Annotated in this window: 49 protein-coding genes and 2 pseudogenes; 36 read left to right on the top strand and 15 right to left on the bottom strand. The window is 73.5% G+C overall.

Annotation, left to right across the window (positions count from 1 at the left end; genetic code table 11):
• The first annotated feature begins 90 nt into the window (after positions 1–90).
• The 10 genes from MY520_RS04260 to MY520_RS04215 all read left to right on the top strand — a co-directional run bounded on the left by MY520_RS04260 (position 91) and on the right by MY520_RS04215 (position 12,643).
• Positions 91–2,817: an ATP-binding protein gene (locus MY520_RS04260; RefSeq protein ID WP_436690422.1), complete on the top strand. Its 2,727-nt coding sequence runs from the start codon at positions 91–93 to the stop codon at positions 2,815–2,817.
• 49 nt (positions 2,818–2,866) lie between these two features.
• A complete protein-coding gene (locus MY520_RS04255) occupies positions 2,867–3,574 on the top strand; it encodes a helix-turn-helix transcriptional regulator (protein ID WP_436690420.1) in 708 nt (235 codons plus the stop codon).
• 58 nt (positions 3,575–3,632) lie between these two features.
• On the top strand, positions 3,633–4,061 hold the full coding sequence (locus MY520_RS04250) for a hypothetical protein (RefSeq protein WP_436690418.1): 429 nt from the start codon (positions 3,633–3,635) through the stop codon (positions 4,059–4,061).
• Positions 4,062–4,072: 11 nt separating this feature from the next.
• A complete protein-coding gene (gene folE, locus MY520_RS04245; RefSeq protein ID WP_436690416.1) occupies positions 4,073–4,681 on the top strand; it encodes a GTP cyclohydrolase I FolE in 609 nt (202 codons plus the stop codon).
• 18 nt (positions 4,682–4,699) lie between these two features.
• Complete coding sequence (locus MY520_RS04240) at positions 4,700–5,938, top strand: NAD(P)/FAD-dependent oxidoreductase (protein WP_436690414.1); 1,239 nt, start codon at positions 4,700–4,702, stop codon at positions 5,936–5,938.
• 110 nt (positions 5,939–6,048) lie between these two features.
• On the top strand, positions 6,049–7,389 hold the full coding sequence (glnA, locus tag MY520_RS04235; RefSeq protein WP_436690412.1) for a type I glutamate--ammonia ligase: 1,341 nt from the start codon (positions 6,049–6,051) through the stop codon (positions 7,387–7,389).
• Between the two features lie 113 nt (positions 7,390–7,502).
• Entirely contained in the window at positions 7,503–8,234 is a 732-nt protein-coding gene (locus MY520_RS04230) for a type 1 glutamine amidotransferase (protein ID WP_436690410.1), read from the top strand.
• A 5-nt stretch (positions 8,235–8,239) separates the two neighbouring features.
• The gene (locus MY520_RS04225) at positions 8,240–11,347 is read left to right on the top strand and encodes a bifunctional [glutamine synthetase] adenylyltransferase/[glutamine synthetase]-adenylyl-L-tyrosine phosphorylase (RefSeq protein ID WP_436690408.1); all 3,108 of its coding nucleotides are present in this window, start codon (positions 8,240–8,242) and stop codon (positions 11,345–11,347) included.
• Between the two features lie 115 nt (positions 11,348–11,462).
• Positions 11,463–12,269, top strand: coding sequence for an aquaporin (locus MY520_RS04220; protein ID WP_436690406.1), 807 nt, complete (start codon positions 11,463–11,465; stop codon positions 12,267–12,269).
• Between the two features lie 56 nt (positions 12,270–12,325).
• Complete coding sequence (locus MY520_RS04215) at positions 12,326–12,643, top strand: CDGSH iron-sulfur domain-containing protein (RefSeq protein ID WP_436690404.1); 318 nt, start codon at positions 12,326–12,328, stop codon at positions 12,641–12,643.
• A gap of 54 nt (positions 12,644–12,697) precedes the next feature.
• Here MY520_RS04215 and MY520_RS04210 read toward each other — a convergent pair whose 3' ends face one another.
• Together MY520_RS04210 and MY520_RS04205 are read right to left on the bottom strand one after the other, a co-directional pair.
• On the bottom strand, positions 12,698–14,248 hold the full coding sequence (locus MY520_RS04210) for a methyl-accepting chemotaxis protein (protein ID WP_436690402.1): 1,551 nt from the start codon (positions 14,246–14,248) through the stop codon (positions 12,698–12,700).
• Positions 14,249–14,345: 97 nt separating this feature from the next.
• Positions 14,346–15,356, bottom strand: coding sequence for an iron-containing redox enzyme family protein (locus tag MY520_RS04205; protein WP_436690400.1), 1,011 nt, complete (start codon positions 15,354–15,356; stop codon positions 14,346–14,348).
• Between the two features lie 74 nt (positions 15,357–15,430).
• Here MY520_RS04205 and MY520_RS04200 point away from each other — a divergent pair, with 74 nt between their 5' ends.
• Genes MY520_RS04200 through pucD form a run of 5 tightly spaced genes read left to right on the top strand, consistent with a single transcriptional unit; the run spans position 15,431 to position 20,377 of the window.
• Positions 15,431–16,276 (top strand): SDR family oxidoreductase, encoded by an 846-nt coding sequence (locus tag MY520_RS04200; protein WP_436690398.1) that lies wholly within the window; start codon positions 15,431–15,433, stop codon positions 16,274–16,276.
• A gap of 52 nt (positions 16,277–16,328) precedes the next feature.
• Complete coding sequence (locus MY520_RS04195; protein ID WP_436690396.1) at positions 16,329–16,676, top strand: cupin domain-containing protein; 348 nt, start codon at positions 16,329–16,331, stop codon at positions 16,674–16,676.
• Between the two features lie 49 nt (positions 16,677–16,725).
• Positions 16,726–17,586, top strand: a complete 861-nt coding sequence (locus MY520_RS04190; protein WP_436690394.1) for an FAD binding domain-containing protein — start codon at positions 16,726–16,728, stop codon at positions 17,584–17,586.
• On the top strand, positions 17,586–18,050 hold the full coding sequence (locus MY520_RS04185) for a (2Fe-2S)-binding protein (protein ID WP_436690392.1): 465 nt from the start codon (positions 17,586–17,588) through the stop codon (positions 18,048–18,050). The genes MY520_RS04190 and MY520_RS04185 overlap by 1 nt, the downstream gene beginning before the upstream one ends.
• A 29-nt stretch (positions 18,051–18,079) precedes the next feature.
• Entirely contained in the window at positions 18,080–20,377 is a 2,298-nt protein-coding gene (gene pucD / locus MY520_RS04180) for a xanthine dehydrogenase subunit D (RefSeq protein ID WP_436690390.1), read from the top strand.
• 34 nt (positions 20,378–20,411) lie between these two features.
• On the opposite strand, the gene MY520_RS04175 is transcribed toward pucD, so the two are convergent.
• Positions 20,412–20,852: a Rid family hydrolase gene (locus MY520_RS04175; RefSeq protein WP_436690388.1), complete on the bottom strand. Its 441-nt coding sequence runs from the start codon at positions 20,850–20,852 to the stop codon at positions 20,412–20,414.
• A gap of 361 nt (positions 20,853–21,213) precedes the next feature.
• Between MY520_RS04175 and MY520_RS04170 the strand changes: the two genes are divergently transcribed.
• Genes MY520_RS04170 through MY520_RS04160 form a run of 3 tightly spaced genes read left to right on the top strand, consistent with a single transcriptional unit; the run spans position 21,214 to position 25,005 of the window.
• On the top strand, positions 21,214–22,104 hold the full coding sequence (locus tag MY520_RS04170; protein WP_436690386.1) for an amino acid ABC transporter permease: 891 nt from the start codon (positions 21,214–21,216) through the stop codon (positions 22,102–22,104).
• The gene (locus MY520_RS04165; protein WP_436690384.1) at positions 22,101–22,913 is read left to right on the top strand and encodes an amino acid ABC transporter ATP-binding protein; all 813 of its coding nucleotides are present in this window, start codon (positions 22,101–22,103) and stop codon (positions 22,911–22,913) included. Before MY520_RS04170 ends, MY520_RS04165 begins: the two co-directional genes overlap by 4 nt.
• A gap of 58 nt (positions 22,914–22,971) precedes the next feature.
• Positions 22,972–25,005, top strand: coding sequence for an FAD-dependent oxidoreductase (locus MY520_RS04160; RefSeq protein ID WP_436690382.1), 2,034 nt, complete (start codon positions 22,972–22,974; stop codon positions 25,003–25,005).
• 33 nt (positions 25,006–25,038) lie between these two features.
• Here the strand turns inward: MY520_RS04160 and MY520_RS04155 are convergent, their stop codons facing one another.
• The 4 genes from MY520_RS04155 to MY520_RS04140 all read right to left on the bottom strand — a co-directional run bounded on the left by MY520_RS04155 (position 25,039) and on the right by MY520_RS04140 (position 28,722).
• A complete protein-coding gene (locus tag MY520_RS04155) occupies positions 25,039–26,295 on the bottom strand; it encodes a PucR family transcriptional regulator (protein WP_436690380.1) in 1,257 nt (418 codons plus the stop codon).
• Positions 26,296–26,442: 147 nt separating this feature from the next.
• Entirely contained in the window at positions 26,443–27,138 is a 696-nt protein-coding gene (locus MY520_RS04150; protein ID WP_436690378.1) for an NAD(P)H-binding protein, read from the bottom strand.
• A complete protein-coding gene (locus MY520_RS04145; RefSeq protein ID WP_436690376.1) occupies positions 27,135–27,887 on the bottom strand; it encodes an SDR family NAD(P)-dependent oxidoreductase in 753 nt (250 codons plus the stop codon). Before MY520_RS04145 ends, MY520_RS04150 begins: the two co-directional genes overlap by 4 nt.
• Before the next feature lie 43 nt (positions 27,888–27,930).
• Entirely contained in the window at positions 27,931–28,722 is a 792-nt protein-coding gene (locus tag MY520_RS04140) for a transporter substrate-binding domain-containing protein (RefSeq protein WP_436690374.1), read from the bottom strand.
• Positions 28,723–29,101: 379 nt separating this feature from the next.
• Here MY520_RS04140 and MY520_RS04135 point away from each other — a divergent pair, with 379 nt between their 5' ends.
• The 4 genes from MY520_RS04135 (at position 29,102) to MY520_RS04120 (ending at position 33,448) form a co-directional block, all read left to right on the top strand.
• Positions 29,102–29,641 (top strand): DUF1353 domain-containing protein, encoded by a 540-nt coding sequence (locus tag MY520_RS04135; protein WP_436690372.1) that lies wholly within the window; start codon positions 29,102–29,104, stop codon positions 29,639–29,641.
• A 46-nt stretch (positions 29,642–29,687) separates the two neighbouring features.
• Positions 29,688–30,818: a 5-methyltetrahydropteroyltriglutamate--homocysteine S-methyltransferase gene (locus tag MY520_RS04130; protein ID WP_436690370.1), complete on the top strand. Its 1,131-nt coding sequence runs from the start codon at positions 29,688–29,690 to the stop codon at positions 30,816–30,818.
• Positions 30,819–30,951: 133 nt separating this feature from the next.
• Complete coding sequence (locus MY520_RS04125) at positions 30,952–33,171, top strand: carbon starvation CstA family protein (protein ID WP_436690368.1); 2,220 nt, start codon at positions 30,952–30,954, stop codon at positions 33,169–33,171.
• 76 nt (positions 33,172–33,247) lie between these two features.
• On the top strand, positions 33,248–33,448 hold the full coding sequence (locus MY520_RS04120; RefSeq protein WP_436690367.1) for a YbdD/YjiX family protein: 201 nt from the start codon (positions 33,248–33,250) through the stop codon (positions 33,446–33,448).
• Between the two features lie 57 nt (positions 33,449–33,505).
• On the opposite strand, the gene MY520_RS04115 is transcribed toward MY520_RS04120, so the two are convergent.
• From MY520_RS04115 to MY520_RS04105, 3 genes are all read right to left on the bottom strand, one after another.
• Entirely contained in the window at positions 33,506–33,886 is a 381-nt protein-coding gene (locus tag MY520_RS04115; protein ID WP_436690365.1) for a hypothetical protein, read from the bottom strand.
• A gap of 61 nt (positions 33,887–33,947) precedes the next feature.
• Positions 33,948–34,607, bottom strand: coding sequence for a response regulator (locus MY520_RS04110; RefSeq protein WP_436690363.1), 660 nt, complete (start codon positions 34,605–34,607; stop codon positions 33,948–33,950).
• On the bottom strand, positions 34,604–35,608 hold the full coding sequence (locus tag MY520_RS04105) for a HAMP domain-containing sensor histidine kinase (RefSeq protein ID WP_436690361.1): 1,005 nt from the start codon (positions 35,606–35,608) through the stop codon (positions 34,604–34,606). The genes MY520_RS04110 and MY520_RS04105 overlap by 4 nt, the downstream gene beginning before the upstream one ends.
• A gap of 229 nt (positions 35,609–35,837) precedes the next feature.
• On the opposite strand from MY520_RS04105, the gene MY520_RS04100 reads away from it, so the two are divergent.
• The 3 genes from MY520_RS04100 (at position 35,838) to MY520_RS04090 (ending at position 39,211) form a co-directional block, all read left to right on the top strand.
• Entirely contained in the window at positions 35,838–37,355 is a 1,518-nt protein-coding gene (locus MY520_RS04100) for a cation:proton antiporter domain-containing protein (RefSeq protein WP_436690359.1), read from the top strand.
• 62 nt (positions 37,356–37,417) lie between these two features.
• Positions 37,418–38,500 (top strand): DUF2332 domain-containing protein, encoded by a 1,083-nt coding sequence (locus MY520_RS04095; RefSeq protein WP_436690357.1) that lies wholly within the window; start codon positions 37,418–37,420, stop codon positions 38,498–38,500.
• Between the two features lie 27 nt (positions 38,501–38,527).
• Positions 38,528–39,211 (top strand): dihydrofolate reductase family protein, encoded by a 684-nt coding sequence (locus MY520_RS04090; protein ID WP_436690355.1) that lies wholly within the window; start codon positions 38,528–38,530, stop codon positions 39,209–39,211.
• Here the strand turns inward: MY520_RS04090 and MY520_RS04085 are convergent.
• Complete coding sequence (locus MY520_RS04085) at positions 39,159–39,602, bottom strand: ArsI/CadI family heavy metal resistance metalloenzyme (RefSeq protein ID WP_436690353.1); 444 nt, start codon at positions 39,600–39,602, stop codon at positions 39,159–39,161. The two genes, MY520_RS04090 and MY520_RS04085, sit on opposite strands and share 53 nt — an antisense overlap.
• A 120-nt stretch (positions 39,603–39,722) precedes the next feature.
• On the opposite strand from MY520_RS04085, the gene MY520_RS04080 reads away from it, so the two are divergent.
• The 10 genes and pseudogenes from MY520_RS04080 to MY520_RS04035 all read left to right on the top strand — a co-directional run bounded on the left by MY520_RS04080 (position 39,723) and on the right by MY520_RS04035 (position 52,643).
• On the top strand, positions 39,723–40,079 hold the full coding sequence (locus tag MY520_RS04080) for a metalloregulator ArsR/SmtB family transcription factor (protein ID WP_436690351.1): 357 nt from the start codon (positions 39,723–39,725) through the stop codon (positions 40,077–40,079).
• 185 nt (positions 40,080–40,264) lie between these two features.
• Positions 40,265–40,855: a response regulator gene (locus MY520_RS04075; protein WP_436690349.1), complete on the top strand. Its 591-nt coding sequence runs from the start codon at positions 40,265–40,267 to the stop codon at positions 40,853–40,855.
• A 61-nt stretch (positions 40,856–40,916) separates the two neighbouring features.
• A complete protein-coding gene (locus tag MY520_RS04070) occupies positions 40,917–43,502 on the top strand; it encodes a DUF4062 domain-containing protein (RefSeq protein WP_436690347.1) in 2,586 nt (861 codons plus the stop codon).
• Between the two features lie 111 nt (positions 43,503–43,613).
• On the top strand, positions 43,614–43,748 hold the full coding sequence (locus MY520_RS04065) for a hypothetical protein (protein WP_436690345.1): 135 nt from the start codon (positions 43,614–43,616) through the stop codon (positions 43,746–43,748).
• Between the two features lie 853 nt (positions 43,749–44,601).
• A complete protein-coding gene (locus MY520_RS04060) occupies positions 44,602–45,429 on the top strand; it encodes an alpha/beta hydrolase (protein ID WP_436690343.1) in 828 nt (275 codons plus the stop codon).
• 447 nt (positions 45,430–45,876) lie between these two features.
• Positions 45,877–46,782, top strand: coding sequence for a TIR domain-containing protein (locus tag MY520_RS04055; RefSeq protein ID WP_436690341.1), 906 nt, complete (start codon positions 45,877–45,879; stop codon positions 46,780–46,782).
• A gap of 583 nt (positions 46,783–47,365) precedes the next feature.
• A pseudogene (gene mobF, locus MY520_RS04050) lies at positions 47,366–50,567 on the top strand (MobF family relaxase).
• Positions 50,568–50,697: 130 nt separating this feature from the next.
• Positions 50,698–50,910 (top strand): annotated as a pseudogene (locus MY520_RS04045) (helix-turn-helix transcriptional regulator); the annotation flags it as partial.
• 216 nt (positions 50,911–51,126) lie between these two features.
• On the top strand, positions 51,127–51,450 hold the full coding sequence (locus MY520_RS04040; RefSeq protein ID WP_436690339.1) for a hypothetical protein: 324 nt from the start codon (positions 51,127–51,129) through the stop codon (positions 51,448–51,450).
• Between the two features lie 443 nt (positions 51,451–51,893).
• A complete protein-coding gene (locus MY520_RS04035) occupies positions 51,894–52,643 on the top strand; it encodes a tyrosine-type recombinase/integrase (RefSeq protein ID WP_436690337.1) in 750 nt (249 codons plus the stop codon).
• Between the two features lie 26 nt (positions 52,644–52,669).
• Here MY520_RS04035 and glnA (MY520_RS04030) read toward each other — a convergent pair whose 3' ends face one another.
• Positions 52,670–54,103, bottom strand: coding sequence for a type I glutamate--ammonia ligase (gene glnA / locus MY520_RS04030; protein ID WP_436690335.1), 1,434 nt, complete (start codon positions 54,101–54,103; stop codon positions 52,670–52,672).
• A gap of 165 nt (positions 54,104–54,268) precedes the next feature.
• Here glnA (MY520_RS04030) and MY520_RS04025 point away from each other — a divergent pair, with 165 nt between their 5' ends.
• Entirely contained in the window at positions 54,269–54,688 is a 420-nt protein-coding gene (locus tag MY520_RS04025) for an RDD family protein (protein WP_436690333.1), read from the top strand.
• A gap of 159 nt (positions 54,689–54,847) precedes the next feature.
• Here the strand turns inward: MY520_RS04025 and MY520_RS04020 are convergent, their stop codons facing one another.
• From MY520_RS04020 to MY520_RS04010, 3 genes are all read right to left on the bottom strand, one after another.
• Positions 54,848–55,681, bottom strand: coding sequence for a DUF4191 domain-containing protein (locus MY520_RS04020; RefSeq protein ID WP_436690331.1), 834 nt, complete (start codon positions 55,679–55,681; stop codon positions 54,848–54,850).
• A gap of 57 nt (positions 55,682–55,738) precedes the next feature.
• Positions 55,739–56,713 (bottom strand): lipoyl synthase, encoded by a 975-nt coding sequence (gene lipA / locus MY520_RS04015; RefSeq protein WP_436690329.1) that lies wholly within the window; start codon positions 56,711–56,713, stop codon positions 55,739–55,741.
• An 84-nt stretch (positions 56,714–56,797) separates the two neighbouring features.
• Positions 56,798–57,671 (bottom strand): hypothetical protein (locus MY520_RS04010; RefSeq protein ID WP_436690327.1); only part of this gene is annotated, 874 nt, incomplete at its 5' end.

The following is a 57,671-nucleotide window of genomic DNA, read 5'->3' as shown; positions in this document are numbered from 1 at the left end:
GACTGTTGCTCGACGACGCGCCCCACCACCGCGTGTCCGACGGCGACAACCCCATGATCATCGCGGGAGGGGCGATCTAGGCTCGTCCGCGTGCTGCAGGGCCGGGAGCGGGAGCGGGCCGCCGTCGCCGCGCTGCTCGAGGACGCCGCCGCCGGCCGGGGCGGAGCCCTGGTGCTGCGCGGCCAGCCCGGGGTGGGCAAGTCCGCGCTGCTGGCCGACACCGTCGCCCGCGCGACCGCCGACACGGTGCTGCGCACGCAGGGGATCGAGTCGGAGTCGCCGCTGGCCTTCGCCGCCCTGCACCGGCTGCTGCGCCCGGTCATGGCCTGTGCCGACCGGCTGCCCCCGCCGCAAGCCCATGCCCTGCGCACCGCGTTCGGCGAGCAGGCCGGTGGCGAGGCCGACCGGTTCCTCGTCTTCCTCGCCGCGCTGAGCGTGCTGGCCGAGGCGGCCGAGCAGACGCCGGTGCTGGCCGTGGTCGACGACGCCCACTGGCTGGACGACGCGTCGGCGGCCGCCCTGCTGTTCGTCGCACGGCGGCTGCAGAACGAGCGGGTCGCGCTGCTCTTCGCCGCCCGCACCGGTGACGTCCGGGGCTTCGACAGCGGCGACCTGCCGGCACTCGAGCTGGGCGGCATCGACCGCGAGGCGGCCGGCGCGCTGCTCAGCGAGCGCGCCGGGGTGCCGGTGCCGGCCGAGGTCCGCGACGCACTGCTGGCCGGCACCGGCGCCAACCCCCTGGCACTGGTCGAACTGGCCGAGGCACTCACCGCCGAGCAGCTCTCCGGCGCCGCACCGCTGCCCGAGCGGCTGCCGCTCACCGGCGGTGTGGAGCGGGCGTTCCTCGACCGCTGCCGCCGGCTGCCGGCCGAGGCGCAGCAGCTGCTGCTGGTGGCGGCCGCAGACGACTCCGGCCGCGCGGCCGTGGTCCGGCAGGCGGCGCAGGGGCTGGGCGTGGGCGACGACGGGCTGGAGGCGGCCGAGCGGTCGGGGCTGCTGCGGGTCGAGGGCGCGGCCGTCGAGCTGCGCCACCCGCTGGTCCGGTCCGCGGTCTACGGCGCGGCCACCAGCTCCGGACGGCGGCGGGTGCACCGCGCGCTGGCCGCGGCGCTGACCGGTCCCGACGACGCCGACCGCCGGGCCTGGCACCTGGCCGCGTCGGTGGAGGAGCCCGACGAGGACGTGGTCGCGGCGCTGGACGCCGCCGCCGAGCGGGCCGTGGCCCGGGGCGGGCACGAGGCCGCGTCCGCCGCGTGGGAGCGCGCCGCGGAGCTGACGCCTGCCGGTGAGCAGCGGGCGCGGCGGCTGTGCCGCGCCGCGCACTCGGCCTGGCTGACCGCCCAGCAGGTGCGGGGACGCGCGCTGGCCGAAGCGGGCCTGGCCCTCACCGCCGACCCGGGGCTGCGGGCCGAGCTGCGCCGGCTGCGGGCCCACCTCGAGTTCCACGGCGCCTCCCAGGACGAGGCGCACCGGATGGTGCTGGAGGCCGCCGCCGAGGTCGCTCCGCACGACCGGCGGCAGGCCGGCGACCTGGCGCTGCTCGGCGCCGCGCTGGCCGCGTCCGGCGCCCGGTCGGGCAGCCCGATCGACCCCACGGCGCTGCTGCCCCCCGCCGGACCCGACGCACCCGACCGCGACCGCTGCCTGGTCGCGCTGGTCCACGGCCTGTCCGCGGTGCCGCGCCGGGACTGGCGGCGCTCGACGGCGTCCCTGCGGGCGGCCGTGGACCTTGCCGACCGGATCGACGGCGTCCGCGACGAGGACGTGCTGATCAACCTCGGCGTGGCGGCCTACTTCCTCGGTGACGACGACGTGGCGCTGCGGCTCCAGGACCGGCTGCTGCACCACGCGCGCGACACCGGCGGCCTGGTCACGACGGTGCACGCGCTGACCCGCCGGAACATCCCCGAGCTGGCCACCGGGCGGTGGAGTGCGGCCGCCGCAGGGGCCGGCGAGGCGCTGACCCTCGCCGAGAACTCCGGGCAGCCGGTGCTCGCCGCCTGGCCCACCGCCGTGCTCGCCGTCCTCGCGGCGCTGCGCGGCGAGACCGCCCGGGCGACCCGGCACCCGGCGGCGGTCGAGGCCATCGTGGCGAGCTCCGCCCTGGGCATCGTCACCGAGCTGGTCACCGACCTGGCCCGCTGGGCCCGCGGGCTGCTCGACGCCGCCGACCCGGCCGCCGCACTGCGACCGCTGGAGCGGCTGGGCTCCCTGCCGGTCGCGCACCTGGCCGCGGTGGACCGGGTGGAGGCGGCCGTCCGGGCCGGCAGGGACGACCTCGCGCGGCAGCGGGTCGCCGACCTCACCGCCTTCGCCGAGGGCACCGGCGCGGCCTGGGCGGCGGCCGTGGCCGCGCACGGGCGGGCGGTGCTCGCCGAGGGCGAGGAGGCCGAGGGACACTTCCGCGCGGCGCTGGCCGCGCACGAGGACTCGCCGCGGCTGCCGTCGCGGGCCCGCACCCAGCTCGCCTACGGTCGCGCGCTGCGCCGGGCCCGGCGGCGGGTGGACGCCCGGCCGCACCTGCGCGCGGCCCTCGCCGCGTTCGAGGACCTCGGCGCCGCGCCGTGGGCGGAGCTGGCACGGCAGGAGCTGCGCGCCTCGGGGGAGACGGCCCGCCGCCGGGATGCCGTGGCCGCGCCAGAGCTCACCCCCCAGGAACAGCAGGTGGTCCGACTGGTGCGCCAGGGCCTGTCGAACCGGGACGTCGCCGCCCAGCTGTTCCTCAGCCCCCGCACCATCGACTTCCACCTGCGCAACGTCTTCGCCAAGGTGGGCGTGGCCAGCCGCACCGAGATGGCCGCCCTGGCGCTCGACTGAGCAGGCCCGACACTCTTTCGTCAACGAGAGTCAGTCGTAGAATGCCGGCATGGACGCCGACCGCAGCGCACAGGTGGCCGCGGTCGCCACGCTGGCCGAGCCGACGCGGCGACGGCTGTACGACCACGTCGTCCGCCAGCCGGCACCGGTGAGCCGCGACGAGGCCGCCGGCGCGCTCGGGCTGCCCCGGGCCACCACGGCGTTCCACCTCGACAAGCTCGTCACCGACGGCCTGCTCGAGGCGCACTTCGAGCGCCGGTCGGGGCGCACCGGGCCGGGGGCGGGCCGCCCGGCCAAGCTGTACCGGCGGGCGGAGTGCTCGGTCGCGGTGTCGCTGCCCGAGCGCCGGTACGACCTCGCCGGCGAGCTCCTGGCCGGCGCGCTCGAGGAGGCCGACGCCTCGGGTGAGCCGCCGCGGGTGGTCCTCGGCCGGCGGGCCCGCGCCCGCGGCCGGGAGCTCGGCGCGGCCGCACGCGCCGGCGAGGACGGCGCGGCCGCCCGGGAGGTCGTGGTCGGCGTCCTGGAGGACGCCGGCTTCGAGCCGCGCACCGAGGACGGCACGACCGCCCTCGCCAACTGCCCGTTCCACGCGCTGGCGCGGGAGCACACCGAGCTGGTGTGCGGGATGAACCTGCAGGTGCTCGCGGGCCTGCTGGAGGCGGTCCCGGGGACGGGGTGGGCGGCCCGCCTGGCCCCGGCGCCGGACCGGTGCTGTGTCCGTCTCGAACCCGGGGCGGACGCCGCGGCCCGGGGTTGACAGGACTGTGACCCAGGTCTCTACTTCTAACCAGTGTTGGTTTTAGAAGGAGGACCCCATGACGATCCACGTGACCCGGTCCCCGGCCACCACGGCCGACCCTGCCCGGCAGGCGTTCCTCCTGCTCCGCACGGGCTTCACCGTGGCGCCGATCGCCTTCGGGCTGGACAAGTTCGCGAACCTGCTCACCGACTGGCCGGCCTACCTGGCCCCGTGGGTGGACGACCTCGTGCCGGGCACCGCCCAGCAGGCCATGTACGCCGTCGGCGTGGTGGAGGTGCTCGCCGGCGTCGTGGTCGCGGTGGCGCCGCGGTTCGGCGGCTGGCTGGTGGCGGCCTGGCTCGCCGGGATCATCGTGAACCTGCTGACCTTCCCCGGGTTCTACGACGTCGCCCTCCGCGACTTCGGCCTGCTCGTCGGCGCCGTGGCCCTGGCCCGGCTGGCGGTCCGCTACGCCCCCGCCCGCCACGCGGACGCCGGCGCATGAGCGTCCCCGGCATGACCGCCGTCCCGGCGGAGCGGCCCACCCACCTGCACGTGGTCCGGCCCCGCGAGGCCGTCGACCTCCCCGCGGCGCAACAGGCCGTGACGGCGCTGCTGCGGGCCCTGGGGCGGGACCCGGACACCCCGCACCTGGCCGAGACCCCGCGGCGGGTGGCGGAGTCCTTCGCCGAGCTGCTCACCTGCCCGCCGTTCGACCTGACCACCTTCGCCAACGAGGGCTACGACGAGCTGGTCATCGCCAAGGACATCCCGGTCCGCTCCCTGTGCGAGCACCACCTGCTGCCGTTCTCCGGGGTGGCCCACATCGGCTACCTGCCGGCCGGCCGGATCCTCGGGCTGTCCAAGCTGGCGCGGGTCCTCGAGCTCTTCGCGCGCGACCTGCAGGTCCAGGAGCGGCTCACCCAGCAGGTCGCCGACTGGCTGCAGGAGCACCTCGCCCCGCGCGGGGTCGGGGTGGTGGTCGAGGCCGAGCACCTGTGCATGTCGCTGCGCGGCGTCCGCGCGCCCGGCGCCCGCACCGTCACCTCCGCGCTGCACGGCGTCCTCCGGCCCGACGCCCGCTCCCGCGCCGAGTTCTTCGCCCTGACCGGAACCACCGCCTGATCCGATCCGGAGGTCACCATGCCCGCCTCGAACCCGTTCGTGATCGTCGGCGCCGGGCTGGCCGGCGCCAAGGCCGCCGAGACCCTGCGCGAGGAGGGCTTCGACGGGCCGGTCGTGCTGGTCGGCGCCGAGAGCGAGCGCCCCTACGAGCGACCGCCGCTGTCCAAGCAGTACCTGCTGGGTGCGGCGGCCCGGGAGAAGGCCTACGTCCACGACGAGGGGTGGTATGCCGAGCACGACGTCGAGCTGCGCACCGGCGTCCGGGCCACCCGGCTCGACCCGGCCGGGCACCGGCTGGAGCTCGACACGGGGGAAGCGCTGACCTACGGCAAGCTCCTGCTGGCCACCGGGTCCTCGCCGCGCCGGCTGCCGGTCCCCGGCGCCGACCTCGACACCATCCGGTACCTGCGCACCCTCCCCGACGCCGACCGGCTGCGGAGCGATCTCGCCGAGGGCGGGCGCCGGGTCGTGGTGGTCGGCGCCGGCTGGATCGGCATGGAGGTGGCCGCGGCCGCCAGCACCTACGGCAACGAGGTGACCGTCCTGGAGCCGCAGCCGGCCCCGCTGTTCGGAGTGCTGGGCCGGGAGCTGGGCGCCGTCTTCGCGGGGCTGCACCGGGAGCACGGCGTCGACCTGTTCACCACCACGACGGTGCGCGAGATCCGGCCGGCCGGGGACGGGACGGTCTCGGTCGTCACCGACGGGCACGCCGGACTGCCCGCCGACCTCGTCGTCGTCGGTGTGGGGGCGGCGCCGAACACCGACCTCGCCGCGGCGGCCGGGCTCGCGACCGACAACGGCGTCGTCACCGACTCGGCCCTGGCGACGGCGGCACCCGACGTGTTCGCCGCGGGCGACGTGGCGGCGTCGTTCCACCCGCTGTACGACCGCCACGTGCGGGTCGAGCACTGGGCCAACGCCCTGAACGGCGGGCCGGCGGCCGCGCGGTCGATGCTCGGCCGGGACGTCGTCTACGAGCGGGTGCCGTACTTCTTCACCGACCAGTACGACTGGGGCATGGAGTACTCCGGCCTCGCCTCCCCCGAGGACACCGTGGTCTGCCGGGGCGACGCCGACAGCGGCGCCTTCGTGGCGTTCTGGCTGGCCGAGGGGCGGGTGACGGCGGGCATGAACGTCAACGTCTGGGACGTCACCGAGCCGATCCAGGAGCTCATCCGGTCCGGCCGGCCCGTGGACCCGGCGCGGCTGGCCGACCTCGACGTGCCGCTGGACCAGGTGGCCGCGGCGACCGGCTGACCGCGACACGGAACGAATCCGGGCAGGCCCCCCGTGTGCCGGTCGTCCCGAGCGGGCAGGCTGGGGACGACGTCACACCCCGGAAACGACTGGACGCGATCATGCCGAGCATGGACCGACAGCAGGAGTTCGTCCTGCGCACCCTCGAAGAGCGCGACATCCGCTTCGTGCGGCTGTGGTTCACCGACGTCTCCGGCTACCTGAAGGCGGTGGCCGTCGCGCCGGCCGAGATCGAGGCCGCCTTCGCCGAGGGCATCGGCTTCGACGGGTCGGCGATCGAGGGCTTCGCCCGCGTGTACGAGTCGGACATGCTGGCCAAGCCGGACCCCGCCACCTTCCAGGTGATGCCCGCCGCTGAGGGGCGGTCCAGCGACACCGCGCGGATGTTCTGCGACCTCACGCTGCCCGACGGGTCGCCGTCGTGGGCCGACCCCCGGCACGTGCTTCGCCGGACGCTGTCGAGGGCCGCCGACATGGGCTTCACCTTCTACACCCACCCCGAGGTCGAGTTCTTCCTGCTGAAGAACCTGCCGACCGACGGCAGCGTCCCCGAGCCGGCCGACACGGGCGGCTACTTCGACCTGTCCACGCACGACGTCGCGCACGACTTCCGGCGCGAGGCGGTCTTCGCGCTGGAGGCCATGGGCATCTCGGTGGAGTTCAGCCACCACGAGGTCGCCCCCGGCCAGCAGGAGATCGACCTGCGCTACGCCGACGCGCTGTCGATGGCCGACAACATCATGACGCTGCGGCACATCGTCCGGGAGGTGGCGCTGGCCCAGGGCGTGCACGCCACCTTCATGCCCAAGCCGTTCACCGACCTGGCCGGCTCGGCGATGCACACGCACCTGTCGCTGTTCGAGGGCGACCGCAACGCCTTCCACGACCCGGCCGACCCGATGAAGCTGTCGGCGACCGCCCGGCAGTTCATCGCGGGCCTCCTGGTCCACGCCAAGGAGTTCACCGCCGTCACCAACCAGACGGTGAACTCCTACCGGCGGCTGCTGGCCGGCACCGAGGCCCCGACGGCGGCCACCTGGGGCCGGGCCAACCGCTCGGCGCTCGTGCGGCTGCCCTCGTACAAGCCGAGCAAGGCGCAGTCCGCGCGGGTCGAGGTGCGCTCGCCGGACTCCGCGTGCAACCCGTACCTGACCTTCGCCGTCCTGCTCTCCGCCGGACTGCGCGGCATCGAGAAGGGCTACGAGCTGCCGCCGGAGGCGGAGGACGACGTCTGGTCGCTGACCGACACCGAGCGGCGGGCCGCCGGCTACGAGGACCTCCCGGTCTCCCTCGGCGAGGCGCTCACCGCGATGCAGAGCAGCGAGCTGGTCGCCGAGACGCTCGGCGAGCACGTGTTCCAGTTCTTCCTGCGGAACAAGTGGGCGGAGTTCAACGCCTACCGGCAGAACGTCACCCCGTGGGAGCTGACCCGCTACCTCCCCGGCCTGTAGCGCCCGGCGCCCCGTCGGTCTCCGCGGAAATCGTCGGCGCTCCTCCCGTCGGTTTCCGCGGAAACCGACGGGAGGAGGAGGGGCCGCAGGACGGCGACAACTACGCTCGTCGGGTGGCCCGCCTGCTCGTCGTCGTCCCCCACGAGACCGATCCGCCGGCCCGCCTCGGGGAGTGGCTGGCCCAGGCCGGGCTGGACCTCGACGAGCGGCACCTCGGCGACGGCGACGACCTCCCGGCGACGCTCGACGGGTTCGACGGGGTGCTCGTCCTCGGCGGCCCGCAGTCGGCGATGGACGACGAGCAGACCAGCCCGGAGCTGGCCGGGGTGCGCCGGCTGCTCGCCGATGCGCTGCGCGACGACGTCCCCACCCTGGCGGTCTGCCTCGGCGCCCAGCTGCTCGCCGAGGTCGGCGGCGGCCGGGTGCGGAAGGGGATCGACGGCCCGGAGGTCGGCGCACTGCTGGTCGCCAAGCGCGACGCCGCGGACCGTGACCCGCTGTTCCGCCCGCTGCCGCTGAGCCCCGACGTGATCCAGTTCCACCACGACGAGATCGCCGAGCTGCCGACCGGCGCCACCCTGCTGGCGAGCAGCCCGATGTACGCGCACCAGGCCTTCAGGGTGGGTCAGCACGTCTACGGCCTGCAGTTCCACATCGAGACGACGCCGGAGATCGTCGAGGAGTGGGCCGAGCGGGACACCGTGGGTGTGGCCGCCAGCCCGTTCGACCGGGAGACGATCTGCGCCCGCGCGGCCGCGGTCCACCCGGACCTCGAGGAGGTGTGGGCGCCGTTCGCCGCCCGCTTCGCCGACCTGGTGCGCAGCCGCGCCCGAGCGGCGGCCTGACCGGCGTGACGACGAGCGACGCGACGGAGATCCCCCGCCGGGCGGTGGTCCGGCTGGTGCGGTTCGGCTTCCACGACGGCGAGCGGGCCGCCCGGCTGCTGTCCGAGCCGCAGATGGGGCTGTGGGACCTCGACCGCAACGAGCCGGCCGACCCCGAGGCGGGGCCGGTCGTCTCCGCGCTGGCCCGCACCGGCGACCCCGACCTGGCGGTGCGCTCGCTGCGCCGGCTGGTCGAGTCCCTCGACCGCGACGACCCGACCGGCGGGTCGGCCGCCACGCTGCTGGCCCGGCTGCGCGGATCGGCGCTGCTGCGGGCCCGGCTGCTCGCCGTCCTCGGCGCCAGCTCGGGCCTGGCCGACCACCTCGCCGCCCACCCCGGTGACTGGACCGTCCTGGACGGCGAGGGCGACACCCGCGGGCCCACGCGGCCCACCGCGCAGTCGCTGGAGCGGCAGATGCTCATCGCCGTCGGCGCCGATCCCGACGACCCGCCGTGGGGCGTGCGCCTGGGCAAGGCCGCCCCCGACGCGAGCCCGCAGCGGGTGGGCGCCCTGCGGCTGGCCTACCGCCGGGCGATCCTCTCCCTCGCCGGCCGCGACCTGGGCGAGAGCCGGCCCGCCGACGACGTCGCCGCCGAGCTGGCCGACGTCGCCGCCGCCGTCCTCACCGCCGGGCTGGCGCTGGCCGTCGCCGAGCAGCCGGCCGACGCCGCGGCCTGCCGGCTGGCGGTCATCGCGCTGGGCAAGACCGGCGGCCGCGAGCTCAACTACGTCAGCGACGTCGACGTCGTCTTCGTGGCCGAGCCGGTGGACCCGACCGAGGCGGAGGCGCCCGCGGTCAAGAGCGCCACCCGGGTCGCCGCCGCGCTCATGCGGATCTGCCGGGAGGCGGCCTGGGAGGTCGACGCCGCGCTGCGACCCGAGGGCAAGGCCGGCGCGCTGGTGCGCACCGTGGCCGGGCACGCCGCCTACTACCGGCAGTGGGCGAGCACCTGGGAGTTCCAGGCGCTGCTGAAGATGCGCCCGGTCGCCGGGGACCCCGACCTGGGGCGCGCGTACGTCGAGGAGCTCTGGCCGCTGGTCTGGAAGGCCGGCGACCGCCCGGGGTTCGTCGCCGAGGTGCAGGCGATGCGCCGCCGGGTGCTGGACAACATCCCGCCCGCCCAGGCCGAGCGGGAGCTCAAGCTCGGCCGCGGCGGCCTGCGCGACGTCGAGTTCGCCGTCCAGCTGCTGCAGCTCGTGCACGGCCGGGTGGACCACTCGCTGCGGGTGGGGGGCACCGTGCCGGCCCTCATGGCGCTGTCGGCCGGCGGCTACATCGGCCGGGACGACGCCGCCACGCTCATCGCCTCCTACCGGTTCCTGCGCACCGTGGAGCACCGGCTGCAGCTGCTGCGGCTGCGGCGCACCCACCTGCTGCCCACCGACGAGCAGCAGCTGCGCTGGCTGGCCCGCTCGCTGGGCTACAAGCCCGACCACCGGGGCGAGGCCGTCGATGTCCTGGACGCCGAGCTGAACCTGCACACCCGCGAGGTGCGCCGGCTGCACGAGAAGCTCTTCTACCGGCCGCTGCTGTCGGCGGTGGCCCGGGTGCCCGGGGAGGCCGCGCAGCTGGGCTCGAAGGCGGCCGGCGACTGGCTGCGCGCCCTGGGCTTCGCCGACCCCGACGGCGCGCTGCGGCACATGGGTGCGCTCACCGGCGGCGTCTCCCGCTCGGCGTCGATGCAGAAGTACCTCCTGCCGGTGGTGCTGCAGACCCTCGCCGACTGCGCCGACCCCGACGCCGGGCTGCTGGCCTACCGCACGGTCAGCGAGGCGCTCGGCGGCAACCAGTGGTACCTGCGACTGCTCCGCGACGAGGGGCAGGTCGCCGAGCGGCTGGCCCAGCTGCTCGGGTCCAGCCAGTACATCGCCGCGCTGCTCACCCGCACGCCCGAGGCGCTGCGCATCCTCGCCGACGACGCCGAGCTGGAGCCGCGCAGCGCGGCCGCGCTGGCCGGTGCCTGGCGGCAGGCCTCGGCGCGGGCCGCCGACCCGCAGGACGGCGTCCGGGTGCTGCGCGGCCTGCGCCGGCACGAGCTGCTGCGCGTCGCCGCGGCCGACCTGCTCGGCCTGCTCGACGTCGACCAGGTCGGGCGGGCGCTCACCGACATCGCCGTCGCCACCCTGCAGGTGGGGCTGGACGCCGCCGTCCGGGCGCACGCCGCGGAGGCGGGGATCGAGCCGGCCGCGCTCCCCACCGACGTCACCGTCATCGGCATGGGGCGGCTCGGCGGCGGCGAGATGGGCTACGGCTCGGACGCCGACGTGCTGTTCGTGCACCGGCCGCGGGCGGGGGCCGAGGAGGGGAAGGCGACCGCGGCGGCGAACGCGATCGCGCACACGCTGCGCCGGCTGCTCGGCGAGCCGGCCCCCGACCCGGCGTTCGAGGTGGACGCCGACCTGCGGCCCGAGGGCCGGCAGGGCGCGCTGGTGCGCAGCCTGGACTCCTACCGCGAGTACTACGAGCGCTGGATGTCGGTGTGGGAGGTGCAGGCGCTGCTGCGGGCGGTCCCGGTCGCCGGGGACGAGGCCCTCGGACGGGCGTTCATCGAGCTGGTCGACCCCATCCGGTACCCGGACGAGGGGCTCAGCGCCGAGCAGGTCGCCGAGATCCGCCGGATCAAGGCCCGGGTGGAGCGGGAGCGACTGCCCCGCGGCGCCGACCCGACCACTCACACCAAGCTCGGCCGCGGCGGGCTGGCCGATGTCGAGTGGACCGTCCAGCTGCTGCAGCTGCAGCACGCCGCCGCGGTGCCGGCGCTGCGGGTGACCTCGACGGGAGCCGGCCTCGACGCCCTGCACGAGGCCGGGCTGCTCGACGCCGAGCAGGCCGACGCCCTGCGGACGGCATGGCAGCTGGCCACCCGCGCGCGCAACGCCGTCTTCCTCGTCCGCGGCCGCCCCAGCGACCAGCTGCCCCGGCCGGGGACCGAGCTGGCCGGCGTGGCCCGTGCGAGCGGCTACGGGCCCGACACCGACCCCGGCCGGTTCCTCGACGAGTACGGCCGGACCACCCGGCAGGCCCGGTGGGTCGTCGAGCAGGTCTTCTACGGGCAGCCGGGCGGCGGCTGAGCGGACGAAGGTCCCTGGCGTGTCGCGCCGCCCCCGGAGCAGCCTCGGCGCCGTCCGTACCGCAGCCGTGGACAGCGGCTCGGGGGAGCGGTTGCGGCCGTGCGGAGGAGTGCCCGTGTCCGCCACCCTGTCCCGCTCCCTGGTCGCGGAGTTCCTCGGCACCGCGCTACTGGTCTTCCTGGCGGTCGGCTCCGCCGTCGCGGGCATCGACCAGCTCGGGCCGCTGGGTGTCGCGCTGGCCTTCGGCCTGGTGCTCCTCGCGCTCGCCTACGCGATCGGCCCGGTCTCCGGCTGCCACATCAACCCGGCGGTCACCCTGGGCGTCCTGCTCTCCCGCGGGATGACGCTGCCGGAGGCGGTCGGCTACTGGGTCGCGCAGTTCGCCGGAGGCATCGCCGGCGCGGCGCTGCTGCAGCTCATGGTCAGCTCCTTCGGGGGAGTCACCGACCAGACCGGCACGCTGGGCAGCAACGACTGGGGCTCGGCGATCAGCATGGGCGGGGCGTTCCTGCTCGAGGCGCTGCTGACCCTGGTGCTGGTGTTCGTGATCCTGCTGGTCACCGCGAAGGCGGCCGCACCGGGGTTCGCCGGTCTGGCCATCGGGCTGACGCTGGCCGCCGTCCACCTGTTCGGCATCCCGCTCACCGGCACGTCGGTGAACCCGGCGCGCTCGCTCGGACCGGCGCTGTTCGCGGGAGGCGAGCCGCTGGCCCACGTGTGGCTGTTCCTCGTCGCCCCTCTGGTCGGCGCCGCCGTGGCGGTGCTCGTCGCCCGGGCCCTCACCGTGCCGCTCGTGCCGGAGGAGGCCCTGACCACCGGAGCGGCGCCGGTCGACCGGACGGGCGCGGAGCTGCCCGCCGACACCCCCACGCCGCGCGAGCCCGCCGGCCGCGAGGTGACTGCGCGCGAGCCGCGGCGCTGACCACCCGTTCGGGGCCGCCGCGTGTGCCCGGCGGCCGGCCGGGGCAGGGGAGGAGCGTGACGCGACACCTGTCCCCTCGGACCGAGCCGCACGACGACGACGCGGCGGCGGCCCCCAGCGGGGACGGCGGCGCGACGATCACCCCCTACCGCGACGGTCCGCTGATCGTCCGCGGCGACTTCCGGCTGCTCGACCAGGACGGCGCGGAGATCGACCCCGGCCGGGACACCGTGGCGCTGTGCCGGTGCGGGCGGTCGGGGATCAAGCCGTTCTGCGATGGCACGCACAAGCGGGCCGGGTTCTCGGCGCCGAGCGCGCCGAGCCGCCCCCGGCCGGCCGCCCGCATCGTGCGCGACGGCCGGCCGGGGCAGTAGAGGGACCCCCTGCCCTCACCGCGAGCAGGCTCGCGGCGAGACCCTGCAGGGGGTCTAGCGGCCCTCGAAGGCCTTCGCCATCCGCTCCTGCTCCTCCAGCACCTCGCCGATCCGCGTCTGGACGGCGTCGAGCTGACCGATCACTTCGCTGGTCGCGTGGATCCCGGCCGACACCGAGCTGGTGCTGGACTGGATGCCGGTGATCTGGGTGGCGACCCGCTGGGTGGCCGACGCGGTCTCCCGGGCGAGGTCCTTCACCTCCCCGGCGACGACCGCGAACCCGCGGCCGAGCTCCCCGGCGCGGGCGGCCTCGATGGTCGCGTTCAGGGCCAGCAGGTTGGTCTGGTCGGCGATCGAGGAGATGATCCGGATGACGTCGCTGACCGACGCCGAGGCGCGGCCCAGGGCCTCCACCTCCGCGGTCATCGACGAGGCCTTGCCGACGGCGCTCTCGGCCACCCGGCCGGCGTCCGCGGCGGCGTCGCGCAGCCGGGCGACGGTCTCCAGCAGCGCCCGGGAGTTGGCCGCGTCGGCCTCGGCGCGGCGCAGGATGTCCAGGCGCTGGGAGAGCAGCTGCTGCACGTTCCGCAGCGCCGAGGCGCGGGACTCCGACAGTTCGATCGTCTCGGTCGTGAAGAAGTCCATCGTCCCGATGACGCGGCCCTCCGCCGTGACCGGGAAGCAGACACCCGAGCGGACGCCGGCGCGCTGCGCGGCGGGGGCGCGGACGCAGTCGGTGACCTCGGCGAGGTCCCGGACGAAGACCAGGTCGCGGGCCCGCCAGGCCCGGCCCGACAGGCCGACGCCCTCGGCGAAGCTGGCGCTCAGGGTGACCTTGCGGAACTCCTCGCCGGCCGAGCCGGACTCGACGGCGAACCGCAGCACCTGGGCGTCGTCGTCCAGGGCCCAGAACGAGCCGTACGCCCACCCGAAGGCGGTCCGCACCGTCTCCAGCGCCGTCCGCAGCGCCGAGGCCTCGTCGCGCGCCTCGCCGACCTTGCTGACGACGACGGTCACCGCCTCGCGGTCGTCGAGGGTCTCCTTGAGCAGCGCGGCCGACAGCGCCTGCCGGCGGGCGTGCGCGGCCACGCGGGAGATGGCCTTCCACTTCTCCGCCCGCCCGCCGAAGAACGGCAGGCTGCCGCGCGTGTAGTACTCCTGGACGGCGACCACCCGGCCGTCCTCGACGACGGGGAGGAAGCAGCCCTGCTGCGCGCCGGCCGCGGCGGCGGTGGCCCAGCGCAGGCACCGGCCGGCGTCGCTCGCGCTGTCGCAGAGCACCGCGCGCTTCTCCCGCACCGCCTGCCCGCCGAAGCCGTCGGTCATCATGCCGTCCGCCGGCCAGCGCGCCGACATCGCCCGCGACAGGTCGCCCATCTGCGCCTGCAGCCGGAAGCGACCGTCGCCGGTGGGCAGCCAGACCGCACCGTAGGTCATGTCGAGCGCCTCGACGAGCGCGGTCAGCACCTTGACGTGGGCGTCCTGCTCGCTGGTGACGCCCTGGTCGAGGACCGCGAGCACCCGCTCGAGGGCCTCGACGTCCCGAGGCATGTCGGCGAGGGCCGGCGCGGAGGTGGGGTCAGGGGAGTCGGTGCGCCGCCACATGGGCTGGGTCCTCCGAGGGGCCGGGACGAGACAGCTGTCCCGGACACCATCGGCAGCGCACAACCGATGTGCAGCCGAGCCGCTGCCGAGCGCCGGGTCAGGCGGCCGGCCGGCGCTCCCCGCGCAGGCCGGAGCGGCCGACCTCCCAGGCGCCGAGCAGGTGCCGGGCGGTCAGCCCGTCCAGGGCGAGGGAGCAGGCCGCGCCGAACAGGACGTCGCCGGTCAGCTCCGGCTCCTCGGCGACCAGCGAGCCGCACATGTCGACCGACGCGATCTGCTCGTGGACGGCGTCGGCCTCCACGTGCTCGTCGTAGAAGACGCGGGTCGTCCCGTCGAAGCCCAGCCGGCGCAGTCCCGCCGAGTAGCGGCGGGAGGGCTCGGAGGAGGTCATCTCCACGGCGGTGAGGTGCCCCAGCGCCGCGGCCCGCCAGCGCCGGTGCAACCCGAACAGGGACATGGTGTTGACCGACGCGAACGCGCAGGCCGGCGCGTCGTCCCAGAGCGCGCCGTAGGTGGCGTCCAGGCCGAGGTCGCGCATCAGACCCGCGAACAGCTCGCTGTGCATCCGCTCCGGGGTTCCGCCGCCGTACTCGTCGGCCTGGATCTCGACCATGGCCGCCTTGGCCCGGCCGGACAGCCGCGGGATGGCGAAGGTGTGCGGGTCTCCTTCCTTGAGGTGGTAGACCGAGCGCAGGGCCAGGTACTCCCGCCACTGCTGCAGGGTGCCCGACCGCGACAGGTAGGACGACAGCGACGGGCCGTCGTCGGCGTCGATCAGCGCGCCCAGCTGCCGGTCCACCGGCTCGTCGGTGACCTCGAGGCCGCCGACCAGTGCCCGCAGCGCCGCGGTGTGCCGGCGCTCCAGCGCCGCCCGCAGCCCCAGCAGCGCCGGGTCCCACTCCCACGCGTCGTCGACGCCGTCGAACCCGCGGTAGTGCAGCTCGTAGCAGATCGCCAGCGCCAGCTGGACGTCCTCGTCGGCGAGGGGGTCGGGCGAGGCATCCACCGTCCGGGAGGCGAGGGCCACCGTGCCGTCGGACAGCGCGCCGCGGGCGAGGTCGGCGCAGAGGGCGTGGGTGAGGGGCCCCCGGGGCTCGGGCAACTGCATGAGGAGGCCATGCCCACCACCTGCTGTTCCATGCGCGCGGGCGATCGAGGTCACCCGCGGGTAGGACGGATGCCATGGCTCCCGTCCACGACCGCGTCGTCCTCGTCACCGGCGGCAGCGCCGGCATCGGCCGCAGCACGGTGGGCCGGCTGGCCCGCGCCGGGGCGCGGGTGGTCACCTGCGCGCGGGGGAGCGACCGGCTGGCCGAGGCGCTGTCCGGGCTGCCCGGCGTCACCGGGGTGGTGGCCGACGTCGCCGACGCCGCGGACCGGGCGCGACTGGTCGACGGGGTCCTCGACACGCACGGCCGGATCGACGGCATCGTCCTCAACGCCGGGCTGGGCTGGGCCGGGCTGGTGGAGGACATGCCCGGCGAGGTCGTCGAGGGGCTGGTGGCGGCCAACCTGACCGGGGTGGTCGAGCTGACCCGGCTCGCGCTGCCGCACCTGCTGTCGGCGGCCCGCGACCGCGGGCGGGCCGACGTCGTCACGATCGCCTCGGCCGCCGCCTGGTCGCAGGTGCCGCCGCTGACGGTGTACTCGGCGACGAAGGCGGGGGTGCACGGCTTCGTCAAGGGCCTGCGGCGGGAGGTCACCGCCCGCGGCGTGCGGGTGCACACGGTCAACCCCGGCCCGGTGTCGACCGAGTGGCTCGCCCGCGGGCACGGCGCCCCGCCGGCCTCGGACGCCGAGGCGCCCGGCCGGCTCTCCCCGGGGATCGACGCCGACCGGGTCGCCGCGCAGGTGGCCCGCTGCCTGACCTCGCCGTGGTCCCGGACGGTCGCCGTCCCCCGGTGGATGGGCCTGGCCCGGCTCGGAGAGGTGCCGCCCGTGGACCGGGTGCTCGACCGGGTGCTCTCCCGCCGGGTGGACCGCATCCGCGCGGTCACCGCCCGGCTGGTGGCCGAGCGCACCCGCTGAGCAACCCCCGCCTGCCCTGTCGGGACACCCCCGGCGGGGCTACGTTGCGGCCATGGACGACGACCCGACCGTCACCGACCCGGGTGCGTACCGGGTCGTCTTCGAGAACGAGCGCGTCCGGGTGCTCGAGTACACCGACGAGCCGGGGTACCGGACCAAGCCGCACCGGCACCCCGACAGCGTCATGATCACGGTGAGCTCGTTCTCCCGGCGGCTGTACGGCGGCGGGCGGGAGGTGGACGTCCAGCTCACCGCCGGCACCGCCCGCTGGGTCGGCGCCCAGGAGCACGCCGGGGAGAACATCGGCAGCACGCCGTCCCACTCGTTCTTCGTCGAGCTCAAGGAGCCGCGGGACACCCCGCGCGAGGTGTCGGCGTCCATGGGGCCGAGCGACTCCTGACGGGCGCGTCCACCTTCTGCGCGAGGGCCGGGGCTGGCATCGTCCCGCCATGGACTTCCTGCAGCCGACGACGTGGGCGGACGCCCTGGCGGCGCGGGCCGCGCGTCCCGACGCGCTGCCCCTCGCCGGCGGCACCGACGTCATGGTCGACCTCAACTTCGACCGGCGCCGTCCGGCCGCGCTGCTCGACCTCACCCGCGTGCCCGAGCTGCGGGAGTGGACGACGGACGGCGACGTCGTCCGCCTCGGTGCCGGCGTCCCGTACGCGCGGGTGATCGACGAGCTCGCGCCGCGGCTGCCCGGCCTGGCGATGGCCGCCCGCACCGTGGGCTCGCCGCAGATCCGGGTGCGCGGCACCGTCGGGGGCAACCTCGGGTCGGCGTCCCCGGCCGGCGACGCGCACCCCCCGCTGCTGGCCGCCGGCGCGGAGGTCGAGGTGGCCTCGGCGGCCCGCGGGGTGCGGCGGATCCCGGTCGCCGAGTTCTTCACCGGCGTCAAGCGCAACGCCCTCGAGCCCGACGAGCTGATCGCCGCGGTCCGGGTGCCGTCGGCGGCGGGGCCGCAGCAGTTCTGCAAGGTGGGCACCCGCAACGCCATGGTCATCGCGGTGTCGGCGTTCGCCCTCGCGCTGCACCCGGACCGGCGGGCCGTGGGCACCGGCATCGGCTCGGCCGCGCCCACCCCTCGGCGGGCGCCCGACGCCGAGGACTTCCTCGCCGGTGAGCTGGACTGGGAGTCGCGTCGCCCCTTGGCCGACGGGCTGGCCGCGGAGTTCGGGCGGCGGGTCGCCGCGGCGGCGTCGCCGATCGACGACGTCCGGGGGACCGCGGCCTACCGTCGGCACTCCCTGGCGGTCATGGCCCAGCGCGCCGCCGGCTGGGCCTGGGACGAGTTGAGAGAGGCGGCCTGATGCGCGTCACCACCACGGTCAACGGCACCCGGCACGACGTCGACGACGTCTGGCCGGGGGAGAGCCTGCTCTACGTCCTGCGCGAGCGGCTCGGTCTGCCCGGCGCGAAGAACGCCTGCGAGCAGGGCGAGTGCGGGTCGTGCACGGTCTACCTCGACGGCGAGCCGGTGTGCGCCTGCCTGGTCGCCGCCGGGCAGGCGATCGACCGGGAGGTGACCACCGTCGAGGGCCTGGCCGAGGGCGGCGCGTTGCACCCGGTGCAGGAGGCCTTCGTCGAGACCGGCGCGGTGCAGTGCGGCTTCTGCACCCCAGGGCTGGTGGTGGCCGCGCACGACCTGCTGGCGCGGGTGCCGCAGCCGTCGGACCCGGAGATCCGCGAGGCGCTGGCCGGCAACCTGTGCCGCTGCACCGGCTACGAGAAGATCCTCGACGCCGTCCGGCTCGCCGCCTCGAGGCTGCCGTGAGGGGCCGGAGTGGCCACGCCGGCCCGTCGGTGAGCACGGAGGCCGGCACCCGCGCCACGACGACGGCACCGCCGGCCGGGCGGATCGGCGACAGCCCGCTCCGCCCGGACGGGACGCTGAAGGTCACCGGCGAGTTCGCCTACGCCAGCGACCTGTGGCACGACGACATGGTCTGGGGCGTCACCCTGCGCAGCCCGCACCCGCACGCGCGCATCCGGCGGATCGACGTCTCCGAGGCGCTGGCCGTCGCCGGGGTGACCGCCGTCCTCACCGCCGACGACGTGCCCGGGGAGAACGCCTTCGGCCTCGAGCACGCCGACCAGCCGGTGCTCGCCGCCGACGTCGTCCGCTACGAGGGGGAACCGGTCGCGCTCGTCGCCGCCGACCACCCCGAGACCGCCCGCCGCGCGGCCCGGCGGATCCGCGTCGACTACGAGGTGCTGCCCGCCGTCACCGACGCCGCCCGGGCCCTGGACGACGACGCCCCGCAGGTGCACCCGACCGGCAACCTGGTGCGGCACCTGCGGCTGCGGCGGGGTGAGCAGCACCCGACCGCGCCGGTGGTGGTGTCCCTCGACTTCGAGGTCGGCATGCAGGACCAGGCGTTCCTCGGCCCCGAGTCCGGCCTGGCCGTGCCGGCCGAGGACGGCGGCGTGGACCTGTTCGTCGCCACCCAGTGGCTGCACGTGGACCAGCGGCAGGTGTGCCTGGCGCTGGGACTGCCGCCGGAGAAGGTGCGGATCACCCTCGCCGGGGTCGGCGGTGCCTTCGGCGGGCGGGAGGACCTCTCGGTGCACGTGCACGCCTGCCTGCTGGCGCTGCGCACCGGCCGCCCGGTCAAGATGAGCTACGGCCGCGAGGAGTCCTTCTTCGGGCACGTGCACCGGCACCCGGCGACGATGACCTACGAGTTCGGCGCCGAGCGCGACGGCACCCTGGTCTACGCGAAGGCCCGCGTGCTGCTCGACGGCGGCGCCTACGCCTCCTCGACCGCGGCGGTCGTCGGCAACGCCGGCCTGCTCGGGCTGGGGCCGTACCGCCTCCCGTCGGTGGCCGTCGACGCCTACGGGGTGTTCACCCACAACCCGCCGTGCGGGGCGATGCGCGGGTTCGGCTGCGTGCAGGCGGCCTTCGCGCACGAGGCGCTCATGGACGCCCTCGCCGACGCCGTCGGGCTGGACCGGGTCGCGATCCGGCAGCTCAACGGCATGCGGGAGGGCGACCGGACCATCACCGGCCAGGTCGTCGACTCCGCGGCGCCCGTCGCCGAGCTGGTCCAGCGGGTGGCCGACATGCCGCTGCCGCCGCCGGCGGACACCTCCGACCTGCGCGCGCTGCCCGGGGCGGTCGGCAACACCACGCACGGCGAGGGCGTCCGGCGTGGGATCGGCTACGCCGTCACCTACAAGAACGTCGGCTTCTCCGAGGGGTTCGACGACTACTCCACCGCCCGGGTGCGGCTGCAGGTGAGCGGCGGGGAGGCGGTGGCCACCGTGCACACCGCGGCCGCCGAGGTGGGCCAGGGGCTGGTCACCGTCCAGCAGCAGATCTGCCGGACGGAGCTCGGCGTGGAGCAGGTGGTCGTCGTGCCGGCCGACACCGCGGTCGGCTCCGCCGGCTCCACGTCGGCGTCCCGGCAGACCTACGTGACCGGCGGCGCGGTCAAGGCCGCCTGCGAGGCGGTGCGGACGGCGGTGCTCCAGCGCGCCGCGGTCGCGCTGGACCGGCCACTCGCCGGGCTCCGGCTGGACGGCGAGAAGGTCGTCGGGCCCTCCGGCGAGGTGCTCGCCGGCCTCGTCGACGTGCTCGGGGACGACGCGGTGGAGGAGACCGTCGAGTGGCGGCACCGGCCGACCCACGCCGTCGACCCGGAGACCGGCCAGGGCGACGCGCACGTGCAGTTCGCCTTCTCCGCCCACCGCGCCGTGGTGGACGTCGACGTCGAGCTGGGGCTGGTGAAGGTGGTCGCCCTCGACACCGCGCAGGACGTCGGGAAGGCGATCAACCCCGACGCCGTCGTCGGCCAGATCCACGGCGGGTCGGCGCAGGGCATGGGGCTGGCGCTGATGGAGGAGATCGTGGTGACCGACGGCCACGTGCGGAACCCGTCGTTCACCGACTACCTGCTGCCGACGATCCTCGACATGCCGCCGATGCGGGTGGAGGTGCTCGAGTACGCCGACCCGCACGCGCCCTACGGCGTCCGGGGGGTGGGGGAGCCGCCGACGATCTCCTCCGGGCCGGCGGTGGCCGCCGCGGTGCGCGACGCCTGCGGGAAGCCGCTGCGGCGGGTGCCGATCCGCCCCGAGCACATCACCGGCGTCTGAGCACCCCGCGCCGGGCCGCGACGCGCCGGCCGGGTCACGCGACGATGGCGTCGAGCTCCAGCTCGAGCATCATGCCGGGCTCCCAGAGGCCCACCATGACGCCGGTGACGCACGGGCGGATGTCGTCGAAGACCTGCTTGTGGGCCCGCCCGAACTCCGTGACGACCTCCGGGCCGGCGAAGAACGCCCGGATGCGGACGGTGTCCTCGAGGCAGGCGCCGGCCTCCTTCAGGAGCCGGTCGAACCTGTTCAGGATGAAGAGCGTCTGCTCGTAGCCGTCGTGCGGGCAGTAGAGGGTCCCGTCCGGCTGGAGGGCCGCCGTCCCGCCGATGACGACCTGGTTGCCGACCCGGCGCAGTCGGGAGTGCCCGGCCACCTCCTCGAACCGTCCCGCGAGGCCCTCGCTCTGCAGGGTGATGTTCAGCGTCATCGCTCCCACTCCCTGGTTGCCCGGTGCGCTCTCCACTCGTCTCACGGGCCCGAAGCTAGGGCCGCGCCGTCCCGGCGAACCATGTACACGTGCCCAGGAAAGTCCCGCCACGCTTCGACAGCCGGACATTGGAAGCCGAGGAGAGCGCCGTCTAGCGTCGGCGTCCAGATGAAGGTGCCGGTCGCCGAGCGGCAGCGTCGCCCGCAGTCCTGATCACCGGGGCCGGCAGCCGGCTCCCTGCTCGGCGGCGGGCGGACGCAGGGTGCGGGGCCGGTCGTGACCGGCCGAACACGGTGACGCGGTCGGCTCTTCCACTCGAGAGGCGGTTCCCATGGACAGTCCGGACACTCCCTCGCGAGGGTCGTACCCCACCGCGATCGTCAGACGCAGGCCGTACCTGCAGTGGGTGGCCCTCGCCGTGCTGGCCGTGCTCCTCGCGATGCTCGTCCACACCCTCGTCGTCAACCGACGGTTCGGCTGGTCTGTGGTCGGCGAGTTCTTCTTCAGCGAGCAGATCCTGCTGGGTCTGCAGCGGACCCTGTGGCTGACCGCGCTCGCCATGATCATCGGCGTCGGTCTCGGCACCGCGCTGGCCGTGGCCCGGATGTCGTCGAACAAGGTGCTGTCCCAGACGGCGAACGCCTACATCTGGTTCTTCCGCGGGACGCCGCTGCTGATCCAGCTGATCTTCTGGTACAACCTCTCGGCGCTGTACCCGGAGCTGAGCCTGGGCATCCCGTTCGGCCCCGAGTTCGTCAGCGGTGAGACCAACGCCCTCGTCTCCGTCTACGTCGCGGCGGTGCTCGGCCTGGGTCTGAACGAGGCCGCGTACATGGCCGAGATCATCCGCGGTGCCCTCCTCGCGGTGGACTTCAGCCAGACCGAGGCCGCCCACGCCCTCGGCATGACCGGGTCGATGACCTTCCGTCGCATCGTCTTCCCGCAGGCGGTGAAGATCCTCCTCCCGCCCACCGCCAACCAGACGATCGGCATGCTGAAGTACACGTCGCTGGTCAGCGTCCTGGCCCTACCGGAACTGCTCTACTCGGCCCAGCTCATCTACTCGCAGAACTTCCAGACGATCCCCCTGCTCACCGTGGTGGCGCTCTGGTACCTGATCGTCACCACCATCCTCACCTTCTTCCAGTACCTGCTGGAGAAGCGCTACGGGCGGGGCGACGCCCGGCGCCGCGCGGGCGGAGGACGGCCGTCGCGTCCGCGGCGCACCCGGCAGGCACCGCCCCCTCTGCCGGACGAGCAGGTGGCGGCTCTACCAGCAGCGGAGGCTCAGCGATGACCCTGGCACCGAACGAGAAGCGCGCGCCGGTGGTCGGCCAGGACGCCCAGAACGTCGTCGTGCGGATCATCGACCTGCACAAGCGGTTCGGCTCCCTCGAGGTGCTCAAGGGCGTCGACCTGCAGGTCACCCAGGGCGAGGTGATGTGCATCCTCGGGCCGTCCGGATCCGGGAAGAGCACCCTCCTGCGGTGCGTCAACCACCTGGAGGTCCCGAGCCGCGGAGCGGTACTCGTGCACGAGGAGCCGATGGGCTACCGGCGGCGGGGGGACAAGCTGCACGAGCTCCGGCCCCGCGAGGTGGCCCGCCAGCGGGCGCAGGTCGGGATGGTGTTCCAGGACTTCCGGCTGTTCCCGCACATGACGGTGCTCGAGAACGTCTGCGAGGCGCCCGTCCGGGTCCAGCGGCGCAACCGGAGAGAGGTCCTCGAGACGGCCCGCCGGGTCCTCGGCGCGGTCGGGCTGGAGGACAAGGAGAGCGCCTACCCGGCGCACCTGTCCGGCGGGCAGAAGCAGCGGGTGGCCATCGCCCGCGCCCTCGCGATGTCCCCGTCGGTGATGCTCTTCGACGAGCCGACCTCCGCGCTCGACCCCGAACTCGTCGGCGAGGTCCTCGAGAGCATGCGGACGCTGGCCAACGAGGGCATGACGATGGTCGTCGTCACCCACGAGGTCGGGTTCGCCCGCAACGTCGCCGACACCGTGGTCTTCATGGCCGACGGGCTCATCGTGGAGCAGGGCCGCCCGGAGGACGTCATCGACAACCCCCAGCACCCGCGCACCCGCGCCTTCCTGAAGAGCATCCACTGACGTCTCGTCCGGACGCACCGCCGGCGCGATCTACTCACCTGTGATGGGAATGGAATCCATGTCGAACGACGCGCTCCTGGAGCCGTTGCGGATCAAGCACCTGACGCTGCGGAACCGGATCCTCAGCACCGGCCACGCCCCCTCCGGGTACCTCGAGGGGAACGGCGTGCCCGGCGAGCGTTATGCGATGTACCAGGAGGAGAAGGCGAAGGGCGGGATCGGGCTCACCATCATCGGCGGCTCGAGCAACGTCGCCCCCGACTCGGCCAACGTCTTCGACAACTTCGACGCCTTCGACCCCCGGGTCGTCGACTTCTACCGGGACGTGTCCCGGCGGGTGCACAGCCACGGCGCCGCGATCATGGTCCAGATCACGCACCTGGGGCGCCGGTCGATGGACGTCCGTGGTGACTGGCTGCCCACCGTGTCGCCGTCCCCCATCCGGGAGCGTGCCCACCGCAGCTTCCCGAAGGAGATGGAGGACTTCGACTTCGAGCGGCTGGTCCGGGCGTACGGCGACGCCGCGGTCATGGCGCAGGAGGGCGGCCTGGACGGGATCGAGGTGATGGCCGCCGCCGGCCACCTGATCGACCAGTTCTGGACGGAGCGGACCAACACCCGGGACGACGAGTACTCCCTCGCCTCCGGGAAGCTGACGTTCGCCTTCGAGGTCCTGCGTGAGGTGCGACGGCGGGTCGGCGACGACTTCATCGTGGGGATCCGGATCGCCGGGGACGAGGGCGTCACCGGCGGTGTCCAGCTCGCCGGGTCGATCGAGGTCGCCCGGACGCTGTCGGAATCGGGGCTGGTCGACTTCATCGACGTCCTCTACGGCAGCGGCTTCAGCGAGGACGAGCTCGCCGACCTCATCCCGGGCTTCGGGCGGGCGCAGGGCCGGCACCTCGAGATGGCCGGCGCCATCCGCGCCGTCGTCGACGTGCCGGTCTTCCACGCCGGGCGGATCGCCGACCTGGCGACGGCGCGGCATGCGCTGCGCGAGGGGTTCGTCGACGCGGTCGGGATGACCCGGGCCCACATCGCCGACCCCCACATCGTCACCAAGCTGCTCGCCGGCAAGGAGGACGACATCCGTCCCTGTGTCGGGGCGCTGAGCTGTCTGTCCCCGCACGGCACCTTCTGCGTCCACAACCCGGCCACGGGCCGGGAGCAGTACATCCCGCAGCTGATCCAGCGGACCAGCGGGCGCGTCGAGCGGGTCGTCGTGGTCGGCGGGGGTCCGGCGGGCCTGGAGGCGGCCCGCGTCTGCGCCGAGCGGGGGCACGAGGTCACCCTGCTCGAGGCGGCGGACGTCCTCGGCGGGCAGCTGTTGCTCGCGTCCCGGAGCCCGCGGCACTCGGAGAAGGCGGCGATCATCCACTGGCTCGCCGCCCAGGTGAGGGCCGCCGGTGCGACCGTCCGCCTCAACACCTACGCCGACGCCGCCGACGTGCTGCAGTTCGACCCGTCCGTGGTCATCGTGGCCACCGGTGGCATGCCCAACACCGACGTGCTGAGCGAGGGCAACGAGTACGCCGAGTCGACCTGGGACGCCGTGGGGAGCAGCCGGGCCACGAACGGGTCGGTGCTCGTGTACGACGACCACGGGACCGAGCAGGCCGCCCTGGCCGCCGAGCACCTCGCCGGGCTCGGCGCCCGCGTCGAGCTCGTGACCCCGGACCGGACCCCTCTGCAGGACGTCGTGCCCCTGCTCACCCCCGACTACCTCCGGGCGCTCTACGGCAAGGGCGTCGTCCTGACCGTGGACCACGAGCTGTCCACGGCGCGCAAGGAGGGGACGAGCCTGCGGGTCGAGCTGCGCAACGTCTTCACCGGCGCGATCCAGGAGCGGACCGTCGAGCGCCTCGTCGTGGAGCACGGGACGCTGCCCGTCACCGAGGTCTACGACGACCTGCGGCTGAAGTCGACCAACAGCGGCCAGACGGACCTGCGGGCCTTCGCCAAGGGCGAGCGCCAGCCGGCCCTGGACGCCCTCGGTGGCTCGTTCGCGCTGTTCCGCATCGGCGACGCCGTGGCGCACCGGGGCATCCAGGGTGCCGTCTACGACGCTCGCCGGCTCTGCAAGGACCTCTGACCGGGCCGCCCGCCGCCCGGCGGGCGGCTGGTGTCAGTACCAGAGCGGGGACGGAGGGTGCGGTTCGTCGGCCGAGGGGGACGTCGTCGGCCCCTGGGAGGTGGCTCCCGTCCGGCCACCGTCCAGGGGGTCCTCGCCCAGCAGCCGCACCGCCTTGGCGCCGGTGTGGATGGTGAGGCGGTCGGCTCCGCTCCGGATCGACAGCCCGGTGAGCTCCTCGACCCGGCGCAGCCGGTAGTACACGGTCCCACGGTGGACGTTCAGCGCCTTGCAGGTGGAGGTGATGTCGCCGCCGGTGTCGAGGTACGTCTCGACGGTCGCGAGGAGCTCGCGGTGGTCGCAGTGCAGGGTGATGATCCGGGGGTCGATGAGCACCCGCAGGTCCGGCTCGGAGATGGAGACCAGGAGCCGGAGGCTGCCCAGCCGGTCCCACGCCGCCACCCGCTCCAGCTCGGGGAACCGCTCGGCGGCGTCGGCCGCGCGGGCCGCCTGGGAGGCCGACAGCCAGGCCGACGGGCCGGCGTGGCCCTGGCCGCCGATCCCCACGTACACGGTTGCGTCCGGATCGACCGCGTCCTGGACGATCGAGCGACCCAGCTCCGCGATCCGGTCGAGGGCCTGGTCCCCCCGGGAACCCGGTACGAGCAGCGCGGCCGCCGACCCCTCCACCGCGCGGAGGACGTAGTGGGGGAGGCCGGATCCGTGCGTGTAGGACAAGACGTGCCGGGGCACCCGGTCGGTGCCCCCGCCCGCTGAGCGCACCCGGATCACGACGGCGGTGAGCGTGTCGTCGCTGTCGACCGCTCGGGCCCGCACCAGCTCCGTCCAGGCGATGTTCCGGCGCTCGGCGTTGCCCTGGAGGAGCTGGCGGGTCAGGGCGAAGCGGTCGTTCTCGGCGGTCTCCTGGTCACGGACCTGCTCGCCGATGACCTTGGCGACCTCCCGCACCCGGTCGAGCAGCGCTCCCTGCACCTGGTGCTCGTCGTCGAGGATCCAGAGCAGGCCGTAGTGGACCTTGTCGACCAGGACGGGGACGACGGTGCGGCCGAGCACGCCCTTGGACGGGTCCGGGGGGAGCCACAGGGGTTCCTTGGTCCGCAGGACACCGCGACCCTCGAAGTACTTCCGGATCTCGGGCGGGGTCACCTTGGACAGCAGCGTCTGCTGGCGGATCGAGTCGATGAGGTCCCCGTGCGGGGTGAAGCCCAGCGACCGCATCTGGTGATCGGTGAGCTGGATCGGCAGGCGCACCTCAGCGGCGAGGTCGTCCAACTTGTCCTGAAGGGTCATCCGCGCCGTCTCGGAGGTCCAACTCGTTGTGCCGGCGACCCGATGACGAGCGACCGTTCGCTGACTGGAAGCTCCCCAATCTAGCCAGGGCACGGGAGCCAGGCAAGGAACCGACCCGGGCCCCGTCAACGACGGGACCCGGGTCGGTCACCCCGAGGGGGCGGCGAGGAGCGCGCCCAGCGCGTCCTCGACGGTGTCGTCGCCCCTCACCATCTCGATGACCCGGCCCGCCGAGGCCGGGAGCCCGAGCAGCGCGACGACGACCGCGGCGACGTCGTCGCGGCTGACCTCCCCGAAGGGCAGCGAGCGTGCCAGCCGCACCCGTCCCTCACCGTCGGTGTCGGTCAGCCAGCCCGGCCGCAGCACGGTCCAGTCGAGGTCCCGGCGACACAGGTCGAGCTCCGCGGCCCTCTTGACCTCGAGGTAGCCGGAGATCGGGGCCAGGGATGCCGACGACTGCCGCTCGTGCCGGGGCAGCTCGACCCCCTGGCCGGACACCATGACGAACCGGCGGACGCCCGCCCGCTCGGCCGCCTCGGCGCACATCGCGGCACCCACGCCGTCGACCCGCTCGGTCCGGGCCACGTCCGCCGGGTCGCCCGCCCCCGCGGAGAAGACGACGGCGTCGGCGCCGCGGAGCAGCGAGACGACCTCCTCGACGGCGGCGGTCTCCAGGTCGAGCAGGTGGCCGGGGATGCCGCTCCGGGCCAGCTCCTGCACGCCGGCCTCGGACCGCACGACACCCAGCGGCCGGTGGCCCCCCTGCAGGAGCAGCCGGCCGATGCGCTGACCGACGCGTCCGCGACCGCCGACGACGACCACCCGCGGGGAGGCGGGTGTCACAGGCCCACGCCGCCGTCGACGGTCAGGACCACGCCGGTGACGTAGCTGGAGGCCTCGCTGGCGAGGAACACCACGGCGGGCCCGAGCTCGTCGGGGGACCCGTACCGACCCAGCGGGAGCTGGTTGAGGTACTCCGGCTGGTTCGGCTCGGTCATGTCGGTCGAGAAGGGGCCGGGCGCCACCGCGTTCACCCGGATGCCGTGCTCGGCCCACTCGACGGCCAGGGCCCGCGTCAGCTGGTGCACGGCCGCCTTCGAGCTCATGTAGGCGGCCTGCGGCCGGCGCAGGACCATGGTCGCCCCGACCGAGCCGACGTTGACGATCGACCCGGTGCGACGCTCGAGCATCCGGCTCGCCACGATCCGCGAGGTGTGCCAGACGCCGTCCACGTTGGTGGCGAAGGTCCGCTCCCAGAGGTCGTCGTCCGAGCTGTCCAGCGACGGCCGGATGGTGCCGACCCCAGCGTTGTTCACGAGGACGTCGATCGGACCGAGCTCGTCACCGACCCGGTCGACGGCGACCGAGATCTCCTCGGGGCGGGTCACGTCCAGCCGCACGGCCAGCGCGGAGATCCCCTCGGCGGTGAGCTTCGCGGTGGCCTCCGCCGCCGCATCCGGGTCCCGGGCGGCCACGGCGACGGATGCGCCGGCCTCGCCCAGGGCACGAGCGATGGCCAGGCCCAGCCCGCGGTTGCCCCCCGTCACCAGGGCGACCTTGCCGACCAGGCTGAACCGGTCGAGGACGGTCATCGGACGCCGGTCCCCGGCGCGCGGGTCGCCCTGCGTCCCGCCGTCACGAGGTGACGACCTCGGCCGTCTCCACGTTGCCCTTGCCGGCGTTGAACTCGTCGAGGATCTCCTGCATGCGCCCGGAGTCGATGAGCTCCTGGACGGCTGCCCGCACCGCCTCGGCCATCTCGGCCTCGTAGGGGGTGTCGGCGATCGGGATGCCCGTGGGGATGGTCTCGATGAACGGCGCGTCGATCAGGCGGAACTGGCCCGACGCCTGCTGGTCGACGTAGGCCAGCTGGCTCGTGGAGCCGATGCTCATGTCCACCTTCTGGCCCTGGAGCGCGAGGTTGACGGCGGCCTGGTCCTTGTACGAGTCGACGGAGAGCTCCGGCAGCCCGTTGGCAGCGCAGTTCGCGGCGTACTCCTGCATCCGCGTCAGTTCCACGGAACCGAGCAGCGCGGCGGCCGAGTGACCGCAGAGGTCCTCCGGTGCGGCGATCTCCTCGATGTCGCTGTCCGCGTTCACCAGGAAGGAGTCGCCCGACTCGTGGTCGGACACGAAGGTGAGCACCGCGGTCCGCTCGGGGAGGACGGCGATCTCACCCATGGCGACGTCGAAGCGGTTGGCCTGCAGGCTGGGGATGAGCCCGTCGAAGGGGACGATGGTGATCTCCGCCTCGAGACCCATGAGGGTCGCGACGTCCTTGGCGATCGCGATCTCCCAGCCGGTCGGGTCCCCGCCGCTGGGCGGGACGATGACGGCGGGCGGGTAGACCTCGGAGGCGACACGGAGCGTGCCGGTGCCGGCGACCTCCTCGGGGACCAGCGCGGCGATGTCCTCGTTCTCCGTCACGGAGGTCTGACCGCCGCCGCCGCCGCTGCCGGCCTCGCCGTCGGAGTCGGACGACGCGTCTCCTCCGCAGGCCGTCAAGACGGTCAGCAGGGCGGTGGACGCTGCCGCGAGCGGGAGACCGAGGCCTCGACCGTTCCGCCGGCGCGCTGCCGTGGTGCGAACCTTCGACATGGTGATGGGATCCCTTCGGGACGCACGAGAGCGTGCGGCTCGTTCGGTGGCCGCGTCGTACGTGGACGAGTCTTGCGGCGTCCGTGTCCGCTGCACCATCGCCAGATGTCCAAAGGTCGACGGGCTCGACGCGACTGCTGATCAAAGCGCGGAGCCCCCGGTCGCCGCCGAGCCGACGACGGTCACCGGCTGGTGACAGCATCCGGGGATGCCGTTCGAGTCGACCGATCTCACCGTCCGCCGGATCGATGCGACGACGTGGGCGATCGTCGACGCGCTGGTCTACCGGGGGAACCGCGACCGGTTCGTCGTCCCGGCCGGGTTCCGCACCGACTTCGCCTCGGTGCCTCGCCTGGTCGCCTGGCTGATCCCGCGCTACGGCACCTACACGCTGGCGGTGGTCCTGCACGACTGGCTGGTCGACGAGGGCGTCGAGTCCGGTGTGGTGACCGCCCGCCAGGCCGACGGCATCTTCCGGCGGGTGATGCGGGAGAGCGGGGTGCCGGTCCTCCGGCGGTGGCTCATGTGGGCCGGGGTGCGGTGGGGTGCGCTGACCGTCCCGCGGCGCCGCGAGGGGTGGCTGGTCAGCGCGCCCGGCGTCCTCGCGATCACGGTGCTGGCCGCGCCGCTCGTCGTCCCCCCGGCGGTGGTCATCGCGCCCGGGCTGGCCGTCTACGCCGCCGCCGAGTGGCTGGTCGGCCGGTTCGTCCCCACCCGGCCGCAGGAGTTCCTGATCCACATCCCCTGACCGGAGGGTGCTGCGCCCACGGGCGGAGTCCACCAAGCTTGCGGCCATGACCGATACCTCCGGCCCGCCGTTCCGCGCCGACCACGTCGGCAGCCTCCTCCGCCCGCCGGTCCTGCTCGAGGCCCGGTCCCGCTTCGCCGCCGGCGAGATCGACGCCGCTGAGCTGCGGGCCGTGGAGGACGAGGCCGTCGCCGACGCCGTCCGGCTCCAGCGGGACGTCGGACTGCGCACCGCCACCGACGGCGAGTTCCGCCGCGCCACCTGGCACATGGACTTCATCTACTCGATCACCGGGATCACCAAGGTGGAGGGCGAGGGCCGGCCCGTCCACTTCCACAACGCGAACGGGGACCTCGACTGGGTGCCGGCGGGCCTGCACGTCGACGGCCCGCTGTCGATCGACGAGCCGATCTTCGGCAAGGACTTCGGCTACCTGCAGAGCCAGGTGACCGAGGGGCAGACGCCGAAGCTGACCATCCCCTCGCCGTCGATGGTCCACTACCGCGGCGGCGCGGCGGCGATCGACCCGTCGGTGTACGCGGACGAGGACGCCTTCTGGGACGCACTGTCGGCGGCCTACCGCCAGCAGGTGCAGGGCATCGCCGCGCAGGGCTGCACCTACCTGCAGCTCGACGACACCAGCCTCGCCTACCTCAACGACCCGGCGCAGCGCGCCGAGCTGGCCGAGCAGGGCCGGGACGCCGAGCACCAGCACGAGCGCTACATCCGCCAGATCAACGCGGCGCTGACCGGCCGCCCCGAGGGGCTGACGGTCACCACCCACATGTGCCGCGGCAACTTCCGCTCCTCGTGGGTGGCCGAGGGGGGCTACGACTTCGTCGCCGAGGCGCTGTTCGGGGGCCTCGAGGTCGACGGCTTCTTCCTCGAGTACGACGACGCCCGCTCCGGCGGGTTCGAGCCGCTGCGCTTCGTCCCGCCCGGCAAGCGGGTGGTCCTGGGCCTGGTCACCAGCAAGCGGCCCGAGCTCGAGGACAAGGACCAGCTCAAGCGGCGGATCGACCAGGCGGCGGAGTTCGTTCCGCTCGACCAGCTGGCGATCTCCCCGCAGTGCGGGTTCTCCTCGACGGTCGAGGGCAACGCGCTCACCCGGGACGACCAGATCGCCAAGCTGCGGCTGGTGGTCGAGGTGGCCCAGGAGGTCTGGGGCTACGCGTGAGGACGGCTCCGGAGACCTGACGGGTAACGGTCCGGCCTCGCTCCACTGGTGTGCCAGGCCGGCTGCTTGCATGCTCGTCCCTGACGCGGGCGGCGTCGGCCGGGCGCTGCCCTGACCTGCAGGGAGGGCGCTCATGTCCACGACCGTCAGGACGGACGCCACCAGCGGCGGGCAGCCCCCCGGCGGGGGTGCCCGCCGTCCGTCCGTGCGCAGTGTGCTGATCTGGGGCGCGGTGGCGGTGGTCGGCGCCGTCGCGTGGACCGTGCTGGCCATCGCCCGCGGGGAGACGGTCTCGGCGCTGTGGATCCTCTTCGCGGCGCTCGCCTCCTACGCCATCGGCTACCGCTTCTACGCGCGGTTCATCGCGCGGCGGGTGCTGCAGGTCGACGACCGCCGGGCCACACCGGCCGAGCGCCTGCACAACGGCATCGACTTCGACGTCACCGACCGGCGGGTGCTGTTCGGGCACCACTTCGCCGCGATCGCCGGCGCCGGCCCCCTGGTCGGCCCCGTGCTCGCCGCCCAGATGGGCTACCTGCCCGGGACCATCTGGATCATCGTCGGCGTCATCTTCGCCGGCGCGGTGCAGGACATGACCGTCCTGTTCTTCTCGATGCGCCGCAACGGCAAGAGCCTGGGGCAGATGGTCCGCGAGGAGATCGGGATCGTCGGTGGCATCGCCGCGCTCATCGCGGTCTTCGCCATCATGATCATCATCCTGGCGGTGCTGGCGCTCATCGTGGTCAACGCGCTGGCCGAGTCGCCGTGGGGTGTCTTCTCCATCGCGCTGACCATCCCGATCGCACTGTTCATGGGCGTGTACCTGCGCACCCTCCGGCCCGGCCGCGTGCTCGAGGCCACCGCGATCGGCGTCGTCCTGCTGCTGCTGGCCGTCGTCGGCGGCGGCTGGGTCGACGACACCGGCCTGGGCGAGGCGCTGACCCTCTCCAAGGAGTGGCTGGTCCTCGCGCTGGTGATCTACGGGTTCGTCGCCTCGGTGCTGCCGGTGTGGCTGCTGCTCACCCCGCGCGACTACCTGTCGACGTTCATGAAGGTCGGCGTGATCGTCCTGCTCGCCTTCGGGCTGCTGCTGGCCCGCCCGGTCCTGCAGGCCGACGCGGTGACGGACTTCGCCCGCGAGGGCACCGGCCCCGTCTTCGCCGGGTCGCTGTTCCCGTTCGTGTTCATCACGATCGCCTGCGGCGCGCTCTCGGGCTTCCACGCCCTGATCTCGTCCGGGACGACGCCGAAGATGGTGGCCAAGGAGAGCCAGGTCCGCCTCATCGGCTACGGCGGCATGCTCATGGAGTCCTTCGTCGCGATCAGCGCGCTGATCGCGGCCTGTGTCATCGACCAGGGGCTGTACTTCGCGATGAACAGCCCGGCCGGGGCCACCGGCGGGACGGCGGAAACGGCCGCGGCCTACGTCAACGGGCTGGGCTTCGACACGACGGCGCAGGACCTCGCCGCGGCGTCGGCGGCGGTGCAGGAGCCGAGCCTGGTCTCCCGGACCGGCGGCGCGCCCACGCTGGCCGTCGGCATCGCGAACATCCTCTCCGACGCCTTCGGCGCCGGGATGGCCGCGTTCTGGTACCACTTCGCGATCATGTTCGAGGCGCTGTTCATCCTGACCGCCGTCGACGCCGGCACCCGGGTGGGCCGGTTCATGCTGCAGGACACGATCGGCAACGTCTGGAAGAAGTTCGGTGACCTGTCCTGGCGGCCCGGCAACATCATCGCCAGCGCGGTCACCGTGAGCCTGTGGGGCTACATCCTGTACGTGGGCGTGACCGACCCCCTCGGCGGCGTGAACCAGCTGTTCCCGCTGTTCGGCATCGCCAACCAGCTGCTGGCGGCCATCGCCCTGACGCTGGTCACGGTGCTGCTGATCAAGCACGGCAAGCTGAAGTACGCCTGGGTGTCCGGCATCCCGCTGGTCTGGGACCTCGTGGTCACGATGACGGCGAGCTACCAGAAGGTGTTCTCCTCCGACCCGGCCGTCGGCTACTTCGCCCAGCGGCAGCGGTACGCCGACGCGCAGGCGGCGGGGGAGCTGCTGGCCCCCGCGCAGGAGCCCGGGCAGATGGACCAGATCATCTTCAACTCCACGCTCAACGGCGTGCTGCAGGCGGTGTTCGCCGTCCTCGTCCTCGTCGTCGTCATCAACGCGGCCGTCGTCATCGCGCGGGCGATCGGGGCGGGCGGGCCGGTGCCGACCACCGAGGAGCCGGCCGTGCCGTCGGAGATCGTCGAGCCGGCGGGGCTGTTCCCGACCGCGGAGGAGAAGCGGGCCATCGCCGAGCACGAGCGGCTGGTCGGTGCGGGGCGGCCGTCCGCCGGGAGCGCGACGTGAGCGGACAGGGGCGTGAGCATCGCAGCGAGGAACGAGCGAGGAGCGGAGCGCCCCGCGGGAGCGAACGGAGGGCATGGTGAGCGGACAGGGGCGCGAGGCCGCCGTCCGGGCCTGGCGGGGGGTGCGCTGGTACCTGCGCGAGTGGAGCGGCGAGGCGCGCTGGGACGACTACCTGCGGCACTGCGCCGAGCACGGGCACGAGCCGATCAGCCGGCGGGAGTTCGAGCGCCGGCGGGCCGACGCACTGGAGCGCACGCCGGTCAGCCGTTGCTGCTGACCGCCGGTCGCACCGCGGCCCTCGATCGGGGCCGCGGTGCGTGGGCGACGGTCTGCCTCACGTCGCGTCGAACCAGGTCACGCGGTCCGGCTGGGCGGTGAACGGGTTGGCCCACTCCGACGGCGCGCCGGTGATCGGCTGGGCGTCGGTGACGACCACGAACGGCGTGCCGGGGTAGACGGCGAGCACCCGTGAGGACGACGACAGGTGCTCGGTGCGCTCGATCAGCTCGCCGCGGCGGAGCTGCTCGGTCGTCCGCCGTCCGCTCAGTTCCTCCCCGACCTCGGCGAGCCACTGGGCCCCCTCGTGGGTGAAGGCGATCGAGTGGACGCGCCGGCCGACGGGAGCCGGCTCGCACCCGGCGAACTCGGCGAGGGCGTCGTACAGCCGCTCCGCCTGCTCGTCGTCGCTCGCCCGCGGGAGGAAGAAGGCAGCCATCCCCGGATTCTCGCCGTAGGCACCGACAGGACGGCGGGGCGGTCGTCACCCGGGCTGGGGTTCAGGGTTCGATCAGGCCGGTGCGGATCGCGTAGCGGGTGAGCTGGGTGCGGTCGCGCATCTCGAGCTTGGCGAGGACGTTGGCCCGGTGCCGCTCGACGGTCTTGACGCTGATCACCAGCAGGTCGGCGATCTCCTGCGAGGAGCAGCCCTCGGCGATCAGCTTGACGACCTCCTCCTCGCGTGCCGACAGGACGCTGCCGGGCAGGCGTTCGCCGCGGCCGGCGCGCTGCAGGTACTCGCGCATGAGCGCGGTCAGGGCATCCGGGTGGATGAACGGCTCCTCCCGCATGACGGCCCGGCAGGCCTCGACGAGGTCGCGGTCGGCGACCGACTTGAGCACGTAGCCCGACGCGCCCGCGCGGAGCGCCTCGAAGAAGTACTGGTCGTTGTCGTACATCGACAACAGCAGGATGCGCGTGTCCGGCGATCGGCGGGACAGCTCGCGGGCGGCCTGCAGGCCGGTGAGGCGGGGCATCGCGACGTCGAGGACGGCGAGGTCGATGGCGTGCACGCGGGCCAGCGCCAATGCCTCCGCACCGTCGCCGGCCTCGGCGACGACGGCCAGGTCCGGCTCGCTGTCCAGGATCAGGCGGACGCCGCGGCGGACGAGGGCGTGGTCGTCGGCGAGCAGGATCCGGGTGACCGGCGGGCGGTTCACCGGCCGCCCCCCGGCCCGGGCACCGGGACCAGCAGCCGCAGCTCGGTGCCGCCCTCCTCGTGCGCGCCGAGGGTGAGCGTGGCGGCGACGAGCATCGCCCGCTCCCGCATGCCGCGCATCGCGGCTCCCTCGCGGCTGTCCCCGAGACCACGGCCGTCGTCGACGACGCGCAGTTGCACCGCGTCGCCGGCGGCGAAGGTGGGGGACAGGTCGACCCGGACCCGCCGGGCGGCGGCGTGCCGGGCGACGTTGGTCAGCGCCTCCTGCGCCACCCGGTAGACGACGAGCTCGGCCTCGGGACCCAACGGGGGCAGGTCCGGGGAGAACCGGCGGCACACCTCGACGCCGGTGAGCCGGGCGTACTCGGTCACCAGCGAGGTCAGGGCGCTGACCAGTCCCAGGTCGTCGAGCACGCCCGGGCGCAGCCGCCGGACCACCTGCCGCACCTCGTCGAGGCTGGCCCGTGCGGACTCCTGAACGAGCTGCACCTCCTGCTGCAGCTCCGCGGGCGCGCGGTCGGCGACCTGGCGCAGGCCCAGCAGGACCGCGGTCAGGCTCTGCCCCACCTCGTCGTGCAGCTCCTGGGCCACCCGCCGGCGCTCGGCCTCCTGAGCGGCGAGGGCCTGTCCGCTGGCGGCGGCGCGCTCGGCCTCGAGCCGGTCGAGCATGGCGTTGAAGCTGCGGATGAGGTCGGAGGCCGGTCCGCTGCCCTGCTCCGGGAGGCGCTGGCCGGGGCGCAGCAGGTCGACGTCCTCCATGAGGAGCCGCAGCCGGTCCAGCGGTCCCAGCGTGGTGCGCAGCAGCAGCCCGTTGGCAAGCAGCATCGCGCTCAGACCGACGGCGAGCACCAGGGCCTCGCGGGCCAGCACCGGCGTCGAGACGGTGGCCGGGGAGGCCGCCAGCACTGCGGTGCCGACCGCGAAGACGGCGCCGTTGACCAGGCAGACGCGCCAGAAGAGCGGCAACCCGCGCCCTGCCCTCAGCCGTGCCTCCTGCGCCATCCGCCCCCCTGCTGGTGTGTCCGACGACGTCGAGCCTCGGGCACGGGAGGCCGCCGGCCAAGCACCGGCGGCGAAGATGGGGTTCAGCACCCATGCCCGTGCCACGGCCGGGCCGGAGATGGGTGCTGCCACGGATTCCGCCCCAGCCGCTCGGCCGGTGAGGATCGTGCGGGCCGGCGATCGGCAGGTGGCGTCGGCGGGTGGAGGAGGACGTCCACGAGGAGGCCGGGTGCACCACGTCGCTGAGGCACTCCTCGCACTCGGCGGCGCCTTCCTGGTCTGCGGTCTGATCGCCCGGGCCGGCGTGCCCATCGGGCTGCCGACCATCCCGCTGTTCATGCTCGCCGGCGTGCTGCTGGGCCCGCACACGCCCGGCTTCGTCCTGGTCGGCGACCCGGCAGACCTGGAGCTCGTCGCCCGCCTCGGCCTGGTGTTCCTCTTCTACCTGGGCCTGGAGTTCTCCCTCGCCCAGCTCACCTCCGGCGGGCGGCGGCTGGCGGTGGCGGCCGCGGTCTACCTCTGCCTGAACATCGGAGGCGGGCTGGCGCTGGGCTTCGCGCTGGGCTGGGGCACGGCGGAGGCGTTCGTGGTGGCCGGCATCGTCGGCATCTCGTCGTCGGCGATCGTGACCAAGCTGCTGGTGGAGACCCGGCGGCTCGGCAACCCGGAGACCCGCGTCATCCTCGGGATCGTCGTCATCGAGGACCTCTTCCTCGCCCTCTACCTGGCCCTGCTGCAGCCGGTGCTCGGCGGCGCCTCCGGCGTGCTCGACGCCGTCGTGGGCGTGGGGGTCGCCTTCGCGTTCCTGCTGGTGCTGTCCGTGGTGGCGCGGTTCGGAACGCGGTGGGTCAGCGCGCTGATGCGCACCAGGGACGAGGAGATCGTCGTCGTCCTCGCACTGGGGCTGGCGATCAGCACCGCCGGCGCGGGCGAGCACCTGGGCGTCTCCGACGCCATCGGCGCGTTCATGATCGGCCTGATCCTGGCCTCCACCCCGACCGCCCGCCGGCTGCGGCAGCTGACCCACCCGCTGCGCGACGGGTTCGGCGCGATCTTCTTCTTCCACTTCGGCCTGACCATCGACCTCGGCGACGTCCTGGCGGTGCTCCCGCAGATCCTCGTCGCCGCCGGGACGACGGTCGTGCTGGCGGTCGTGGCCGGCATCGTCGCCGCCCGGCTGCACCGGCTCGGCCGGGTGGGGGCGGCGAACATCGGCCTCACCGTCCTGACCCGCGGCGAGTTCTCGCTGGTCCTCGCCTCGCTGGCGCTGGCCGCCGGGCTCGACGCCCGGCTCGGCTCGTTCGCCGCCGGCTACGTCCTCGTCCTCGCCGTCCTGGGCCCGATCGCGGTCTACTCCTCGCCGCGCCTGGCCCGCGGGATCCCTCGCCGTCTCGTGCCCGGCGGCTCGCCGGAGCGCGACAGGACCCGCCGCGTGCCGCTGGACATGGACGTCGGCACGTCGTCCCTGCACGAGCTCGGCACCGACCTCCTGCAGGTCCGGGTCCTGCCCGGCTCCCGCCTGCACGGCGTCTACATGAACGAGCTGCGCCTCCCCGACGGGGCGACGCCGGGTCTGCTCGCGCGCGACGGGACCACCTCCGCGGTCGCCCCGACCACCCGGCTGCGCACCGGCGACGTCCTGCTGGTCTTCACCCGGCCCGCCGAGCGCCACGACACCGAGCGGCGCATCCTCGCCGTCCATCGCAGCGGCCGGCTGGCCCACTGGCTCGGCGACACCGGCACGTGAGCGCACCGCCCGGCCTACGATCGCCGGGATGGCCAGGGCCGACCGCAGGAATCGGCGGACGTGTGGCTGAGAACCGCACCCTCGCCCAGGTGTACCGGCACTTCGGTGAGGTCGACGCCGCCGGGACCTCGCCGCTGTACGAGCGCGTCGCCGTCGCCCTGAGTGAGTCCGAGGAGGCGCTGCGGGCCATCGAGGCCGCACCGGCGCGCAGGCGGAATCCCACGGTCATCCTCGCCGCGCTGCAGGACCTGGCCCTCGCCGGCCGTGCCCCGGCGCTCGCCGCGGCCTGCGCCGCTGCGGACGGCGACGCCGCCGCCGGCGCGGCGATCGACACGCTGCTGCGCATGACCGACGCGGTCGTGGCCATCGCCGTGCGCCGGCAGCCGCAGACCCTCGAGACCGGACGCTGCGCCGTGCTGTACCCGGCGATCGCCGAGGCGGCGGCTCGGGTGGGCGCGACCGCGGTCGGACTGATCGACGTGGGTGGTTCGGCCGGGCTCAACCTCTGCGTCGACCGCGTGGGCATCACGTACGGCAACGGACAGTCGCTGGGCGACCCGTCGTCTCCCGTGCAGCTGTCGTCGTCGATCGTGGGCGGCCGGGGCGTTCCGACGAGGGCGGTGCCCGAGGTCGTCGCCCGGGTCGGCGTCGGCCCCGATCCGGTCGACGTGACCGACGCGGAGGACGCCCGGTGGTTGCGCGCCTGCCTGCCCCCGGATCAGCCGGAGGGACTCGCGCGGCTCGACGCGGAGATGGCGTTGGCGGCGACGGCCCCTCCGCTGCTGCTGCGAGGTGACGCCGTCGATGTGCTGCCCGACGCCGTCGCCCGCGTGCCCGCCGGCGCCCTGCCGATCGTGACCACGACGTGGGCGCTGTCGCGCCTGCCGCTCGAGAGCCGCTGGCGCTTCCTGCACCGTCTCGACGAGGCGTCGGTCGGCCGGGCGGTGGCGTGGGTGTCGGCGGAGGGGGTCGGGGTCGCGCCGGCGATGCCGACACTCGGCGACCGCCGCGCCTCGGGCCACAGCATCATCGGCCTGGCGGTGCTCGGGGAGTCGACCCTGCACGCCGAGGCCGTCGGCCGCTGCTGGTCACGGGGCCGCCTGCTGGCGTGGCTGGCAGGAGCAGGTCCCGAGCGCGCCCGGTGAGGATCCACGTCGGCGGGAGGAGTGGGCATGGGGACGACGTACCTGCACGCAGTGGCCTCGCTGGACGGCTTCATCGCCGATGAGCGCGACGACGTGGGGCTGCTCCACGACTGGTACTTCAGCGGCGACCACCCCCTCGTCGACGAGGACCATCCCGATGTCCACGGTGCGCCGTTCCGGGTGTCGGCGGCCTCGGCCGACTACGTGCGCGGCATGTGGTCGCGCCAGGAGGTGCTGGTCATCGGGCGGCACCAGTTCGACCTGACCGACGGCTGGGAGGGTCACCCGCCGGCGAGCTCCCACGTCGTGGTCGTCTCGCACCGACCGCGGCCGACGGGCTGGCATCCCGAGGCGCCCTACCACTTCGCCACGTCGGTGGAGGAGGGGATCGCGCGAGCTCAGGAGCTGGCCGGCGAGGGGGAGATCGGTGTCGGCGCGGGTGAGGTCGGCGGGCAGGCGCTGGCGCTGGGACTCATCGACCACGTGGCGATCGACATCGTGCCGGTGGTCTTCGGGCGGGGGAAGCCGTACTTCGGAACGCTCCCTGACGGCCACCTGCTGCTCGCGGATCCCGAGGTGGTCATCCAGGGCGACGGGGTGCTCCACCTGCGCTTCCCGGTGCCCCGGGGACGCCAGCCGTCGTCTCTGTCGGCCCGCCCTACGCGGTTCCGCAGCAGGTGCCGCCGGTGGGGACCTGCCCGGCGTCGATGAGGGTCTGCGGACTGGTGCCGAGGGTGTCGCTGTCGGCGAGCACCGTGTAGACCTCCCAGCGCTCTCCGCCGGGGCCGGTCAGCCACGCCTTGTCCTGGGTGGCGTAGCAGCAGGTGGTGCCCATCTCCTCGTCGGCGATCAGCCCCGCGCCGGTCAGCCGGGCGATCTCGGCGTGCACGGCTGCGGTGGACTCGACCTCGACGCCGAGGTGGTTGAGGGACCCGCCCCGGCCGGGGTTCTCCAGCAGCACCAGCTTGAGCGGCGGCTCGTCGATCGCGAAGTTCGCGTACCCGGGCTTGCGCTTGGCCGGCTCGGCTCCGAACAGCCGGCTGTAGAAGCTGACGGCGGCCTCGAGGTCGTCGACGTCGAGAGCGAGCTGGATGCGGGACATGGGGTGACCTCCCGGTCATCTCGGGGGAGCGCGGTACTGTCGTATTGACAGTGACCGATATATTGACGGTTGTCAATGGGACTGCCCGAGCTGGGCCGGCGACGACGAGGAGAGACCCCGATGACCCTGCGCGAGCTGCCGGTGCTCCAGGCGCCCGAGGTGGTCGCCTGCTGCGCGCCGCTGACCGCCGAGGTGCTCACCGAGGACGACGCCGAGACCCTGGCCGGGCAGTTCGCGGTCCTGGCCGACCCTGTGCGGCTGCGGCTGGTGAGCCTGCTCGCCAACGCTGACGACGGCGCGATCTGCGCCTGCGACCTGGTCGAGCCGTCCGGTCGCAGCCAGGGCACCGTGTCCGTGCACCTCGGGAAGATCGTGGCCAGCGGGCTGGCGGTCAGCGAGAAGCGCGGCCGCAACGTCTGGTACGCGATCAACCCGAACGCCCTCGAGGCCCTGCGCGCCGTACTGGCGACCCGCTAGACCCCGCGGCTGCCGCGATCACCCGCAGGTCGCAGCGGCCCTGTCCCTCTCCTTCGCGGACCCCCGGATCGGGGGTCCCGGGTACCCAGGGTCAGGGCTGACCGGCCCGTCTCCCGTGGCTCAGGCTCGGTGGACCTCCGCTGAGAGCGACGACAGCGGCGGGGAAGCCGAGCCGAGGGAGAACGATGTCGATCAGGGTCCTCATCGCCGACGACCACCAGCTCATCCGAGACGCTCTCGCCGGACTGATCGCCGCCACCGACGACCTCGAGGTCGTCGCGCAGTGCTCCGACGGCGGCCAGGTGGCCGAGGCCGTCGACCGCACCCGGCCGGACGTGGTGCTGATGGACCTGAGGATGCCGGTCGCCGACGGGTTGGAAGCGACGCGGGAGCTGGCCGTCGTCCACCCGGAGGTGCGTGTCGTCATTCTCACCGGGGGTCTCACGCCGGCGACGGCGGCTGAGGCCCGGGCCCTGGGAGTCGCCGGTTACCTGCTCAAGGGCGACGACCCTGGCGCATTGCCGGATCACATCAGGACCGTCGCGGCCGGCGGAACGGCGTGGGCGTCCGCCGCGGCTGCTGTCGCCGACAGCGGTTGGCCGGTCCTCGTCAACTGCTCGGAGAACTCGACGAGAACGCACGTCGAGGAGAGTCCGGAGCGGCACCGCGGCCATCGAGGCCTCCTCGCGCAGCCGACCGCTCAGCCGGGTCCGGCCCGACCGGCCTGCGCCCCCGTCCATCGGAGGCTCACCCTGGAGTGCGCGGCCGGGCGGTAGAACTCGGACGGCAGGGTGACGGGCGCGCCCTGCGGGGCGGGATTCCCGCCATGATGGCGCCGTGGCGTCGCAGCAGCCGCCGGTGACCACCATCCAGACCCCGGATCAGCGGGTGCGGGTCTTCGTGAGCTCCACCATGAAGGAGCTCGCGGCGGAGCGGGTGGCCGTGCGCAGGGCGATCGACAGCCTGCACCTGACTGCCGTGCTGTTCGAGCTCGGAGCCCGCCCACACCCACCGAAGGCGCTGTACCTGGCGTACCTGCGGCAGAGCCACGTCTTCCTGGGGATCTACGGCGACCAGTACGGCTGGATCGCGCCGGGGGAGACGGTCTCGGGCCTGGAGGACGAGTACCTCGCCGCCGCCGACAAGCCGAAGCTGATCTACGTCAAGACGCCGGCGCGGAACCGCGATCCGCGGCTGGCGGCGATGTTGGAACGGATCTCCTCGGACGGCTTCTCCTACCGCCGGTTCGGCAGCGCCGAGGAGCTGGCCGGCCTGGTCGTGGAGGATCTGGCCGTACTCCTCAGCGAGCGATTCGGTCCGCCGGAAGCGCCGCCGGCCGCCGCACCCCGGACATGGCAGCTGCCGACCCCGCCGAACCGGCTCGTCGGGCGCGCCACCGAGCTCGCCGAGCTCCACGGCCTGCTGACGACGGGCAGCAGCCGGCTGGTCACACTGGTCGGCCCGGGAGGCATCGGGAAGACCCGTCTGGCGATGGCCGCCGCGGAGGACGTCCGGACCGAGTTCCCCGACGGTGTGGTGGCGGTGATGCTGGCCTCCGTCCGCTCGCCGGAGGCCGTGCCCGGCCAGGTCGCGTCGGCCCTGGGGTTGCCCGAGACGTTCGGTCGGGCGCCGGCGGACGCGGTCGCGGACCTCCTGCGGTCGCGGCGGATGCTGCTGGTGCTGGACAACCTCGAGCAGGTCGTCGACGCCGCTCCGCTGGTGGGCAGGTGGCTGGCCGAGGCGGGGCAGTTGCGGGTGCTGGCGACGAGCCGCGAGGTCCTGCACCTGACCGGCGAACGGGTCTACCCCGTCCCGCCGCTGCCGGTCGGCGAGGGCCTGAGCGCTGGGGAGCTCGCAGGATCCGACGCCGTGGCGCTCTTCGTCGACCGGGCCCGGGCAGCTGGTCCTGACCTCGTCGTCGATGCGCACCAACTGCGGACCATCGGGGAGATCGCGCGTCGGCTGGACGGGCTCCCGCTCGCGATCGAGCTCGCCGCCGCCCGGGTGAGCGTGCTGGACCCCGACGTGATCCTCCAGCGCCTCGACCGGCGGCTGGCGCTGCTGACCGGCGGCCCGCGGGACGCGGCGGCCCGCCAGCGGACGCTGAGCGCCACGATGCAGTGGAGCTACGACCTGCTGGACGAGCGCGAGCGGGTCCTCTTCGCCCGGCTCGGCACCTTCGCCGGCGGCTTCTTCCTGGACGCCGCCGAGGCGGTGTGCGGCGACGACGGCGCGCTCGGCGATGTACTCGACGGGCTCGGCTCGCTGGTGGACAAGAGCCTCATCCGCGCCAGTGGAACCGTGGACGGCGATCCGCACTTCACCATGCTGGAGACGGTGAGGGAGTTCGCTCGCGACCGGCTGTCGGCCTCCGGCGAGGCGGACCACGTCCTCCAGATGCACGCGGAGTTCTTCGAGCGGCTGGCGAGCGTGTCCCTCGCCGGGTTCAGCCGCCGCGCGGAGGTGCACACTGTGTACCGGTTCGCCGCGGACGCCGAGAACCTGGGGCTGGCGCTGCGCTGGTTCCTCGACGGAGACCAGCCAGACCGGGTGACGGCGATGGCGGAGGGTCTGTGGCCGCTGTGGTGGGCGCTGTCCCGGTTCGAGGAGGGGATCCGCCTCGCGGAGTCCGCCCTGAGCCGGCCGTCACTCACCTCTGCCGGGCAGGCGCTGGCCCACTTCGTGTGCGGCATCCTCGCGTTCGGTCAGGGCGACTACGCACGAGCGACGGCGGCGCTGCAGGCCGCCCGCGAGCTGCATGATCACCTCGAGGACCCGGTGCGGGCCGCCCGGGACTCCGTTCTCCTGGGGGTCATGACCGCACTGCGTGATCCGGACGCGGGGGAGCAGCTGGCGCGATCCGCGGTCGCCGTCCTGCGGGAGCGGGGTCTGGAGTGGGAGTACGCCTTCGCACTGTTCGCGCTCGGACGCATCCTCGTCGTGGAGGGGCGGTACCGCGAGGCGGTCCCGCTGCTCGAGGAGGGCGTCCGGCTGAACCCGTCCCCTGACCCGCACATGCTGCTCAGCTACGGCGCCGTGAACCTGGGCTGGGCGCGCCTGGGACTGGGTGATCTCGACGGCGCACGGGAGGCCTTCCGCCAGGCCTACGCGGCGGCGGGCACCGGCGACCGGCAGATCTCGGCGCGCGCCCTCGACGCGCTGGCGGCGGTGGCCGCTCAGGACGGGGACGACCGGCACGGCGCCCTCCTCCTCGGGGCGGCGGAGAAGATCCGCCGGTCGATCGGCGTCGGGGTGTGGGTCACCGACGCCGGCACCCACGCCCGCACCGCGGAGGCACTGCGGGCCGCCCTCGGTGGTGACGGCTTTGAGGCGGCCGTCGCGGAGGGGCTGGGGTTGTCTGCCGACGCGGTCACCGCGCTGGCATCCGCACCGGCCGCCCGCGCCGCCGAGACCGCCGACTGAGCGCCTGACCTCACCGGCAGGGCAAGCGACGCACCATGAACGTGCAAGAACTTCGTTAAGAGCGTCTCCGAGCTCAGCGTCTAGGGGGGCGGGTTCCTAACCTCCCGCGACATGAGCACGGCTGTCTCCGTCGAGCGGACCTCTCCCGGACCGTGGGAACGGCTGCTGCTCTGGAGCTCCACACGGGCGGCGGGGCTGGCCGCGGCGCCCGGGACCGCTGCGGCTCAGGCCGCCTCCGCCCGCTGAGAGGGACCGATCACATGGTCGACGTAGATGTGCTGGTCGTCGCGGTCATCGCCGCACTCGTCGTGGTCGCCGTCCTCGGCCTCTGGGTGGTGGGTCGGAACAAGTAGTCGCCGTTCCGTTCCTGCTGGAGAGCCGCGCGGCCGGCCCCGACAGCCACGAGTCCGCACGAGCCGCCGTGGTGCTGGCGGCTCGTGCGGACTCGTCAGGTCAGCGCGGAGTTCGACTCAGATGTCGTAGTACATGGCGAACTCCCCCCGCGTGATTGAGCACTTGTGACTCCTCGTTGATATGGCGTCTGACCTGCACCTTCATGGTTGGTGACGTTCGGAGACAGATGGGTCTTGTTTAACCTTTTGGGGACTGGATGGGGACTGGTGGCAGGCACACCGGTGACGGCGCGGCGCGGGGTTGACTGCCTTTACCCGTGGTTGCGGACCGGAATCCGGCTCGCACGTCGGCACGCCCGCGGTATCGGCGGCGCGCGTCCCACCCGGTCATCGTGCCGGCTGCCTCGGTCGCGGGAAGGGCGCTTCGCGTCCCTTCGGGATCGGCCTGAGGCCGACCCTTCCCTCGACCAGCGGCAGCCGGATCGGGCGGGTTGTGGGGAGCGCAGGGGAGTGTGGACGGCGGACGTCTGTCAGTGGGTGATCCCGTGTGGGGCCGGAAGCTCACTCTCCATGCGGAGGACCATGGCGAGCGCGGCAAAACGGACGCCGGCTCGCCGAAACGGGCGAACACGGAGACGGTGCAGCGCGTGGCCGGGCCGGGCCGCGACTTGATCCCTTCGGCTCTGGCCACCTCGGTTCGAAGCGTCCGACGATGGCTGGCTGCATCCCCCATCGGAAGGAGCGCCATGAGCGAGCAGACGGCCAAGGCCCCGCCGATCGTCCTGATCCACGGGCTTTGGATGACCGCCCGAAGCTGGGAACATTGGGTGCCGTACTACCGGGCGAAGGGACACGAGGTCATCGTGCCGACGTACCCGGGATTCGAGATCGAGGTGGAGGCGCTGCGCGAAAAGCCCGAGATCATCGCCGACGCGTCCGTCCCCGAAACGGTCGACCATCTCAGCGAGGTGGTCGAGGGCTTGGACACGCCCCCAATCATGATGGGCCACTCCTTCGGCGGAACCCTCACCCAAATCCTGATCAACCGCGGGCTGGGCGCCGCCGCCGTCGTGATCGACTCGGCGCCACCCGAGGGCGTGCGGGTGAACCCGCCGTCCCAGATCAAGTCGTTGTTCCCCATCCTCAAGAACCCGGCCAACCGGCACCGCGCGGTGGGCTTCACCAAGGAGCAGTTCCACTATGCGTTCGCCAACACGTGCAGCCGGGAGGAGTCCGACGCGGCCTACGACCGCCTCCACATCCCAGCACCCGGCAACTGGGTGTGGGCCTACGGCCTGATAGCCAACTGGAAGCCGGGCCATCAGGAGACCTGGGTCGACTACGACCTGGACGACCGTGCTCCGCTGCTGTTCATCACCGGCGGCAAGGACCACCTGATGCCGCCCTCGGTTCAGCGCTCGAACGCGAAGAAGTACCGCAACTCCGAGGCGACTACGGAGACCTACGAGTTCCCAGACCGCTCACACTTCACCGGTGGTGAGCCTGGCTGGGAGCAGGTGGCCGACTACGCGCTCGAGTGGGCGACGAGCCACGCGCGAGCGCCGCAGGGGTGACCAAGCGCAGACAGCAGCAGGGTGGCCGGCCCGGCGAGCCGAGCGCGCGAAATCGGCCGAGGTTACTTGCGTCGTGCCGTGCCCTCACCGGGCGCGCCGGGGCACTTGCGCCGTCCCTGCGTGTCTGACCCTCACCGGCGCGACCGCAAACTTCCTCATCTTGGTGGGACGACTCCTTCAGGTCGATCGGTGCCCGGGGCACCAGCCTGGCAAGGGCAGCGACATCATCGAGGATCCGAAGGGTGCGGATCCGGGCATCTAGCTCCAGATCGTCCCCGAGAAGGAGTCGATCAAGATGTCGAGGTGCAGAAACAATTGACGACGCTCCGCCGGCTTCGTTGACAAAACCGGACACATCCGACGCGATTTCTCAAGTATGGGCTTCTGGTCCGCTACTAGGATGCCTGCCACGGCGTATGTCGCACGTCGCCTCGTCAGGAGAATGCGATGAAGCCACGGATCTTCCTCGGCTCGTCTGGCCAGCAGGCGAACCTGCTCGAGTCGCTGACCCGCGGCCTCGCGCAGGTTGCCGACGTCGAGCCGTGGACCACGACGTTCAACCCCGGCACCTCCGCGCTGGAGCGGCTCGTCGAGCTGACCCGCGAGGTTGACTTCGCCGCGTTGGTCTTCGCCCAGGATGATTGGACCTCCCATGGCGAGGCGCCGGGCCAGGCTTCGCCGCGCGACAACGTGGTGTTCGAGGCGGGTCTGTTCGGTGGCGCGCTCGGCATGCGACGGACGTTCATCCTCCATGCCAACGGCGCGAAACTGCCCAGCGACCTGCTCGGTCTGACCTGCGTGCGGTACGCCGAGACCAGCTCGACGGGGATCAAGACGATTAACCAGAAGCTCCGCAAGGCGATCGAGAACGAGGGCAGGCTCGCCCGCATCGAAGGGCTGTGGTGGCAGCACTCCCTGACCGTGCGCACCGAGCGTGAGCCCTCGGCCGTGAGCCTGCTGCGGATCTCTCGAAATCGCGACGGCGGGTTGGAGGTGCACGGCCGAGCCTGGCAGGAGGACGGCACGCTGTCGGCGCGCTACTGGAGCGAAGCCTCGAAGGAGATGAGGGATCCCTCGGGGATCTTCTACTACTGGAACGGCGAACGCCCCCGACATCCCGACGCGCCCCGGCTCGAGGGCACCGGGGAGGTCCGGCTCGAGTCCATCGACAGGGCCGCCGGCTACTGGACCACCCGTGCAGACGCCGACCCGACCATCAGGGCGCGCACGTCCGGGGTTTACCTGCGGGCCGAGCGCGAGGACCTGAGTGTTCTGGACGGCAGCGACCAACAGCGCCGCGCGGAGCTGATTACGACGAAGCTCGATGAGTGGCGCTCGATCGCCAGCTCCTGAGCGTCAGTTCTGAGGGATCAGGGACCTCAGGAGGAACGACAGGTTCTGCGGTCGCTCCGTGAATTTCCTACCCGTCCGCACATCGGCAAGTCCGAATGTTCCCCTAGAGGAAGGTTAACTGGGAACATCGCAGGGCCGGAACGGGTCCATGGGAGGCCGTCCGGTAAGACTTGCCCGGTGGCCTGTCGCGCAGCGGTGGGACAACCGGGGCACCCTCATGCCACTCCTCATGGCCGGGAGAGACCTGCGTCATCCATCCGCTGTACGGCACCCATCACCCCACCGGCTGTCCGGAAGAACGGAGACGCCCGCGAGTCAGTGCCATCGGCACAGCGGACGTCCTCGTCGAGAGGAACCGGCCAGCCGTCATCCTGTCTACGATCAGCGACTTTCCTTACTCGCCAATGATATGACGCCTGCGATTGCTCGCAACCCGTCAGCTACCAACGCTTATCGCAAACAACCAGGCCTTTACTGCGGAACGGCACGCATGCTACCAACATGGGTAGCGCGGGCCCCGCTTCGCGGGGCCCACTTGCATTTCCGGGGGTGACATGTTGGTCATTGTCGGATGGCGTTGAAAATGCACGGCGGAGTGAAGGTCTACGCCGGTCCGCCGACGGCCGCCCGGCAGTACCTGGAGGTCGATCGGGGACGCGCGGATGACTACTACCTGACCGAGGGCGCCGGCTTGGCCCGCCGCTTCACGGCCACCGCCGCGCGCGTGGAGGAGCTCGTGCCCTTGATGGGGGAGACCTACGAGAGCTGGGTGGCCGGCCAGGACCCGGACACCGGCGTGCCGCGCGGGCGGCTGCGTACCGACGAGCGGGCGGTGCGGTTCGTCGAGGTGGTGGTCAACGGGCCGAAGTCCTGGTCACTGGCCGCCGCGGTACACCCGGACGTCGCCGCCGCCTACGACGCCGCCCAGGACCGCGCCGCCGTCGAGATCATCGGCTGGCTCGCCGGGCACGCGACCACCCGGGTCGGTCCGCGCGGCGGGCAGGTGCAGGTGCCGCTGGGAGTGCTGGAGGCGGTGACGGTGCGGCACTACACCTCCCGCGCCGGAGATCCGCACCGGCATCTGCACCTGCAGCTCAACGCCCGAGTCTTCGCCGCCGAGCGATGGCGCGGGCTGCACACCGTAGGCGTCCGCGACTTCCTCGCCGCCATCAACGGAATCGGCCACGCCGCGGTCGCCTGCGATCCGCAGTTCCGTGCCGCGCTGGCCGCCCACGGCTACACCCTCGATACGACTGGAGAAATACTGGAGCTCGCCGAGTACGTCGGTCCGTTCAGCGCCCGGGCGGCGCAGATCGGACGCAATCTGGACCGCTACGAACGCGACTGGACCGCGGCACACCCCGGCGAATCGCCGGGGCCGGGGCTGCGGCGGGCGTGGGACGCCCGGGCGTGGGCCGACGGCCGCCCGGACAAGGTCACCCCCCGCTCCGGCCCCGACCTCACCTTTGCGGTGGCGGGCCGAGCTGGCCGCCCTCGGCTATCGCGACCCCGACCCACCGGTCGAGCCCCGGTCCACACCGGTCGGCGCGCTGGACCGCGACGGCGCAGTGGATCAGATGCTCACCCGACTGGCCGCCGGCCGGTCGGCCTGGAACGCCGCCGACCTGCGCGGCGAGGCCGAACGGCTGATCGCCGCTGCAGGCGTCGTCGCTGACACCGCGGTCCGTAGCGAGCTGGCCGAGCATCTCACCGCCCGCGCCCTGGCCCGGTGCCTTCCGCTGCTGGACCGCGACGGAGTGCCCGAGCACGTCCGGGCCTGGACCTCCCCGGCGGTGCTGCGGGCGGCGAGGCCGACCTGGTCGCCCGCCTCGCCGCCCGCAGCACCCACCACGGTGCAAATGCCGACCTGCAGCCGGACTGGGTGGCCGGCCGGGAGGGGCTGGATTCCGGGCAGGCCGCCACCGCGGCCGCGCTTGCCGGGAACCGGCCGCTCGTGGTGGTGGAGGCGCGGCCGGCGCGGGCAAGACCACCACCCTGGCTGCGGCTCGTCGACTGATGGGGAAACAGGGACGGCAGATGGTGGTTGTCACCCCCACTTTGAAGGCCGCGAAGGTCGCCTCCGCCGAGGTCGGCACCATCGCCGGGTCGGCGGCCTGGCTGGCCTTCCAGCACGGCTGGCGCTGGACCGACGACGGCGCCTGGACCAGGCTGATCCCCGGCGAGGTCGACCCGGCCACCGGCCATCTCTATGCCGGACCCGAGGAGAACGCGCGGCTGCGGGCCGGGGACGTCCTGGTGGTGGACGAGGCCGGCATGGTCGACCAGGACACCGCCCGAGCCCTGCTGGTCATCGCGGATGAGTGCCGTGTGCGGGTAGCCCTGCTCGGCGACCGCCGGCAGCTGGCCGCGGTGGGCCGTGGCGGCGTGCTGGACCTCGCCATCGGCCGAGTCGACCCGGCCGCCCACGTGACCCTCGACGAGGTGCACCGCTTCACCCGCGCCGACGAGACCGGACGGGTGAGGCCGGACGTCGAGTACGCCAACGTGACCCTGGCCATGCGCGCCGGTGAAGATCCGGGCGGGGTGTTCGACTCACTAGTGGCCCGCGGCCAGATCCGGCTGCACGCCGATCCAGTTGGGCTGCGGGAGGCGCTGACCGCGGTCACCGCCGGGCGCCAGCGGAAGGACGAGCGGGTGGCGGTGGTTGTCGACACCCGCGAGCAAGCCGCCGAGCTGGGTTCGGCGACCCGGGACCGGCTTGTCGCGGACGGCCGCGTCGACGACATGCGGGTCGCGGTCACCGGGGCGGGGAAGCGGATCGGTGCCGGGGACCGGATCGCCACCCGTCGCAACGACCGCCGCCTGGGTGTGGCCAACCGGGACATCTGGACCGTCACTGCCGTCGACCGTCACGGGGCGCTGGCCGTCGTACCGGACGACGTCACCTCGACCGGCGTCGTCCCCGCCGCTGTCACCCCGGCGAGGATGGGGGAGCGGGTACTGCCCGCCGGCTACGTCACCGCCCACGTCGAGCTGACCTACGCCAGCAAGGCGCACGGGGTGCAGGGCGACACCGTCACCTCGGCGCATGTGGTGATCGGCGAGCACACCGGCGCCGCGTGTCGGCCTACGTCGGCATGACCCGCGGCCGCACCGCGAACACCGCGCACCTGGTGGCCGCCGACCTAGCCGAGGCGCGGCAGCAGTGGATGGCGGTGTTCGGCCGCGACCGCGCCGATCTGGGCCCTGGCCACGCCGCGCAGCTCGCGGCCACCGAAGCCGCCCGCTACGCGCAACCCCGACCGCTGGCGGAAGTCCTTGCCGACCTGTCCGAGGCGTGGACGGTCGAGCAGCGCTGCCTGGACCGGCTGTCCGTCCTGCAGTCGCAGCACGACACACGGCGCGCCGTCGCCGCGCTCCAGGCCGCCCATGCCGCCGGGTGGGCCCCTGAGCGGGCGCAGCGGGACGAGGACCCCCCAGGCGACCAGCAGCTCGCCCGGTCCGGCGCGCTCGGTCGTGCCCCGGGCCAGGCCGGGCGGTTGGCAGACGTCGACCAGAGCCTCTCCGCCGCTCAGCTCGAGCTGGCCGGCGCGCGGGCACACATCGCCCGGCTGGTGACCGACCCTGCACTGCTTGGCCGGCCCGCCGGCCAGCTGGCCGCAGCCCACGAGGACTGGCGTGCACGGCGTGCCGCCGACCCCCACCAGCCCCGCATTGGTCCACCGCGGCCGGCCGCCGCCCACCCCGGCGTTCCGCGGCCGGAGTCCGAGCGTCGCGGTCCGTCCCTCACCTGGGGTGGCGCCGCCCCGGGCCTCGGGCGATGAGCCGCACCGGCGACTGCAGACCAACTGGAGAATCCCGGCAGGATCTGGCGGTCGGCTGTCACCAACGGATTCCGATAGGCGCCGTCTGCAGGTGACGAGGCCCAGCCACCGACGAACACCGGAGCCGACCATGACTGACCACACCGCGAGCCGCGAACCCGAGCTGCTCACCATCACCGAAGCCGCCGAGCTCCTGCGCACCCCCGTCGCCACCCTGCGCTACTAGCGCCACCTTGGCACCGGCCCACGCAGCTTCCGCCTCGGCCGCCGCGTCCTCTACCGCCGCGACGACCTGCGCGCCTGGGTCGACTCCCAGCACGGCCAGGACCGCGCCGCGCAAGCACCGCATCGGCCGAGCCTCCGCCCGGTACGTCCTAGCCACCGCCGAACCGACCGCGGTCACCACGACCAGTGGTGCCGATGCCTGGCTCTACGTCGGGCCCGACGAACGAGGGCGTGAACTGGAGGTCATCGCCCTCGAGGTGCACCCAAGCGACGGCGGGCGGCCGTACCTGCTGGTCATCCACGTCCTGCCGACCCAGCTCCGAGGAGACCGCCCATGACCGAGCACACTCCGCCGACCGTCACCAGCGACTCGCCGATCGGCCCGGACGTCGACCTAGACGAGGACGACGTCCGGCTGGCCGACGGAACCCGGCTGACCGAGCAGCGCGCCGCGGAGATCATCGAGGAGGTCCGGGGCCGCGGCGGCCGCCCGTCCCTCACGGGAGATGCCGCAGTCTCGCCGCGCATCGCCTTCCGCGTCACCCCCGGCGTCCGCAACCGCGCCGCTCAGATCGCCGCCCGGGAGGGCAAGACCATCTCCCAGCTCGCCCGCGAGGCGCTCGAGGCACGGGTCGGACGCGAGCCGCACGCCTCCTGACGGAGCTCGACAACCGCCCTGTGCCCGCGCACCAGATGGGAGAGGCTCGTGGCCTTTCGCAGCATTCAGGACCGGTGGTACGTCACGGACCCGGCCACGGGGAAGCGTGTCCCGAGCGCCCGGCACGGGGAGGGGATGCGCTATAGGGCGCGCTACAAGGACTCCGCGGGTAAGGAGGTCACGCGGGCGTTCCCCGACAAGGAGAAGTCGAAGGCGCAGCGGTGGCTGGACGAGGTCACGACCAGCCAGGTGACTGGCACCTACGTCGACCCGAAGACCGCCCGGACGACGGTGCCGAGTGGTGCTCGACCTGGCTGGCCGGCTACGCGACCCGCCGCCCGCGCACGGTGCGGCAGGCGAGGGTGCACGTCGCTCAGATCACCGCCGCGTTCGGTCCGATGCCGCTCTCTGCCGTTCGGCCGTCGTCGGTCCGCTCGTGGACGGTGGAGCTCAAGGCCGCCGGCCTGGCCGACAGCTACGTCTACGCGCTGCACTCGCGGCTGTCGCAGGTCATGAGCGACGCCGTGCACGACGGGCTGCTGGCGCGCAACCCGTGCTCGCGCCGCACGTCACCAAGAGCCGGCGGTCAGCGGCCGTACGTCGCGACGACCGAGCAGGTGTGGGCGCTGCACGACGCGGTCGCCGACCACCTGCGCCCGGCGGTCCTGCTCGGGGCGTTCGTCGGGCTGCGGACCGCCGAGGTCGTCGGGCTGCGGGTCTGGGACGTCGACTTCATGCGGGGCGTCGTGCGGCCGGTGCAGCAGGGTGACGGCGAGCCGCTCAAGAGCGAGACGTCCCGCACGCCCCTGCCCATCCCGCAGGAGCTGTCGGTGCAGCTGTCGGCGGCGGTGGCGCGATGGGGCGGGGACCACGTCGTCACCGACGGCGCCGGCCGGCAGACGTCGACGTGGGCGCTCGAGCGGGCGATCCGCTCCGCACGGCCGAAGGTCTCCGGGCTGCCCGAGGACTTCCGCTTCCACGATCTGCGGCACTACCTGGCGTCGCTGCTCATCGGCAGCGGCCACGACGTCAAGGTCGTCCAGCACCGGCTTCGGCACGGCAGCGCCAAGACGACGCTGGACACCTACGGCCACCTGTGGCCCGACAGCGACGAGTCCGCACGGGCCGCCGTAGGTGCTGTGCTGGCGGCCCGTGGGGACTCGTCGGGGACTGCTACCGCCTCTCAGGCATGAACACCCTGTTCAGCGGCTTGTAAAGCTCAGATGTCGTAGTACATGGCGAACTCGTGCGGGTGCGGACGCAGGCGGATCGGGTCGATCTCGTGCTCCCGCTTGTACTCGATCCAGGTCTCGATGAGGTCGGGGGTGAACACCCCGCCGTCGATCAGGTACTCGTGGTCGGTCTCGAGGTTGTCGAGGACGGCGTCCAGCGAGGCCGGGACCTTCTCGATGCCCAGGGCCTCCTCGGGCGGCAGCTCGTAGAGGTCCTTGTCGACCGGCGCCGGCGGCTCGATCTTGTTCTTGATGCCGTCGAGGCCGGCCATCAGCATCGCCGAGAAGGCGAGGTACGGGTTGGCCGACGGGTCCGGCACGCGGAACTCGATGCGCTTGGCCTTGGGGCTGTCGCCGGAGATCGGGATGCGGCAGCAGGCCGAGCGGTTGCGGGCCGAGTAGACCAGGTTGATGGGCGCCTCGTAGCCGGGCACCAGCCGGTGGTAGCTGTTCACCGTCGGGTTGGTGAAGGCAAGCAGGGACGACGCGTGGGAGAGCAGGCCGCCGATGTAGTGGCGGGCGGTGTCCGACAGGCCCGCGTAGCCGGTCTCGGCGTGGAAGAGCGGCTCGCCGTCCTTCCAGAGGCTCTGGTGGCAGTGCATGCCGGAGCCGTTGTCGCCGTACAGCGGCTTGGGCATGAAGGTCGCGGTCTTGCCCTCGGCCCAGGCGGTGTTCTTGATGATGTACTTGAACAGCATCAGGCTGTCGGCCGAGCGCAGCAGCGTGTCGAACTTGTAGTTGATCTCCGCCTGACCGCCGGTGCCCACCTCGTGGTGGCCCCGCTCGAGCTCGAGCCCGGCATTGGTCAGGTTGGCCATCATCGTCGAGCGCAGGTCGCTGTAGTGGTCGTAGGGCTCGACCGGGAAGTAGCCACCCTTGGCGCGGGTCTTGTAACCCAGGTTCGGGGTGCCGTCCGGCATCGTCGCGGCGCCGGAGTTCCAGGACCCCTCGACCGAGTCGATGTGGTAGTAGCCCTCGTTGATGCCGGTGGAGTGCCGGATCGAGTCGAAGATGTAGAACTCCGCCTCGGGACCGAAGTAGGCGGTGTCGGCGATGCCGCTGCTGGCCAGGTAGGCCTCGGCCTTCTTCGCCACGTTCCGCGGGTCCCGGCTGTAGGCCTCGCGCGTGATCGGGTCGTGGATGAAGAAGTTGACGTTCAGCGTCTTGTGCCGGCGGAACGGGTCGAGGAAGGCGCTGTTCGCGTCGGGCAGCAGCAGCATGTCCGACTCGTTGATCGCCTGGAAACCGCGGATCGACGAACCGTCGAAGCCGAGCCCGTCGGAGAAGGTGTCCTCGCCGAAGGCCGTCGCCGGGATGGTGAAGTGCTGCATGACGCCGGGCAGGTCGCAGAAACGCACGTCGACGAACTCGACGTCGTTGTCGCGGATGTAAGCGGCGACCTCGTCGGGACTGGTGAACATCGATCCTCCGGGATTGGGCGGACAGCCGAACCGCAAACTACGAGCCGGGAGTTGCCCGCCAGTGTCTCCGGTGTTTCAGACCGGTAACAACGGCCGGGCGTGTCGCGGGTGAGGACGGGCGCCGGCCGCGGGGGCCGGCTCGGCGGGGGTCCTACGCTGGCGGTCATGGTCGGGAACGTGCAGCCACCCTCTCAGGAGCGCCGCCGCGGCGCGTCGTTGGGGCTGCCGTCCGACGGGCCGGGGTCGCTGGCGACCTTTGGCAGCCGGCTGGGGGCCTTCCTCGTCGACGTCGTCGCCGCGGCCTTCGTGGCCGGGCTGTTCACCGCGCCGGCGCTGCCGGCCAACTGGAGCCTGCTGTCGTTCGGCCTGGTCACCGTCGGGTCGCTGACCCTCTTCGGGCAGACGCCGGGGATGCGGCTACTGGGGCTGCGGCTGGCGCACCCGCGGCCCGGGGAGCGGCTGGCGCTGTGGCGGGCCGTCGTCCGGACGGCGCTGCTCATGTTGCTCGTGCCGGCCCTCGTCGTCGACGCCGACGGCCGCGGCCTGCACGACCGGCTCACCGACACCGCCGTCGTTCGGGCCTGACCGAGGCATTGGAAGCTCTGCCCGCGTCGGCGGCGTCCTGACGCGGGTAGAGCTTCCAGAACCTCGCGGAACCGCCCGCGGACGCAGCTCGCGGGACCGCCCGCGGATGCAGAGAGCCCCGCGCCGTCCGGCGTGGGGCTCTCTGCATCCAGGGTCAGGTCAGCGGCGGCGGACCTGCCGCTGGCTGACCGACATCTGCTTGCCGCCGGGGAGCGGGCCGCCCGGCACCGGCATCCGGGACCCGCCCAGGGCGGAGAGCCGCTTGCCGAGCGCGTTGAGCTCGCCGCCGGAGAGGTTGCGCGGCAGCTTGGTGACGTGCGTGCTGAGCTTGCGCAGGGGCACCTGCCCCTCCTCGTCGCCGACGATGATGTCGTAGATCGGGGCGTCGCCGACCACGCGGGCGATCTTCTTCTTCTCCTGCGCCAGCAGCGGCCGGACCCGGGAGGGAGCGCCCTCGGCCACCAGGATCACGCCGGGACGCCCGAGGACCCGGTGGACGGCGTCCAGCTGGGTGGTGCCGGCGACGCCGGAGGTCACCCGCCAGTCCCCGCGCATGCCCTCGAGGACCCAGGCGGCCGCGCCCGGCTGGCCCTCCACCTGCCGGTACGCCGAGCCCTGGGCGCGGCGGCCGAAGATGACGAGCGCGGCCAGCGCGCCCAGGAGGATCGCGATCGGCAGGAACAGGAACGGCGAGCCGAGGAGGATGCCGACCAGCTCGACGACCCCCGCCACCACCACGAAGGCGATGAGCATGATCCAGGGCAGCTTGGGGTCGTTCTTGCGGGTCAGCGAGTAGGCCTGCCGGATCATCCTGGCCTGGTTGCCGGCCTTCTTCAGCCGGCCGACCTTCGGCTGCCCGTTCTTGTCCAGCTTGGGCGCCTTGCCGGTCGCGGAGGACGCGCCGGAGGCGCTCGCGCCCCGGCCCCGTCCGGTCGGGCCCCGCCCGGCCTTGCCGGTCGGTGCGGGGGAGTCGGTGGACTTGCTGCGCGCCATGTCCTCAGGATAGGGGCGCGCCGGGCCGGTCCCGAGGGACCGGCCCGATCGACTCCCTCAGATGGTGCGGGTGAGCCCGCGCGCCTCGACCGCCTGCTGGTACAGCCGGCCGGCCCGGTAGGAACTGCGCACCAGCGGTCCGGCCAGGACGCCGGGGAACCCGATCCGCTCGGCTTCCGCCTGGAACTCGACGAACTCGTCGGGCTTCACCCAGCGCACCACCGGGTGGTGCCGCGGGGAGGGGCGCAGGTACTGGGTGATGGTCAGCAGGTCGCAGCCGGCCTCGTGCAGGGCCCCCATCGTCTCGACCACCTCGTGCGGCTCCTCGCCCATCCCGAGGATGAGGTTGGACTTGGTCACCAGGCCGGCCTCGCGGGCCGCGGTGATGACCGCCAGGGAGCGCTCGAAGCGGAAGCCGGGGCGGATGCGGCGGAAGATCCGCGGCACCGTCTCGACGTTGTGGGCCAGGACCTCGGGCCGGGAGGAGAAGACCTCGGCGAGCTGGTCGGGATCGGCGTCGAAGTCGGGGATGAGCAGTTCGACCCCGCAGCCGGGGACGGCGGCGTGGATCTGCCGCACCGTCTCGGCGTACAGCCACGCGCCGCCGTCGGGGAGGTCGTCGCGGGCGACGCCGGTGACGGTGGCGTACTTCAGCGCCATCGTCGCCACGCTCTCGGCCACCCGGCGCGGCTCGTCGGGGTCGTAGGCGGCGGGCTTGCCGGTGTCGATCTGGCAGAAGTCGCACCGCCGCGTGCACTGGTCCCCGCCGATGAGGAAGGTGGCCTCGCGGTCCTCCCAGCACTCGTAGATGTTGGGGCAACCGGCCTCTTCGCACACGGTGTGCAGGCCCTCGCGGCGGACCAGCGACTTGAGCTCGGTGTACTCCGGGCCGGTCTTCAGCCGGGTCTTGATCCACTCGGGCTTGCGCTCGATCGGCACCTGGCTGTTGCGGACCTCGAGGCGCAGCAGCTTGCGGCCGGAGGGTGCGATCGGGGAGTCCGAGGAGGGGGTCTGGGCCACCGTCTCACTCATGATCGACCACGGTACCCCGGCGCGCCGAGGGCCCCGCTGCCGGCGCAGCGGGGCCCTCGACGGGTCGACGAGGTGGAGTGGCGGTCAGCGCTGCCGGTCCGCCGGCCCGGCGGTCGGTCCGGCGTCGCCGGGGCCCTCGTCGCTGAAGGGCTCGGGTGCGGCGCCACGGCCGGGCTCGTCCTCGACGCCCTCGGCGCCGGGGGCGAACGGGGTGTCCTCCACCGGGCCCGCGCTGCCGTGCGCGAGCTGCTGCGGCTGCATGCCCATGTCGCTGTCGGGAGGCGTGGAGTCGCCGGGCGCGGTCGTGGCCTCGGAGACGGTCTTGCCGGAGTGGCTGGGGGAGCTGGGCACGGGGTCCTCCCGGTAGCTGGGCACGGGCCCGTCCCCGGTGGGGGCGGGGTTCCACAGTTCGTCGTCCTTGCGCCGGCGGAGGACGGCGAAGGCGACCGCGCCGATCGCCACGACGGCGAGCAGCCACGGCCACCGCCTCGGCGACTCCATGCCGGCCGTGCGCTTGGCCTTCTTGGCGGTCTTGGCCGACTTCTTCTCCAGAGCCTTGCGCTTCTTCGCGGCCTGCTTCTTGGCCTCGGCCGTGCTCGCCACCATCTCCTCGCGCCGGACCTCGAGCTCCTCGAGGGCGTTGTGCAGGCCCGCGGCGATCGTCTCCCGGGTGTTCTCGAACACCGGGGTGACCGCCTCGCGTGCGGCGAGCACCTTCGGCGTGGCGTAGGCCAGCGTCGCGGCCTGGGCGGCCGTCAGCCGCGGGACGACGTCCTTCGCCAGGGTCTTCTGCGCCGCCTCGCGGGCCGCCTCGACCCGCGGACCGAAGTCGGCCGCGGCCCGGGTGGCCGCCGCCTGCGCGGCGGTCACCGCCGACGCGATGTGTGGCGCGGCCGCCTCGCGGGCGGCCTCCAGGCGGGGTGAGAGCGCCTCGCGGGCCGCCTCGACGGCGGGCGCG

This window comes from Geodermatophilus sp. CPCC 205506 (genome assembly GCF_051383635.1).
In the GTDB taxonomy this organism is placed as follows: domain Bacteria; phylum Actinomycetota; class Actinomycetes; order Mycobacteriales; family Geodermatophilaceae; genus Geodermatophilus.
This window is presented reverse-complemented; position numbering and strand designations above follow the sequence as displayed.

What these genes read in the sequence shown, in the direction of transcription:
- MY520_RS04255 (WP_436690420.1), top strand. Translation starts at nt 2,867, where the DNA reads ATGGACGCCGACCGCAGCGCACAGGTGGCCGCGGTCGCCACGCTGGCC.
- MY520_RS04250 (WP_436690418.1), top strand. Translation starts at nt 3,633, where the DNA reads ATGACGATCCACGTGACCCGGTCCCCGGCCACCACGGCCGACCCTGCC.
- folE (WP_436690416.1), top strand. Translation starts at nt 4,073, where the DNA reads ATGACCGCCGTCCCGGCGGAGCGGCCCACCCACCTGCACGTGGTCCGG.
- MY520_RS04240 (WP_436690414.1), top strand. Translation starts at nt 4,700, where the DNA reads ATGCCCGCCTCGAACCCGTTCGTGATCGTCGGCGCCGGGCTGGCCGGC.
- glnA (WP_436690412.1), top strand. Translation starts at nt 6,049, where the DNA reads ATGGACCGACAGCAGGAGTTCGTCCTGCGCACCCTCGAAGAGCGCGAC.
- MY520_RS04210 (WP_436690402.1), bottom strand. Translation starts at nt 14,248, where the DNA reads ATGTGGCGGCGCACCGACTCCCCTGACCCCACCTCCGCGCCGGCCCTC.
- MY520_RS04205 (WP_436690400.1), bottom strand. Translation starts at nt 15,356, where the DNA reads ATGCAGTTGCCCGAGCCCCGGGGGCCCCTCACCCACGCCCTCTGCGCC.
- MY520_RS04200 (WP_436690398.1), top strand. Translation starts at nt 15,431, where the DNA reads ATGGCTCCCGTCCACGACCGCGTCGTCCTCGTCACCGGCGGCAGCGCC.
- MY520_RS04195 (WP_436690396.1), top strand. Translation starts at nt 16,329, where the DNA reads ATGGACGACGACCCGACCGTCACCGACCCGGGTGCGTACCGGGTCGTC.
- MY520_RS04190 (WP_436690394.1), top strand. Translation starts at nt 16,726, where the DNA reads ATGGACTTCCTGCAGCCGACGACGTGGGCGGACGCCCTGGCGGCGCGG.
- MY520_RS04185 (WP_436690392.1), top strand. Translation starts at nt 17,586, where the DNA reads ATGCGCGTCACCACCACGGTCAACGGCACCCGGCACGACGTCGACGAC.
- MY520_RS04165 (WP_436690384.1), top strand. Translation starts at nt 22,101, where the DNA reads ATGACCCTGGCACCGAACGAGAAGCGCGCGCCGGTGGTCGGCCAGGAC.
- MY520_RS04160 (WP_436690382.1), top strand. Translation starts at nt 22,972, where the DNA reads ATGTCGAACGACGCGCTCCTGGAGCCGTTGCGGATCAAGCACCTGACG.
- MY520_RS04155 (WP_436690380.1), bottom strand. Translation starts at nt 26,295, where the DNA reads ATGACCCTTCAGGACAAGTTGGACGACCTCGCCGCTGAGGTGCGCCTG.
- MY520_RS04145 (WP_436690376.1), bottom strand. Translation starts at nt 27,887, where the DNA reads ATGACCGTCCTCGACCGGTTCAGCCTGGTCGGCAAGGTCGCCCTGGTG.
- MY520_RS04135 (WP_436690372.1), top strand. Translation starts at nt 29,102, where the DNA reads ATGCCGTTCGAGTCGACCGATCTCACCGTCCGCCGGATCGATGCGACG.
- MY520_RS04130 (WP_436690370.1), top strand. Translation starts at nt 29,688, where the DNA reads ATGACCGATACCTCCGGCCCGCCGTTCCGCGCCGACCACGTCGGCAGC.
- MY520_RS04125 (WP_436690368.1), top strand. Translation starts at nt 30,952, where the DNA reads ATGTCCACGACCGTCAGGACGGACGCCACCAGCGGCGGGCAGCCCCCC.
- MY520_RS04115 (WP_436690365.1), bottom strand. Translation starts at nt 33,886, where the DNA reads ATGGCTGCCTTCTTCCTCCCGCGGGCGAGCGACGACGAGCAGGCGGAG.
- MY520_RS04105 (WP_436690361.1), bottom strand. Translation starts at nt 35,608, where the DNA reads ATGGCGCAGGAGGCACGGCTGAGGGCAGGGCGCGGGTTGCCGCTCTTC.
- MY520_RS04090 (WP_436690355.1), top strand. Translation starts at nt 38,528, where the DNA reads ATGGGGACGACGTACCTGCACGCAGTGGCCTCGCTGGACGGCTTCATC.
- MY520_RS04085 (WP_436690353.1), bottom strand. Translation starts at nt 39,602, where the DNA reads ATGTCCCGCATCCAGCTCGCTCTCGACGTCGACGACCTCGAGGCCGCC.
- MY520_RS04080 (WP_436690351.1), top strand. Translation starts at nt 39,723, where the DNA reads ATGACCCTGCGCGAGCTGCCGGTGCTCCAGGCGCCCGAGGTGGTCGCC.
- MY520_RS04075 (WP_436690349.1), top strand. Translation starts at nt 40,265, where the DNA reads ATGTCGATCAGGGTCCTCATCGCCGACGACCACCAGCTCATCCGAGAC.
- MY520_RS04065 (WP_436690345.1), top strand. Translation starts at nt 43,614, where the DNA reads ATGAGCACGGCTGTCTCCGTCGAGCGGACCTCTCCCGGACCGTGGGAA.
- MY520_RS04060 (WP_436690343.1), top strand. Translation starts at nt 44,602, where the DNA reads ATGAGCGAGCAGACGGCCAAGGCCCCGCCGATCGTCCTGATCCACGGG.
- MY520_RS04055 (WP_436690341.1), top strand. Translation starts at nt 45,877, where the DNA reads ATGAAGCCACGGATCTTCCTCGGCTCGTCTGGCCAGCAGGCGAACCTG.
- MY520_RS04040 (WP_436690339.1), top strand. Translation starts at nt 51,127, where the DNA reads ATGACCGAGCACACTCCGCCGACCGTCACCAGCGACTCGCCGATCGGC.
- glnA (WP_436690335.1), bottom strand. Translation starts at nt 54,103, where the DNA reads ATGTTCACCAGTCCCGACGAGGTCGCCGCTTACATCCGCGACAACGAC.
- MY520_RS04025 (WP_436690333.1), top strand. Translation starts at nt 54,269, where the DNA reads ATGGTCGGGAACGTGCAGCCACCCTCTCAGGAGCGCCGCCGCGGCGCG.
- MY520_RS04020 (WP_436690331.1), bottom strand. Translation starts at nt 55,681, where the DNA reads ATGGCGCGCAGCAAGTCCACCGACTCCCCCGCACCGACCGGCAAGGCC.
- lipA (WP_436690329.1), bottom strand. Translation starts at nt 56,713, where the DNA reads ATGAGTGAGACGGTGGCCCAGACCCCCTCCTCGGACTCCCCGATCGCA.